This window comes from Microtetraspora fusca, assembly GCF_001570365.1.
Taxonomy (GTDB): Bacteria; Actinomycetota; Actinomycetes; order Streptosporangiales; family Streptosporangiaceae; genus Microtetraspora; species Microtetraspora fusca.
On sequence record NZ_BBYK01000068.1, the window covers coordinates 1 to 57,671 of the forward strand.

Here is a 57,671-nt window from a genome sequence, read left to right on the forward strand (position 1 = left end):
TGCGACCCCAGAGGAATCGCAGCCGCCCCGTCTCCGGGGCAACCCCTCCAAATTACTGCCCACTCGCATTTCTGTCGAATTGCGCCCGAGCAACCGGAATCACCGGAAATTTGGAGGCGATACAGGAACCGTAGCACTCATTTCCGCTGAGGAAGTGAGACGCGCCGGTGAGCCCTGCGAGAAGGAACCTTACCACCCCGCGGGGCCGACCGTGCACGCTTGAGGCAACCTGAGCATCATTCCCACGCTCTGGTCGCCCTAAACCTGCGTCAGCCGGCCCCTGTGCGGTATCTAGGCGGGAAGTGCGGCGAGCTGGGCCTCGAGGCGCGCGATGTCCTCCTGGGCCTGGGCGGCACGGCTACGCACCTTCGCCACCACGTCGTCCGGCGCCTTGGCCATGAACTGCTCGTTGCCCAGCTTCCCAAGCGCCTGGGCCTGCTCCTTGCGCGCGGCGGCGAGGTCCTTCTCCAGGCGCTTGCGCTCCGCGGCGACATCGATGGCCCCGGCGGTGTCGATCTCCACATCCACACCCGCCACTGCGATGCGGGCGGTGGCCGTGAAGGTCTCCCCCGGCGCGTTCAGCCGGAGCAGCGCCCGGACGGCCTCCTCGTGGGGGGCGAGAGCCGTACCGGCGAGGGACAGCCGCGCGGCCACCCGCTGGCCGGGCTTGAGTCCCTGGTCCGAACGGAACCTGCGCACCTCGGTCACGAGATCCTGGAGCGCCGCGATCTCCTCCTCGGCTCCCGGATCGGCCAGCTTCGCCACAGGGACCGGCCAGTCGGCCACGACCAGCGAGTCTCCGCCGGTCAGCGCCTGCCAGAGTTCCTCGGTCACGAACGGCACCAGCGGGTGCAGCAACCGCAGCAGGGCGTCGAAGACGTGGCCGAGAACGCGCTTGGTGTTCTCCGCGACCTGCCCGCCCTGGGAGATCTGGACCTTGGCCAGCTCGACGTACCAGTCGCACACCTCGTCCCAGGCGAAGTGGTAGAGGGCGTCGGAGGCCTTGGCGAACTCGAAGTCCTCATAGGCCGCGTCCACGGACGCGATCACGCTCTGCAGCCTCGACAGCACCCAGCGGTCGGCGGCGGTGAGTTCGGACGGCAGGCCGTCCGACACCGCACCGTTCATGAGCGCGAACCTGGTCGCGTTCCAGATCTTGTTGCAGAAGTTGCGCGAACCCGCCGCCCAGTCCTCGCTGATGGCCACGTCGGATCCCGGGTTGGCCCCGCGCAGGAGGGTGAACCTGGTGGCGTCGGCGCCGTAGCGGGCGATCCAGTCCAGCGGATCGACCACGTTCCCGAACGACTTGGACATCTTCTTGCCGAACTGGTCGCGGACCATGCCGTGCAGGGCGACCGTGCGGAACGGCGGCTGCCCGTCCATGGCATACAGGCCGAACATCATCATCCTGGCGACCCAGAAGAAGAGGATGTCGTATCCGGTGACCAGCACGGACGTCGGATAGAACCGCTTGAGCTCAGGAGTGATCTCCGGCCAGCCCAGCGTGGAGAACGGCCAGAGCCCCGAGGAGAACCAGGTGTCGAGGACGTCCGGGTCCTGGACGTAGCCGGCCGGCGGCTCCTCGTCCGGTCCGACGCACACGACCTCGCCCTCCGGGCCGTACCAGACGGGGATCCGGTGCCCCCACCAGAGCTGGCGCGAGATGCACCAGTCGTGCATGTCGTCGACCCAGTCGAAGTAGCGCTTGGCCAGCTCCGGCGGGTGGATGCGGGTCCGCCCGTCGCGGACCGCATCACCCGCGGCCTTGGCCAGCGGCGACACGTTGACGAACCACTGCAGCGACAGGCGCGGCTCCACGACGGTCTTGCAGCGGGAGCAGTGGCCGACCGAGTGCAGGTACGGCCGCTTCTCGGCGACGATCCTGCCCTGCTGGCGCAGAGCGGCGACGACCGCGGGCCGGGCCTCGAACCGGTCCAGTCCCTGGAAGGGGCCGTGGGCGGTGATCACACCGCGCTCGTCCATCACGGCGATCGACGGCAGCGAGTGCCGGCGGCCGATCTCGAAGTCGTTGGGGTCGTGAGCGGGGGTCACCTTCACCGCGCCCGTTCCGAAGAACGGATCCACGTGCTCGTCCGCGACGATCGGGATGCGGCGGCCGGTGAGCGGGAGCTCCACGAGCTGGCCGACGAGGTGCGCGTAGCGCTCGTCGGACGGGTTGACCGCGACCGCGGTGTCGCCGAGCATCGTCTCGGCCCGCGTGGTCGCGACGACGATCTCCGTCTCGTCCGACCCGTACCGGATGGAGACGAGCTCTCCCTCGTCCTCGCTGTGCTCCACCTCGATGTCGGAGAGCGCGGTGAGGCAGCGGGGGCACCAGTTGATGATGCGCTCGGCGCGGTAGATGAGCCCGTCATCGAAGAGCTTCTTGAAGATGGTCTGGACGGCCCGGGAGAGGCCCTCGTCCATCGTGAAGCGCTCGCGCGACCAGTCCACACCGTCGCCGAGCTTCCGCATCTGGCCGAGGATGCGCCCGCCGGACTCCTCCTTCCACTGCCACACCCGCTCGACGAACGCCTCGCGTCCCAGGTCGTGGCGGGACAGGCCCTCCTTGGCGATCTCGCGCTCGACGACGTTCTGGGTCGCGATGCCGGCGTGGTCCATGCCGGGGAGCCACAGCGTCTCCATGCCGCGCATCCGGGCCCGGCGGGTCAGCGCGTCCTGGATCGAATGGTCGAGGGCGTGTCCCACGTGCAGCGAACCGGTCACGTTCGGCGGGGGGAGCACGATGCTGTACGGCTCACGCCCGCTGCCCGGGTCCGCGGTGAAGAAGCCTTCCGATACCCAGCGCTCGTAGCTACGGGTCTCCACATCGGCGGGTGCGTACTGAGTTGGCAGTTCAGGCGTTGTCACGGTGCCGATTCTATGGCCGTCCGCGTCCGCTCCCACGCCACCATCTGCGGTCGAGGGCCCGCGCGGCGATTTCCGCGCGGGTCAGGCCGACTTCTCCCTGGGCGTGCGCTGCTGCTTCGCCTGGAGCTGGTCCCGCGGCACGAGCGTCGGGTTGACGTGCTCCAGGACCGCCTCACGGGTGATGACGACGCGGGCGACGTCCTCGCGGGAGGGCACCTCGTACATCACCGAGAGGAGAACCTCCTCCAGGATGGCCCGCAGGCCCCGGGCGCCGGTGCCGCGCAGGATCGCCTGGTCCGCGATCGCCTCGAGCGCGTCGTCGCTGAACTCCAGCTCGACGTTGTCCAGCTCGAAAAGGCGGCGGTACTGCTTGACGAGCGCGTTCTTCGGCTCGGTGAGGATCTGGATCAGCGCGTCCCGATCGAGGTTGTGCACCGAGGTGATCGCGGGGAGCCGACCGACGAACTCGGGGATCATGCCGAACTTGAGCAGGTCCTCCGGCATGACGTCGGAGAAGATGTCCGAGGAGTCCACCTCCTCCTTGGACCGGATGATGGCGTTGAAGCCGATCCCCTTCTTGCCGACCCGGGACTCGATGATCTTCTCGAGCCCAGCGAAGGCGCCACCGCAGATGAACAGCACGTTCGTGGTGTCGATCTGGATGAACTCCTGGTGCGGATGCTTGCGGCCGCCCTGCGGGGGCACGCTCGCGGTGGTGCCCTCAAGGATCTTCAGCAGGGCCTGCTGAACGCCCTCGCCGGATACGTCCCGCGTGATCGACGGGTTCTCGCTCTTGCGCGCGATCTTGTCGACCTCGTCGATGTAGATGATGCCGGTCTCGGCCTTCTTCACGTCGTAGTCGGCCGCCTGGATCAGCTTGAGCAGGATGTTCTCGACATCCTCACCGACGTAACCGGCCTCGGTCAGCGCGGTGGCGTCGGCGATCGCGAACGGCACGTTCAGCATCTTGGCGAGCGTCTGCGCGAGCAGCGTCTTGCCGGATCCGGTGGGCCCGAGGAGCAGGATGTTGGACTTGGCCAGCTCCAGGCCGTCGTCCCGGGCGCGCTCACCGGACTGGACGCGCTTGTAGTGGTTGTAGACCGCTACCGAGAGCGCCTTCTTCGCCTTGTCCTGGCCGATGACGTAGGCCTCGAGGAACTCGTAGATCTCGCGCGGCTTGGGGAGGTTGTCCCACTTCAGCTCGGAGGACTCGGAGAGCTCCTCTTCGATGATCTCGTTGCAGAGATCGATGCACTCATCGCAGATGTAGACGCCGGGGCCGGCGATGAGCTTCTTGACCTGCTTCTGGCTCTTGCCGCAGAACGAACACTTCAGCAGGTCTCCCCCGTCGCCGATGCGTGCCACCCCAGATACTCCTTTGCGTGGGACCGCCCTGCTGACGCGGTCACTTCCGTCCGCCGCCCGCTCTGAGTCGGTGCGAAAACGTCATCCCGCTCAGGTATCGACGTTACCGTCTTCCAGACCCTGAGTGAGCCCCCTGGCGGTGAGTCGCACCGGAACGTGCCCAAATGGGCACCGTTCCGGTGCCTTCGACTTCCTCAGGAAGCGATCGCCGCGGCGCGCTTCTTCCGCGTCGGGATGATGTCGTCCACCAGCCCGTACGCCTTTGCCTCCTCGGCACTCAGGATCTTGTCGCGCTCGATGTCCCTGCGGACCTCGTCCGGCGCCTTGCCCGAGTGCCGGGCCAGAATGTCCTCGAGCAGCTCCCGCATGCGCAGGATCTCCCGAGCCTGGATCTCGATGTCACTGCCCTGGCCGCCGCCCTCGGTGGAGGGCTGGTGGATCAGGACACGGGCGTTCGGCAGGGCGAACCGCTTGCCGGGCGTGCCGCCCGCCAGCAGCACCGCCGCAGCGGACGCCGCCTGCCCGAGGCAGACCGTCTGGATCTCCGGGCGGACGAACTGCATCGTGTCGTAGATCGCCGTCATGGCGGTGAACGAGCCGCCCGGCGAGTTGATGTAGATGCTGATGTCCCTGTCCGGGTCGAGCGACTCCAGGGTGAGCAGCTGCGCCATGACGTCGTTCGCCGAGGCGTCGTCGATCTGCACGCCGAGGAAGATGATGCGGTCCTCGAACAGCTTGTTGTACGGGTTCATCTCCTTCACGCCGTACGTCGTGCGTTCGACGAACGAAGGGATGATGTAACGGCCGTTGATATCTCCCGGCCGGATCAGCTCATTCACTTCGAAAGCTCCGCTCATGAGACGGCGCCCTCGGAGGGCACCTGCCGTGCGCTGCGCACGACGTGGTCGATGAAGCCGTAGTCCTTGGCCTCCTCGGCCGTGAACCAGCGGTCACGGTCGGAGTCGCGCTCGATCTGCTCCAGCTGCTGACCGGTGTGGAAGGCGATCCGCTCAGCCAGGGTCTTCTTCACGTAGAGCATCTGCTCTGCCTGGATCGCGATGTCCGCCGCGGTGCCGCCGATGCCGCCCGACGGCTGGTGCATCATGATGCGGGCGTGAGGAAGCGCGTACCGCTTGCCCTGCGCCCCCGCGCAGAGGAGGAACTGGCCCATGGAAGCGGCCAGACCCATCGCGACGGTGCACACGTTGTTCGGCACGTACTCCATCATGTCGTAAATCGCCATGCCGGCCGTCACCGAGCCACCGGGCGAGTTGATGTACAGCCAGATGTCCCGGTCCGGGTCGTCCGCGGCAAGCAGGAGCAGCTCGGCGCAGAGCCGGTTGGCGACCTCGTCGTTGACCTGGGTGCCGAGCACCACAATGCGCTCGCGGAGCAGCCGCTGGTAGAGCTGGTCCTCCAGACGGTACGCGCCGTTCTCACGGCCACGTGCGTCCGGGCCGAGGGTGGTGGGCTGGAAGAAGGTCGGCGGGCTGGTCACAGCGTCACCTTCCGATGCGTCGAAATCGATTGGCTTTGCTTGTGACCTTAACGCGCGGCGCGGACAGCTCATGCCCCGTCAGCTTGCTGTTCGCTGACGGCGCATGGGCCCGCGCCCCCACCCCCGGCACACGGGAACACGCGACCCCCGCCGCGCCGAAGCGCGACGGGGGCCAGGTGAAAGCTGTGGCGAACGCCTACTCGGCGGACTCCTGCGAGCCGGACTCCTGAGCGCCGGCCTCCTCGGCGCCCTCGGCCTCCTGCTCGGGGTTGAGCTCGGCGTAGATGGCCTTGAGGTCCACCTCGTTGCCGGCCTCGTCGGTCACCTTGGCGGCGTCTCCGACGACCGTCTTGGCCTTCTCCCGCACGATCTCCATCATGGCCAGCGTGAGCTGGTCGTTGTCGGCGAGGTGCTGGGCCAGGGTGTTCGGGGCGACACCGAGCTGCATGGCGCGGCGCACCACGAAGTTGGTGAGCTCCTGCTCGCTGACGCCGATCTCCTCGGCCTTGACGATCTTGTCGAGGACGAAGCCGGACTTCAGCGCCTTGGCGGCGTTGGCCTCGAACTCGGCGAAGCGCTCGTCCTCGGTCGTCTGGTAGAGGCGGAAGAACGCCTCGCGGCTCAGACCGCTCTCGGCGATCTGGTGCTCGAGGTTGTGCTTCCTCGCGTCGATCTCGGCGTTGAGCGCGCTCTCCGGCAGCGGGATGTCGATCTTCTCAAGAAGGGCGTCGAGGGCCTTCTCGCGGCTCTGCATGACCTGCTCGACGAGCTTGTTGCGGCGGGCCTGCTCGCGGATGCTGTCCTTCAGCTCGTCGAGCGTGTCGAACTCGCTGGCGAGCTGCGCGAACTCGTCGTCCAGCTCGGGCAGGACCTTCTCCTTGACCGACTTCACGTTGATGATCACGTCGGCCTCCTCGCCGGCGTTCTCACCGCCGACCAGGGTGGTGCGGAAGGTCTTCTCCTCGCCCGCGGACAGCCCCTCGAGGGCGTCGTCGAGGCCCTGGAGCACCGAGCCGGCGCCGACCTCGTAGGAGACGTCGGAGGCCTGCTGCTCTTCGAGGTTCTTGCCGTCGATCTCGGCGCGCAGGTCCATGACGACGTAGTCGCCACCGGCGGCCGGACGCTCCACGCCGGTCAGCGTGGCGAACCGCTGGCGGAGGGCGTCGAGCTGGGTCTGGATGTCCTCGTCGGACACCTCGGCGACGTCGACGACGACCTCGGCGCCCTGGTAGTCCGGGACCTCGAAGGACGGACGGACGTCCACCTCGGCGGTGAACTCGACCTGCGAGCCGTCCTCGATCTTGGTGACCTCGATCTCGGGCTGGCTGACCGGGAACACGTCGGTCTCGTCCACGGCCTGGCCGTACAGCTTGGGCAGGGCGTCGTTCAGGGTCTCCTCGAGAACCACCGCGCGGCCGAAGCGCTGCTCGATGATCCGGGCGGGTACCTTGCCAGGGCGGAAGCCGGGGACACGCACCTGCTGGGCGACCTTCTTGTAGGCGGCTTCCAGGCTCGGCTCGAGCTCCTCGAACGGCACCTCGACGGTGAGCTTCACCCGGGTCGGGCTGAGCTCCTCGACAGCGGTCTTCACGGGGTGGTCTCCTTGATCAAGCTTTTGGTGATCGCGGGCGCGCCTAGCACGGTTACCGCGGCACGTTACGGGCGCCGCGCCCACGTGAGCGGCACGAAGCACCGCCGCCTTGGCACGACCCTCTGGGCAGCCTCCACTGTGGCGGGTGTCCAGCGCCAAGGTGCAGTCTAGAGCAGAGACACGCCTAGGAGCGACTGCTCAGAGATCGAGCATGATCTGTCGCAACATCCCCGCGGTCTCGTCCGGGGTCGTGCTGACCGCGCAGAGCCGCTCCATGACCTCGCCGTACCGGTCCACCTCGTCCCGTTTGTCCAGGTAGAGCGCGCTGGCGAGCTGCTCGACGTAGACGATGTCGGGAAGGTCGGCGTCCTGAAACCGCAGGATGCTGAACGCGCCGCCCTCTGCGGCGTGTCCGCCGAAGCTGAACGGCATGATCTGGATCGTGATGTTGGGCTGGTTCATCAGGTCGATCAGGTGCTGGAGCTGGCCCCTCATGACCTCGACGCCGCCGATGGGGCGGCGCAGGGCCGCCTCGTCGATGACCGCCCAGAACATCGGCCCGCCCTCGCCGTCCAGCACGCGCTGGCGTCCCAGCCGCAGATCCACCCGTCGGGCGATCTCCTCGGGCCCGGCCCCGACGGCGCCGGCGGTGATCACGGCCCGGGCGTACTCCTTGGTCTGCAGCAGACCGGGCACGAACTGGACCTCGTAGGTGCGGATGCGGGCGGCCGCCTCCTCCAGCCCGACGTACGCCTGGAACCAGGTGGGCAGCACGTCGTTGAACCGGTGCCACCAGCCGGGCTCGTTGGCGCGCTCCACCAGGTCCATCACCACGGCGCGGGCCTGGGCCTCCTCGACGCCGTAAAAGGTGAGCAGGTCGGCGACGTCACGCTCCTTGAACCCGACGCGGCCGAGCTCCATGCGACTGATCTTGGACTCGGAGCCCCGGATGACCTCGCCGGCCTCGTCGCGCGTGATGCCCTTGGTCTCGCGGAGCTTGCGCAACTGGGAGCCGAGAAGGATGCGAAGCGCCGTAGGCCCGGAGCCCGGCTGGGTCTGTGTCACGGCGCCTCCCTCTCAGTCGATGCGTGACATGCGCCGAGGGAAAGATCTGAGCCACACCTCAGCCCACACAGTGTCACCACTTCCCGTCTCGATGACAAGGGCTGACCCGATCGTGTCGCCGGAAAACGTCGTGTGCCGCTGCACAAGGCAACTGCACGTGCATTTGGGTCTTGCAGGGGCCGGTCGGCTGTCCCATCATGGCGTAGTGCATATTGGGCTAATGGTGCACTGACGTCAAAAGCGGCTAGCGGGAGGTAAAGGGCAGGATGTTGGAGAAGCCCATGCCCTCCGCCCAGCTATCCCGCCGGAGCGTGCGCGAGATGTTGCGCTCCGCCGAGGCAGCGGACCGGGCGATCTGTCCGCTCGGGCCGCAGGCCGATTCCGTGAAGACCGCCAGGGACGTCACCCGCTCCACTCTGGACGAGTGGGGCCTGTCCGAACTCGGCGACGACGCCGCCCTGGTCGTCTCCGAACTCGTGACCAACGCCGTGCGCTACGCGCTCTATCCCGGCAGGACGCGGGACGAGAGCCCCATCACGTTGGCTCTGATCCGCCTCTCGCCGGACATCCTCCTGGTCGTGGCCGACCCGAGCGACGAGGTCCCCACGCCCAAGAAGCCCGACTTCATCTCCGAGCACGGCCGCGGGCTCTACATCGTCGAGACGTACAGCCAGGAATGGGGCTGGGACGCGCTCGACGACGGCGGCAAGGCCGTGTGGGCGCGCTTCCGCACGTCCGACTGATCAGCAAAACGTGCGCTGATCGGAAAAATCCAGGCGGGCCGCCGCACGACGAAGCGATCCCGCCACATGACGAAGGCCAGGTCATCCGATGCCGGTTGACCTGGCCTTTGCCGCAATCAGAGCGGACGACGGGAATCGAACCCGCGTAGCCAGTTTGGAAGACTGGGGCTCTACCATTGAGCTACGTCCGCGCGCGCCGGTCTTCATCTGGTCTAGACTTCATCCGGTCGTCAGGGCGTAAGCGTACCGGAGTTCCGGAGCGCTCGCGCAATCGACGCAGCGGGGCGTGGCGCAGCTTGGTAGCGCGCTTGCTTTGGGAGCAAGAAGTCGCAGGTTCAAATCCTGTCGCCCCGACGGGTTCTCGCAGCGTGACGGGCCGCCTCCGACATCGGAGGCGGCCTCGTTCGTGTCCGGACGCTCGCGCGCGGCCCCGGGCCGCCGCCCGTATGTGAGCCAGATCGCATCCCGTGACGATCCGGCTTCGTCATCTGGCAAACGCCTGAAATGCGGCGGATCTTCTCTTTACGATTCGGGGACATCTTCTGCCTCTCCGGAGAGAAACGGATTTGAACCGCAACTGCCTGATCAAGGACCCCATTGAGGGGGACCAGTCCGAGTGGCGCCGGAGCAGTGCAGTCTCGGCGAACGAGCGGCTGACCTTCCTGAACGAGGCGAGCCGCCGCATCGGCAGCACGCTGGATCTCGTGGAGACGAGCCGCGAGCTCATGGACGTCGCCGTTCCGCGCTTCGCCGACACCGCGGAGGTCCTGATCCACGACCGGCTGGTCGTGGACGGCGAGTTCCCGTCCCGCGCGCTGGACGGCACGGCGCTGGTCCGGCGGATGGCCCTCGGCGTCGCCGCCGACGATCCGCACGCGTGGGTGCGGGCCGTCCCGCTCGACGAGGTGACGGCCTATCCCCCGGAGCTTCCCCACGCCCAGTGCATGGCCACGGGCACGCCGCTCATGTATCCCCACCTGGACGCCGAGACGGCGCGGCTGATCGGCGGCCGCCTGGACCGGGAGGGCGCCATCGCGGCGCTGCTCACCGGCACCTCATTCCTCGCCGTCCCGCTCAGCGCGCGCGGACGGGTGCTGGGGTGCGCGGTGTTCACCCGGCGGCCGGGCGGCCCGTCGTTCGATGAACAGGACGTCGCGGTGGCCGAGGAGCTGGCCGCGCGGACCGCCGTCTGCGTCGACAACGCCCTGCTGTACACGCGCGAGCGCCGGACCGCCCTGACGCTGCAGAGCAGCCTGCTGCCCGCCGAACTGCCCCACCCGCTCGGCATGGAGATCGCCTCCAGGTACCTCCCGGCGAGCGACCTCATGGGCGTGGGCGGCGACTGGTACGACGTGATCCCCCTGCCCGGGTGCCGCTCCGCACTGGTCGTCGGCGACGTCATGGGGCACGGCACCAGGGCGGCCGCGACCATGGGCCAGCTCCGCACCGCCGCGCGCACCCTCGCCAGCCTGGACCTGCCTCCCGACGAGGTGCTCTTCCGGCTCAACCTGATGAGCCAGGACCTCGATCCGACGCAGATCGCCACCTGCGTGTACGCCGTGTACGACCCGATCACGCGCAACTGCTCGATCGCGCGGGCCGGCCACGTGCCGCCGATCCTTCTCCATCCGGACCGGTCGACCGAGATCGTCGAGATGTCGCCGGGACTGCCGCTCGGCATCGGCAGCGAGCCGCTGGAGACGCGGGAGCTGACACTTCCCGCGGGCAGCGTCCTCGCCCTCTACACGGACGGGCTGGTGGAGAGCAGACGGCGGGACATCGACGCGGGGATCATGGCGCTGCGCCACCTGCTCGCGGGACCGCTCCAAGACCTCGAGGACATGTGCGACCTGACCATCAACAGCCAGCGGCCCGGGCACGAGCGTGACGACATCGCCCTGCTGCTGGCCCGGGTCCGCGATCTCGACCCGGACGAGATGGCCTCCTTCCCTCTGTCGGACGATCCCCGATTCGTCCGCACGGCCCGCAGGTTCGTACGGAACACGCTGTCCGCGTGGGGTCTCACGAGCCTGGCCGACACCACCGAGCTGATCGTCAGCGAGATGGTCACCAACGCGCTCAAGCACGGGTGGCCGCCGATCGAGCTGCGCCTGCTGCGCGGCCGGACGCTGGTGTGCGAGGTCGCCGACGGTTCCTCGACTGCCCCGGCGCCGCGCTCGCCCACGCTGGACGACGACACCGGGCGCGGGCTGATGTTGATCAAGCGGTTCGCCTACCGCTGGGGAACGCGCCCCACTTCCCAGGGAAAGATCGTCTGGGTGGAGCAGCGCCTCCCCTGAACGGGTTCTTGACCCGCTGTTTCCCCGTGCCGTCCGGCGTCGCGGGTATCTTCCCCGGAAACGCCTGCCGTACGGGGGGAGCGGTGGTGTGACCGACACGGACGTGCACGCCGAACTGCTCCGCCTGCGCCGGCAGCTGGCGGCGTCGGGCCGTCCCCGCCGTCACCTCGCGTCGGCGTTCGCGGCCCTCCTGATCGCCTTCGGGTGCGTGCTCGCGCCGCTCTCCATGGTCGCCGTGTGGACGGCGGGCGAGGTGTGGAGCGTGGACGAGGCGGCCGCCGCGCTCGAACAGCGCGGGCTTCCGCTGGATCTCGACGTGAAGCTGGACCACGTCAGGAGCCTGGTGGACGAGAAGCTGCCGCGCCTGTCGCACAGCGCCGTCTACCAGGGCCTGTGGATCGACGCCGCCAGGGTGGCGCGCAAGGGGCTGCGCCTGATCACGACCGGCCGGCTCGCCTACACCTCGCTCGGCTGGATCCTTCCCGCGGCCTCGGCGATCCTGCTCGCCGCCGGCTTCCTGCTGGCGCCGAACCGCCGCAGGGCCGCGCTCGCGGCGGGACTGGGCATCGCCGCCTGCACCCTCGCGCACGCGGCCGTGCTCTCGATCGCGCACGGGGTCTACATGAACACCGTGGCGTCGTACAAGCTCGATCTCGTGGCCGCCGAGCGGTACTTCGACACCATGACGCGGCTTCCCGACATCGGGCTGCGGGTCCTCATGGTCGCCGGCCTGCTCGTCGCGGCCGCCGCGAACTTCCCGCGAAGCGGCCGCCGCCGTACGCGCTGAGCCCCGGTGGACGGTGGGGGTGCCGGAGCCGCCACCCACCGCCCCCCGAGGCCCGGCGGCTAGCGGCCGGTGGGCCGCTTGCCGTGGTTCGACTGCTTCTTCTTCCGTGCCTTCGACTTGCGCGCTCGCTTACCCATGCGGGAACCGCCTTCCGTCGTACGGCCAGTGCCCTCACTCTTCATGAGGCGGCCTGCCTCGTACAGCGTCGCCGCTCATATCCCCAGGACCAAACAGGATTCCCCGAAGGACTGTGGCATAATTTGTTGGAATCTGTTGATTGGAGCGATGATGCTGGCCCAGCTACGGCAGCAGGCGATCCTGGAGCGGATCCGCAGGACCGGCGGGGCGCGCGTCGCGGAGCTGGTCCAGGATCTCGGCGTCTCCGACATGACGATTCGGCGCGACCTGGAGGCGCTCGCCGATCGAGGGCTGGTCGAGAAGGTCCACGGAGGCGCCACGATCGCCGGCGCCGGATCGACGGAGGAACCGGGGTTCTCCGCCAAGTCGGCGCGACAGGAGGCCGAGAAGGAGGCCATCGCGCGCCGCGCCGCGCGCCTCGTGCGTCCGGGCAGCTCGGTCGCACTGTCAGCCGGTACGACGACGTGGACGGCGGCGCGGCACCTCGCCGACGTGCCCGAGCTGACCGTCATCACGAACTCGCTGAAGGTCGCGGACGTGTTTTACCGATCCGGGCGGGCGGACCAGACCGTGGTGCTGGTCGGCGGCGTACGCACCCCCTCGGACGCGCTGGTCGGCCCGGTCGCCGTGGCGGCGATTCGCTCGATGAACGTCGACGTGCTGCTCCTCGGCGTCCACGGGATGAGCGTCCGCGCCGGGTTCACCACGCCCAACCTGCTGGAGGCCGAGACCGACCGCGAGCTCGTCGGGTCGGCGCAGCGGCTGGTGGTCCTGGCCGACCACACCAAGTGGGGCACGATCGGCATCAGCACGATCGCCCACCTCGACCGGGCCGACGTCGTCGTGAGCGACACCGGCCTGCCCGCCGAGGCCGGCGCGGAACTGTCCGAGCGCGTGGGCGAGCTGCTGCTGGCCGATCCGTCCGAGCCCGATGACCGTGGGGAGCCCACCGCGTGAAGCGCACGATCACGCACCTGGCCGACGGGCGGGAGCTGTTCTATTACGACCGGCGCGACGACGCCGACCGCGCCGCCCTGGACCCGCGCGACCTGCCGTCGCGCCCGCTCGCCTCGCAGATGCGCTACGACCCGCTCATGGACGAGTGGATCGCGATCGCCGGGCACCGCCAGACCAGGACCCACCTGCCGGCCGCCGACGAGTGTCCGCTCTGTGCGGCGCACACCGCCTCGGAGATCCCCTCGGACTACGACGTCGCGGTCTTCGAGAACCGCTTCCCCTCGTTCAGCTTCGCGGAGGGCGACTTTCCCGATCCCGGCGGGCTGAGCGCGGCGCGGCCCGGCGTCGGGCGGTGCGAGGTGGTCTGCTTCACCTCCGACCACGACGCGTCCTTCTCCTCGCTCGCTCCGGACCAGGTGGAGCTCGTCCTCGCCGCGTGGGCCGACCGCACCGCCGAGCTGTCCGCCCTGCCGGGGGTGGAGCAAGTCTTCTGCTTCGAGAACAGGGGCGCGGAGATCGGCATCACCCTCCCCCACCCGCACGGCCAGATCTACGCCTATCCGTACGTGACGCCGCGTACCCGGCACATGCTCGACGTCGCGGCGCGGCACCGGGGCGGCAACCTCTTCGCGGACGTGCTGGCCGCCGAGCGGAAGGGGCCCCGGGTGGTGGCGGCCAACGAGCACTGGACCGCGTTCGTCCCGGCCGCCGCCCGTTATCCGTTCGAGGTCCACGTCTATCCGCATCGGCGGGTGCCGGACCTGCCCTCCCTGAACGCTAACGAGCGCGCCGCCTTCGGGCCGCTCTACACGGGGGTGCTGCGGCGGCTCGACGGGCTGTTCGGGGTGGCCATGCCGTACGTGGCGGCCTGGCACCAGGCGCCCGTGAGGTACCGGCGGGATCTGGCCTACCTCCACCTCCAGCTCTTCAGCGTCCGGAGGGCGCCGGACAAGCTGAAGTATCTGGCCGGGTCGGAGTCGGCGATGGGAGCGTTCGTCAACGACGTGGCACCCGAGGAGGCCGCCCGGATGCTCCGCGAATCCGCGGTAACGACTTGATCTCTAATCTATTGCAACTTTAATTAGCGCAAATCCATCCTTTACCACTACTATCCATCGCACCGGTGGTCACCGCCGGTGCGCCTAATCCCGGGCGCCTCGCCCGGGAGCCGGGGACCCACGACCTTGTGGCGATCCGTCCTCGTACGGGATGGACGCCGAGCACCTGGGGTGAAGGCACGCATGTGCCCGGACTTCTCCAGTCCGAACCCGTCAGCTAACCCGGCCGGCAGATGGAGAGGAGTGGGCTCTGCCCCGCGCGTTTCCGGCGGCCGCGGCCGCGCTGACCGCCGCCGCACTCGTCTTCGGTACGGCGTCGGCCGTCGATGCCGCTCCCAAGCCGAGCGAGACCCAGCTCAAGAAACAGCTCGCCGACCTGCGCAAGAAGGTCGACAAACTGATCGCCGATTACAACGCCAAGCGGGTCGAGCTCGCCAAGGCCCAGGAGTCGCAGAAGGCGGCCAAGGATCGGCTGGCCAGGGCCGAGAGCGACTTCGAGGCCGCGCGGCGGGAGATGGTCAGCCTCGCGGGCCTCCGCTACCAGACGAACGACCTCGGCCTGTTCGGCACCCCCGACCTGCAGGGGGCGGCCGTGCTGGCCCAGCTCCAGGACGAGCAGGCCGTCGTGGTCTCGCGGTTCGCCACGCTCAAGACGGAGCGCAAGGCCGCGGCGGACGCGGCCGCCACCCTGATCGCGGAGATCAAGACGCGGTCGGAGGAGGTCGCCCGGCAGCGCAAGGACGCCGAGAAGCTGATCGACGACATCAAGGCCAAGCTCGACCAGCTCGTGCCGGTCGCGCCGGGCAGACTCTCCGGCGGCGGCTGGGCTCCGGAGCTGCCCTCGGGCAGCGACAACATCACGCCGCGGACCCGGCTGATGAAGGACCAGATCAGCAAGAACTTCGACCTGAAGTTCGCGGTCGGCTGCTACCGGGCCGAGAACGACGGCGGCGAGCATCCTCTCGGCCGCGCCTGCGACTTCATGATGAGTTCCGGCGGCACCATGCCGATCTCGAGCATGAAGGCCCTGGGCGACAGCATCGCCGCCTGGGCCATCAAGAACGGCCCCAAGCTGGGTGTCAAGTACGTGATCTGGCAGCAGCGGATCTACAACCTCGGCAGCCCCGGCTGGCGGGCGATGTCAAACCGCGGCGGCATCACCGCCAACCACTACGACCACGTGCACATCTCGATGTACTGAAGCCATCCGCCCCACCCCCCGCGATCGCGCGGGCGGGCGCGCCCCCGCCCCCGGGGCGCGCCCGCCCGCGTGATCAACACCGGGACGCGGCGGTCAGCCGGACAGGCGGATCGGGTTCACCAGGTCGGCGTAGACCAGCAGGCCGCCCATGACCAGCAGCAGGGCCGCCATGGCGTACGTGAGCGGCAGCGCCTTGGCGACGTCCACGTACCCGGGCATGGGGCGCCGGCTGATCCGCGCAATGCCGCGCTTGAGCCCCTCCCAGAGACCGCCCGCGATGTGTCCGCCGTCGAGCGGGAGCAGCGGGATGAGGTTGAACATGCCGACCGCGAGGTTCAGGCTCGCGAGCAGGTTGATGAAGAAGATGATCTTGTTTTCCAGCGGGGCCGACGACGCGGCGATCTCGCCGCCGATCCGGCCCGCGCCGACGATGCCGACCGGCCCGTTCGGGTCGCGCTTCTCACCCGAGAAGGCCGCGTGCCAGACGCCCACCATCTTCTTGGGGATGTTGACCATGGCGCTGGCGGTGCGCTGGGTGAAGTCCCACATCTGCCCGACGACGTAGCCCGGGCCCTGCTTCTCGATCACGACCGTCGGTGCGACGCCGAGGAAACCGACGTTCTTCTCGATCTTGTCCGGGTCGTCGACGGACGGGCGGTCCTGCGCGATCAGGTCCACCGCGACAGTGATCTCCTTGCCGCCCCGGACCACGCCCAGGTCTGTACGGCCGGCCCCGTGCGCGCGGATCCGCGCCGTGGCCGCCTCCCACGAGTCGACCCGCGTGCCGCCGACGGCGACGATGCGGTCGCCCGGAAGCAGCCCGGCCTTGGCCGCCGGAGTGGGCGGGTCCCCGGCGCGGCACTCGCGCTGCTCGACCTGGGTGGCCGGCACCACGCACTGGGACACCGTGGAGACGACCGGCTTGGACACGGCAACGCCGAAGGCCATGAAAACGACCGAGAACAGCGCGAAGGCCAGGACGAAGTTCATCGCCGGCCCGCCGAACATGATGATGACCTTCTGCCACCACGGTTTGCGGTAGAAGACGCGGTCCTCGTCGCCGGGGCGGATCTCCTCGGAGGCGACGGCCCTGGCGTTCTCGATGAGGCCCTGCCACGGACCGGTCGAGACGCTGCGCAGCTTGGTCGGATCGTCACTCGGCCGCGGGGGCAGCATGCCGATCATGCGGATGTAGCCGCCGAAGGGCAGCCACTTCACGCCGTACTCGGTCTCGCCGCGCTTTCGCGACCACAGCGTGGGGCCGAAGCCCACCATGTACTGCGTCACGCGTACGCCGAAGAGCTTGGCGGGGACGAGGTGCCCGATCTCGTGCAACGCGATGGAGAGGAGAAGGCCCGCGAAAAGGACCAGGAATCCGGCTAAGAACAGCCAGTTCATCAGCGCGTACCCCCGTGGAGGAGAAGTGTCTTTCCGTGCGTTGCCCGTGTCGAGCGTAACCCACCGTTCAGTGGCTCATGGGCGCCAGATCAGAACGAGGGCGCAGTCGTCGTTGTGCCCCGCGGACATGGAGTTGACGATCTGCCGGGCGCCCTCCCGGTATCCGGTGGGCAGCAGCCGCCGCTCGGCCTCGCCCAGCAGACGGTCGAGCCCTGCGTCGATGTCACGTCCCGGCTGCTCGATAAGGCCGTCGGTGTAGAGCATCAGGGCGTCGCCCTTGCGCAGCACGCCGGTGTCGGGCTCGCAGTGCAGGTCGGGCACGACGCCGAGCACCACGCCCTTCGCCGTGGCGACGTGCCAGGTGCCCGTGCCGGCGTCGAACTTGACGACGGGCGGGTGTCCCGCCGAGGTGATGACGTACTCACCCGTGGACAGGTCGAGACTCAGGTGGGCGGCCGTGACGAATCCCTCGTCGCCGCGCTGCCGGTGCAGGTAGGAGTTGCACGCGTGCAGGAAGTCGTCCACCGAGCCGAGCAGCCCGCCGAAGGTCCCGGAGAGCATCAGCGCTCGAGTGCCGGCGTCCACGCCCTTGCCCGAGACGTCGACGACCGCGATCTCCACACGGTCGCCCTGCCGTACGGACACCACGAAGTCGCCCCCGAAGGAGGAGCCTCCGGCCTGCTTGAGCACCACCTTGCCGCCCCAGTGCTTGGGGAGGTGCGGCAACTCGCTCTGGCGTTTGAGCCGGTCGCGCAGCTCCAGCAGCATCGCGTCGCCGCGCAGGCCCTGCACGCCGAGCTTGGCGCGCGTACGGGCCATGATCCAGGCGAGCGCGGCGGTGAAGGCGACGGTGATGATCAACCCCGGCCCGAGCCGCATGACGCCTCCGGCCACGGCCATGTAGAGGAGAGACGCGACGACCGCGCAGAGCAGGATGGCCAGGCTGCGCAGCCGGAGCTGGAGGCCGCCGATGAGCATCAGGGGCACCAGCAGGGCGGGTGAGAACCAGTGATCGGACACCTGGATGTCGAGCACGCCGACGAGCAGCGTGGCGACGACCAGGATGATCAGGCGATGGCGATCCTTCGACGAACTCTTCCTTACCAATCGGACAAGCGGCACCAGAAGCGGCACACGCACCAGCAGAGCACGGAGCCGTGGAGGGATGAGCGGCGTCCGACGGGAACTCATGATGACCTCGACTGTATCCGCCCGCCGCCGGTGAGGGCAGCCACTTGACCAAGGCCTAGATCACCGAGGACCGAGGGTTATTCGCTGGCCTCCGACCTTTACACGCTTCTACTGTGAGCGGATGAGTGTCCTGGTTCGTCCCATCACAGAGTCCGGTTGGCCGGAGTTCGTCCGGGTCCAGCGCGAGGCGTTCAACTCCCCCGACACCGAGGAACGTGACCACTGGCGGAAGCTGTTCGAGGTGGACCGCTCGCTGGGGGCATTCGACGGGGACCTCCTCGTCGGCGGCACCGTCGTGGCGAGCCTCACGATGACCGTGCCGGGCGGTCCCCTGCCGGTCGCCGGGGTCACCGCCGTGGGCGTGCTCCCCTCGCACCGCCGCAAGGGCGTCCTGACCGCGCTGATGACCCGCCAGCTCGGCGACCTGCACGAGAAGGGCGAGTCCGTCGCCGCGCTCTACGCCTCAGAGGCGGCGATCTACGGCCGGTTCGGGTACGGCAGAGCCGCCGACAGCGTCTTCTTCCGCATCCCGACCGCGCGCTCGGCGTTCCGGCGCGACGCCCCCTCGGACCCGTCCCTGCGCGTGCGTCTCGCCGATCCGGCGGCGGCCCGGGCCGACGTGGAGAAGGTCTTCGAGTCCGTACGGACCACCCGGCCGGGCCTGTACACCCGATCCGACGCGCGCTGGCGCCTCAGCGTCCTCGGGGACGAGGAGCCCCAGCGCAGGGGGAACGGTCCGCTGCGCTGCGTGATCGTCGAGGACGACCACGGGCCGCGGGGCTACGCCCTGTTCCGGGTCAAGGACGGGTGGACCGAGCACAGCGTGCCCGACGGGGAGATCCTGCTGCGGGAGCTGTTCGCCACCGATCCCGCGGCGTACGCGCTGACCTGGCGGACCGTGCTGGACCGGGACCTGTGCGCGCGGCTGCGCGTCTGGGGGCGCCCGGTGGACGACCCGATCGTGCATCTGCTGGCCGAGCCCCGGCAGCTCAACGCGGGCTGGCTGGACGACCTGTGGATCCGCCTGGTGGACGTGGACCGCGCGCTGGCCTCCCGCGCCTACGCCTCCCCTGTGGACCTCGTGATCGAGGTGGAGGACCGCGTGTGCCCGTGGAACGCGGGCCGCTTCCGGCTGGTCGCGAGCGCGGGACCCGGCACGGCGAAGGCGTCCTGCGAGCGGACCGGCGACCCCGCCGACGTGACGTTGCCCGTGGACGCGCTCGGCGCCGCGTACCTGGGCGGGCGTCCCCTGACCGCGCTGGGCGCGGCGGGCCTGGTCACCGAGCACAGCGAGGGCGCGCTGCGCGCGCTGTCCACCGCGATGTCGTGGGAGCCGCGCCCGTGGGGCGGCCTGATCTTCTAGGCTCGCCTCATGGCGCTGCAGAACTTGCAGATTACGACGGTCGTCGCGATGCGGGCCCGGGACGTGTCCCGGCCCACCCCGGAGCAGCAGGAGGTCGCCGACCGGCGGCTGCTGCGCGACGAGATGCCGCGGCGTGAGACACGTCGCGGGAAGGAACGGCCGGCGGAGTGACAGAACGCCGATAGGCGGGCACACATGGCGCCCGCCTACCGGCGCGACGACTACGGCAGCGGCGGCAGTTCGCCGGTCGCCTCGTAGTCGGAGAGCTGGCCGATCCTGCGGGCGTGCCGCTCGGCCCCGGAGAACGGCGTGGAGAGGAAGATCTCCACGAAGCGCACCACGTCCTCGACGGGGTGCATCCGGCCGCCCAGGCTGATCACGTTGGCGTCGTTGTGCTCGCGGGCGAGCCGCGCGGTGTCGTCGTTCCACGCGAGCGCGGCCCGGATGCCGCGCACCTTGTTGGCCGCGATCTGCTCACCGTTGCCGGAGCCGCCGAGCACCACGCCGAGGCTGCCGGGGTCGCCCGCCACTCCCTGGGCGGCGCGCAGCACGAACGCCGGATAGTCGTCCTCGGCGTCGTAGACGAACGGACCGCAGTCGATCACCTCGTGGTTCTGCTCCTTCAGCCAGGAGACGAGGTGGTTCTTGAGCTCGTAGCCGGCATGGTCGGCACCGATGTAGACACGCACGGCCCAAGTCTCGCAGGTGCTCACCGGAGACATGACTTCAGGGGCTCCACTAAAGTAACAAGCCACCGCCCCCGTGACTCCTTACCGGGCAGCAGCGGAGGCCGACAGACCAGGAGAGACATGCGCGAGATCCGCTACGTGGGCGACCCCGTCCTGCGCACCCCCGCCGAGCCGGTCACCGACTTCGACCGGGAACTGCGCCGGCTCATCGACGAGATGTTCTCGATCATGTACATGGCCGACGGCGTGGGACTGGCCGGCCCGCAGATCGGCGTGGGACGGCGGCTCTTCGTCTACGACATCAGCAACCGCAAGGGCCACGTGGTGAACCCCGAGCTCACGATCGACGACCCCGAGGAGGTCGTCGAGGAGGAGGGCTGCCTGTCCGTGCCCGGCAAGGAGACCGGCAAGCCGCTGTACGCCCCGACCGCGCGGGCCGCGGGCGTCACGCTCCGCGGGTTCGACCGGCTCGGCCGGCCCGTGACGGTCAAGGCGCGCGGCATGCTGGCCCGCTGCTTCCAGCACGAGTTCGACCACCTCAACGGCACCCTGTACGTGGACAGGCTGCCCAAGGACGACCGCAGGAAGATCCTCCTGCAGACCCCCTAGAGCAGGATCGCCTTCGTCTCCAGGTATTCCTCCAGGCCGGCCTCGCCCAGCTCGCGGCCGATGCCCGACTGCTTGTAGCCGCCGAACGGCGCGAGCGGGTTGAACCGGCCGCCGTTGACGGCCACCTGGCCGGTGCGGAGCCGGCGGGCCACGGCGAGCGCCCGCTCCTCGGTGCCCGCCCACACCGCCCCGGAGAGGCCGTACGGCGTGCCGTCGGCGATCTGGACGGCCTCGTCCTCCGAGCCGAAGGGCACGATCGCCAGGACCGGCCCGAAGATCTCCTCCTGCTCGATCGTCATCCCGGGCGCGACGCCCGCGAAGATCGTGGGCTCGACGTAGTAGCCGCGTTCGAGGGGGGCGTCGGTGCCGCCGAGGACAAGGCGCGCCCCCTCCTCCTGGCCCCGGTTGATGTAGCGGATCACGCGGTCGCGCTGCGCGGCGGAGACCAGCGGCCCGAGGCGGGTGTCCTCGGCGAATGGGTCGCCCACCGTGTACTTGCGCCCCGCCTCGACGGCGAGCCGCACCGCCTCGTCGTACTGGTCCCAGTGGACGAGCATGCGGGTCCACGCTGAACAGGTCTGGCCCGAGTTGAGGAAGGCGTTGGCGACGCCGACCTTGACGGCGGCCGCCAGGTCGGCGTCGGGGAGGATGAGGTTCGCGGACTTGCCGCCGAGTTCGAGCGCCACCCGCTTGACGGTCTCCGCGGCCAGCGCGGCGACCCGCCGCCCCGCGCGGGTTGAGCCGGTGAAGGAGACCATGTCGACGTCCGGGTGGGTGACCAGCGCCTCGCCGACGACCGAACCGCGCCCGCTCACCATGTTGAAGACGCCCGGGGGCAGGCCCACCTCGTGGAAGATGTCCGCCAGCGCGTACGCGGCGAGCGGCGCCACCTCGCTCGGCTTCAGGACGACGGTGCATCCGGCCGCGAGCGCCGGCGCGACCTTGCAGATCACCTGGTGCAGCGGGTAGTTCCAGGGCGTGATCGCGCCGACGACGCCGACGGGCTCCCTGACGACGAGCGAGTTGCCGACCCGGCCCCGGTCGAAGTCGTACTCCTCCGCGAGCCGCGCGTAGCTCTCGAGCACGCCCGCGGGCATCAGCGTCTGCACCTGCAGGGCGACCGGGTAAGGAGCGCCCATGTCGGTCGCGATCGTCCGCGCGATCTCCTCCGCCCGCTCCCGCAGCAGCCCGGCCGCCGCGGCGAGCAGCTTGCCGCGCTCAGTCGGCGCCGTACGCGACCACGAGGGGAAGGCGGCGCGGGCGGCGGCGACCGCCGGCTCGACGTCGGCGGGCGAGCCGGCGGGGACGCGATCGATGATCTCCTCGGTGGCGGGGTTGACCACATCGACCCCCTCACCCGAGGTGGACGAGAGCCAGGCTCCGTTCACGTACAGCTGACGCATGAACCTCATCCTTGTGTGCGACTCCGGATGGTGAGGGTGCGCCCCCCGGCGCGGCGTCCAGGCTAGCGCGATAGACAAACAGAGCCTGACAAGCAGCTCAGAGTCCGCATTAGCCGGAAATGCGAGGTCAGTCGAAGATCGCGTCGCGGGTGCGGGACCGCTTGAGCTCGAAGAAGCCGTCCGTGCCCGCCACGAGCAGGACGCCGTCCCAGAGCCGGCCCGCGTCCTCGCCGCGCGGGATGGGCGAGACGACCGGGCCGAAGAACGCCACGCCGTCCACGGCGATGATCGGGGTGCCGACCTCCTCGCCGACCAGCTCGATGCCCTTGTCGTGTGAGGCGCGGATCGCGTCGTCGAACTCCTCCGACTCCATCGCGGCGACGAGCTCGGGGGCGAGCCCGGCGGCCGTGAGCGCCTCCGCGATCGTCTCCGTCCACGACTGCGGCTGCTTGCGCCGGCCCCCGTTGTGGAATCGCGTGCCGAGCTCCGTGTAGAGGGTACCGAGGACCTCCTCGCCGTACTTGTCGGCGGCCGCGGCCAGCACGCGCACCGGCTCGATCGCCCGGCTGAGCTTCTCGCGGTACTCCTCCGGGATGTCCTTGCCCTCGTTGAGCACGGCGAGGCTCATGATGTGCCAGCGCGTACGCACCGGGCGCTCGCGCTCGACCTCGACCATCCAGCGGGAGGTGATCCACGCCCACGGGCAGAAGGGATCAAACCAGAAGTCAACGGTCTTGGTCTCGGACATATGAAGAGGCCTCTCGATGGGCAATGTGGTTGCATCGGTGCGTAACCGATGGCCGGATCTCGCTATTCCACCGGCCGATTTCAAGGCGATTTCCATCGTCACGGCATGGCAGGATCGGTTCATCCCCTCCGCGAAGGGGCGGTGGGGCATGCGATGAGGAGCGGATGTGGCAGGGAATCTGACCCGTGACGAGGCCCGGGAGCGCGCCCGGCTGCTGACCGTCCAGTCCTACGCGGTCGAACTCGACCTGACGGAGGGCGAGGAGCGGTTCGAGAGCATCACCACGGTCCACTTCACCTCCAGCCAACCGGGAGCGGACACGTTCATCGACCTGCACGGCGCGCACGTCAGGTCCGCCAAGCTGAACGGCGTGGCGCTCGACGTGAGCACCTACGACGCGGAGAAGGGCCGTCTCCCGCTGCCCGGCCTGGCCGAGCAGAACGTGCTGCGCGTCGACGCCGACGCGTCCTACATGCGCACCGGCGAAGGCCTGCACCGCTTCGTCGACCCGGTCGACCAGCGCGTCTACCTGCACAGCCAGTTCGAGACGGCCGACGCGCACCGCATGTACGCCTGCTTCGACCAGCCCGACCTGAAGGCCACCTTCGAGCTCACCGTGCTCGCGCCCGGTGACTGGGAGGTCGTCTCCAACGCCGCCCCCGACTCGATCGAGGAGCTGGAGGCGCACGAGGGCCGGCACGGCACGCTGCAGGCGGCCAGGCGCTGGCACTTCCCGGCCACGCCGGTCATGTCCACGTACATCACCGCGCTGATCGCCGGGCCGTACGCCGTGGTCAGGGACGAGCACGACGGCATCCCGCTCGGCATCTACGTGCGCCAGTCGCTGGCCGAGTTCCTCGACGCGGACAACATCTTCGAGGTCACCAAGCAGGGCTTCGACTTCTTCCACCGCGTCTTCGACCTGCGCTACCCCTTCGGCAAGTACGACCAGCTCTTCGTGCCGGAGTTCAACGCGGGCGCGATGGAGAACGCGGGCGCGGTCACCTTCCTAGAGGACTACGTCTTCCGGTCGCGGGTCACCGACGCCATGGTGGAGCGCCGCGCGGAGACGATCCTGCACGAGATGGCGCACATGTGGTTCGGCGACCTCGTCACCATGCGCTGGTGGGACGACCTGTGGCTGAACGAGTCGTTCGCCACCTACATGTCGGTGCTGTGCCAGGCCGAGGCCACCCGCTGGGGCCAGGGCGCGTGGACGACCTTCGCCAACGTCGAGAAGGCCTGGGCGTACCGGCAGGACCAGCTCCCCTCGACCCACCCGATCGCCGCCGACATCCCGGACATGCAGGCCGTCGAGGTCAACTTCGACGGCATCACGTACGCCAAGGGCGCCTCGGTGCTCAAGCAGCTCGTGGCCTACGTCGGTCTGGACAACTTCCTGGCCGGCGTCCGCGACTACTTCAACGAGCACGCCTGGGGCAACACCACCCTGCAGGACCTGCTGACGGCGCTGGAGCGCACCTCCGGCCGCGACCTGTCGTCCTGGTCCAAGGAGTGGCTGGAAACCTCCTGGGTCAACACGCTCCGCCCGTCCTTCACCACCGACGACGAGGGCCGCTTCCTCACCTTCGACGTGCTGCAGGAGGCCCCGCAGGAGCACCCGACGCTCCGCTCGCACCGCGTGGCGATCGGCCTCTACTCCATGATCGACGGCGTGCTCACCCGCACCAAGCGGGTCGAGCTCGACGTCGTGGGCGCCCGCACCGCGGTCCCCGCGCTGGTCGGCGAGGTCCAGCCCGACGTCGTCCTGGTCAACGACGACGACCTCACCTATGCCAAGATCCGGCTCGACGAGCGGTCCCTGCGGACGCTGGTCGACGGCGGCATCACCGCGTTCACCGACTCGCTGCCCCGCGCCCTCTGCTGGTCGGCCGCCTGGGACATGACCCGGGACGCCGAGATGGCCACCCGCGACTACGTCAAGCTGGTCGTCTCCGGCATCGACTCGGTCAAGGACATCACGGTCGTGCAGACCGTCCTGCGCCAGGCCCGGCTGTCCGTGCAGCAGTACGCCGACCCCGCCTGGGTGAACGAGGGCATGTCCGAGCTGGCCCGGGCGCTGCGCGGCCTGGTCGCGTCGGCCGCGCCGGGCTCCGACCACCAGCTCGCCTACGTCAACGCCTTCACCTCGGTGGCGGTCTCGGCCGAGGACCTGGCGTTCGTCGAAAGCATCCTCGACGGCACCGCCGCCCCCGAGGGGCTCGCGGTCGACGCCGACCTGCGCTGGACGCTCACCCAGGCGCTGGTCTCCGGAGGCGTCCTGGGGGCAGCGGACATCGACGCCGAACTCCAGCGGGACGCCACCGCCAAGGGCGAGCGCTCCGCCGCGATGTGCCGGGCGTCGATTCCCACCCCCGAGGCCAAGGCGGAGACCTGGTCGGCCATCACCGGCGGCACGCTGAGCGGCGCGGTGCTGCGCTCCACGATCGGCGGGTTCATGGACCCGAACCACGTCGAACTGCTCGAGCCGTACAGCGAGAAGTACTTCGAGGAGGTCGGCCGCATCTGGAAGGAGTGGACCTCCGACAGCGCGCAGAACTTCGTGATCGGCTGCTACCCGGCCCTGCTGATCAGGCCGGAGACCGTCGCGCGGACGCAGGACCACATCTCCGCGACCCAGCCGCCGCACGCGCTGCGCCGTCTGGTTCTCGAAGGCGCGGACGGCATCAGCCGGGCGCTGCGCGCCCGCGAGAAGGACGCCTCGGCCGTCTGACGCGGCAACGTCCGATCGACGGAAAGGCCCCGGCCCACACCGGCCGGGGCCTTTCCCGTTCTCGATGTCCTGCCCCGAGCGACTCGGATGTCCCTTCTGGAGGGAGAGAGGGTGCGCGCCCGGGGCCGGCAGGAATCTCGGCTGGATCGGATCAAGCGGTCCCTCCTCCAGGGAACGGCCGGGTACGACGGCACCGCGTCATCGCCCCGGAGATCCCCCGAGAGGTCCGGATCTTCGACCACCGACAGGAATGACGGTTGGCCATGAGATGGTGATTCGATGAAGTCGGCCAGGAACCTGTTGACCGCGCTCGCACAGCGCTATTCGTTCGGTGACGTCGAAGCCCTCGCTCCCGAGGTCCTGGGGCTCGGAGAGCGCACCGACGAGGTGACCTCGGTGTGCGAGTTCGGCCAGCGGCTGCTCACCCTGGACGCCGAGGACTTCGCCGACGAGAACGACGCGCGCAGCGTCCCTGCCGACCTTCGGCGCCGCGCCCGCGCCTGCCACATGCCGCAGACGTCCCGCGAGCAGCCGCGCGGCGCCCTGGAGTCGCTGCGGCCCTCGTACGCGCTGCTCCTGGAGGTGATCGACATCCGCTGGAGGCGGCGCGACCTCAGCGCTATGATCTCGGCGGTCCACATCGCCAGCGAGTACCTCCCATTGCTCGCGTTCGAGCCCGCCCTCGGCCACGCGGGCGACCCGGTGCGCTGGCCCGAGGGGTTGCGCGCCCCGGGCAGCAGGTTCGGCTCGATCGGCGACCGGGAGTGCGACCACACGCGGGCGGAGAAGTCGGCCGCCGAGCGGACGCTGCGTGTGGCGGTCGAGCCCGGCCAGGGCTGGCGCGCCTACTTCGACCGGCAGCACAGCCAGGTCGCCGGCGCCCTGGCCACCTGCGTGGCCCGCTGCCGCACCCCTTGCACCGCCATGGACTGGGTGCCGGAGAAGGACGATCTCGCCCTCCGTGCCCGCGTCGCACTGGCCTTCGCCGAGACCCCGCTCGTACGGCTCCGCCACGCCGCGCCGGTCGGCCACGGCTTCGGTGTGCCGTCGCCGGAGGAGGTCCGGGACGCGTGGCAGCGCAGCCGCTCCCTGCTGGACAAGAACGAGGTCGGCCACCGGGCGACCGAGGACGACGGCTTCGCCCTGCCCGGGTTGCCCGGCCTGTTCTCCGCCGTCGCGGCCGCGCCCGTACAGCCGGCCTCCCTGCTGGCCGACGTGTCGGTCCACCTGGTGAAGCTCCTGGAGGAGCGCTAGACGCGGGCGGCGCAGTCGGCCAGGGCGGCGAGGCCGGTGACCAGGCCGCCGGCGAGGTCGCCCGCGGCGAAGGCGGCGGCCATGGAGACCGCCACGAGCCGGCACTCCCCGTCGGTGAGCAGCTTCCTGGCCCGCTCACCCGTCACGATCTCCAGGGCCCGGCCCTCCAGGTCGACCATGATGAGGACCGCCCGGTCGGCGACGTCGCCGAGCGCGCCGTGCAGCCGTTCGGCGAACTCCCGCCTCGGCCCCTCGGCCCGCCCGAGATAGACCGCGAAGCGCAGCCCGGTGCGGGCCTCGGCCGCCTTGCGCGCGGAGCGGATGTCGTCGATCTGCAGAGGAGTCAGCGCGCGCACGGCCCTCACCATCCCGCGGAGGCGCCGCCGGTGTGGGCCTGCGGCTCCACATCCCTGGCCATCGCCTTCCAGTCGACGTCGATCGCCGGCAGCCAGTGCGCCGGGCGGCCGGTGAGCACGAGGACGGACGTGTCCGCCCCGTGCTCCGTCTTCCCGGGCCCGCCGAACCAGACCTCCTCGCCCGGCACGGCCTCGGTCCTGGCCGGGCGCCCGAGTGCGAGGACCGCCAGGGAGATCAGCAGGAAGAGCCCCGCAGCCACCCCGATGAGGAATCCGGCGATCTGCAGCTCACTGTGCACCTCATCACGGTAACTCCGCAGGTGAGAACGGGTCGAGCCCGCCTGCACGGGGCCGGCGGGCCGCCCGGGCTCACCACACGGACGGCCGGCGTTCGCCCCAGAAGCCGCCCACGGACGCCTCGATCTGAGCCGAGAGCGAGATCAGCGTCCCCTCGTCGCCGAACCGCCCGGCGAGCATGACGCCGACCGGCAGCCCTTCGGCCGACCAGTGCAGCGGCAGGTTGACCGCCGGCTGCCCGCTGATGTTGTACGTGGCGGCGAACGGCGCGAAGCGCTTCATCCGCTCGAAGGTCTCCTCGGGCGATTCCACGTCCTCGAACCAGCCCACCGGGACGGGCGGCCTAGTCACGGTGGGCGTCAGCACGGCGTCGTACTCGTCGGTGACGAGCAGCGCGAAGCGGGTGGCGAGCTGGAGCGCCGACTGCGCCTTGAGGAAGTCGGGGGCCGGGGTGGCGAAACCGCGTTCCCGCAGCCAGGCGGTGAGCGGGCGCAGCCGGGACTCCATCCCCTCGGCCACCGGGTGCATGCAGGCGAACGTGAACCACAGCTTCACGAACTCGGGCACCACGTCGGCGCCGAAGGGCGGATCGATGTCCACCACCTCGTGCCCCAGCGACTCCAGCAGCGCGGACGCGCTCTCGTACGCGGCCAGCACCTCCGGGTGCACGTCCGCGTCCGGGACGGCCGGCGTGGCGTACCGCGCGATCCGCAGCCGGCCGGGCTCCACGCCGACGTAGGCGGAGAAGGAGCCGCGCTCCGGCGGCGGGGCCCAGTACAGGTCGCCGGGGTTGTTGTGGGCCATCACGTCGAGCAGCGCCGCCGCGTCGGCGACGTCGCGCGTGATCGGGCCGTTGGTGGACAGGCCGGCGAGGTCGGGGACGATCGGCGCGAACGAGATACGGCCGCGGGTCGGCTTGATGCCGTACAGGCCGCAGACCGAGGCGGGGATCCGGATGGAGCCCGCCCCGTCGCTGCCGTGCGCCGCCGGAGCCAGACCGGCCGCGACCGCGGCGGCCGCTCCCCCGCTCGACCCTCCGGCCGAGCGCGCCAGGTCCCACGGCGTACGCGCGGGCGGGCCGACGGCGGTCTCTGTGTAGCACGGCAGCCCGAACTCGGGCGTGCTCGTCTTGCCGAGCATGATCGTGCCGGCGTCGCGCAGCCGCTCGACGACGCTGTCGTCAACGGGCGCGACGAAACCCTCGTAGACGGCGGAGCCGAAGAAGATCGGCACGTCCTTCACCAGGTTGAGGTCCTTGACGGGGATCGGTACGCCGAGGAACGGAGGCGGGTCGTCGGACGCGAGGGCCTGGGCCTCCAGTTTGCGTGCCTCTTCCAGAGCCCGGTCGGCGGTGAGGGTGACGAACGCGCCGACCTCTCCGTTCAGCCGCTCGGCTCGTTCCAGGTAGTGCTCGGTGATCTCGACAGGTGACAGTTCCCTGTTCCGTACGGCTGCCGCCTGCTCCAGCGCAGTAAGATCGTGAATGTGGGCCACTACCGCACGGTAGGCCCGCGGCGCGAAGATATCTAGAGACGATACCCACTGGCGGGCCGATCAATCCGGTGAAGCCAGCCACAAAAGTATGAACCACCCAACACTAGGCAACCCGCCGAAGGCTCAACTACGGTGAGTGATGTGGATACCGGTCTAGCGCCAGAAGACGGTCACGATACGTCACCGATCTGGGTGAGTGACGAGTCGTCGGATCGACCCGCGACGCCGCCGGAAGAGGCCGCGTCCACCACCTACGCCCCGGTGGAGCGGGCCTCCCTGCAGGCTCTCGCCAGTCGGTTCGACTACCGCCACCTGCTGCGACGGGCGTTGGTCGCCCTCGCCGCCGGCCTGGTGGTCGGGTTCCTGCTCGGCGGCTGGCGCATCGGTCTGACCGCCGCGATCGTCGCGGCCATCGCCGACACGATGTACCGGGCACGCAGCGTGTCCTCGGTCCCGGCGTGGCGGCGGCCCTCCGCGGCGGAGCGGCGCACCGAGTACCAGCTCAAGCGGCTTGAGCGCAGCGGCTACCGCACGCTCCACGCCCGCGCCGTCCCGGGCAGCGACGCGCAGATCGACCATCTCGTGATCGGCCCGACCGGTGTCTACGCCGTCGACTCCGAGAAGTGGGACAAACGGCTGCCGGTGCGGGTGCAGTCCCACCGCAAGCTGTTCCACGGGCCGTTCAACCAGAAGCCGCGACTCGACGAGGCGCGCTGGGAGGCGTCCCAGGCGAGCGAGCTGATCGGCAAGGCCCTGGGGCGCGAGATCCAGGTGGTCCCCTCGCTGGCGATCTACGGGCCGTCCATCCCCTGGCGCATCCTCAATGTGCGCGAGGTGGACGTCTTCTCCGGCAGCATGGTCCGCAAGTGGATCACCAAGCGGGAGCGGTCGCTCACGTCGGCGGAAATCGACTCCATCTACCGCGCCGCCGAGCGCGTTCTGCCGCCGCGTTATCCCGAGAGCTGAGCACGCGAACCGGTTCCCCCGGCGACGGCCGTACCATTTGAGGACTCACTGTCTTCGATGGGAGCGTCGTCATGCCAGCCCTCAGGTCTCGTACGGTCACACACGGCAGAAACATGGTCGGTGCCCGGGCCCTGCTCCGGGCGACCGGTGTAGCCGGGAGTGACTTCGGGAAGCCCATCGTGGCGGTGGCCAACAGCTTCACCCAGTTCGTCCCTGGTCACGTCCACCTTCGCGAGGTCGGCGACGTCGTCGCCGCCGCGGTGCGCGAGGCCGGGGCGATCCCCCGCGAGTTCAACACGATCGCGGTCGACGACGGCATCGCGATGGGCCACGGCGGCATGCTGTACTCGCTGCCCTCGCGCGAGCTCATCGCGGACGCGGTCGAGTACATGGTCAACGCCCACTGCGCGGACGCGCTGATCTGCGTCTCCAACTGCGACAAGATCACCCCCGGCATGCTGCTGGCCGCCTTCCGGCTGAACATCCCGACGGTGTTCGTCTCCGGCGGCCCCATGGAGGCGGGCAAGACCCCCGGCCGCAAGCTCGACCTGATCGACCCGATGATCGCGTCGGCGGACGACAGCGTGAGCGACGAGGCCCTCCTCGAAATGGAGGAGAACGCCTGCCCGACGTGCGGTTCCTGCAGCGGCATGTTCACCGCCAACTCGATGAACTGCCTCACCGAGGCGATCGGCCTGGCGCTGCCCGGCAACGGCACGACCCTGGCCACGCACAAGGCGCGCAAGGCCCTGTTCGAGGAGGCCGGCCGCACGGTCGTCGAGATCGCCCGGCGCTACTACGAGCAGGACGACGAGTCGGTGCTGCCGAGGAGCATCGCCACCCGTGACGCGTTCGAGAACGCCATGGCGCTCGACGTCGCCATGGGCGGCTCGACGAACACGATCCTTCACCTGCTCGCGGCGGCCCGCGAGGCCGGCGTCGACTTCGGGCTCAAGGAGATCAACGAGCTGTCGCTGCGGGTGCCCTGCCTGTGCAAGGTCGCTCCCGCGACGGCCAAGTACCACGTCGAGGACGTGCACCGCGCCGGCGGCATCCCCGGCATCCTCGGCGAGCTGGACCGGGCCGGGCTGCTGCACCGCGACGCGCACAGCGTCCACGCCTCCTCGCTCGGCGAGTACCTCTCCGCCTGGGACCCCAAGTCGCCGGAGGTCCGCGACGAGGCGATCGAGCTCTGGCACGCCGCGCCGGGCAACACCCGCACGGTCAAGGCGTACTCGCAGGACGCCCGCTGGGACTCGCTCGACCTCGACCGGGCCGAGGGCTGCATCCGCAACGCCGAGCACGCCTACACCAAGGACGGCGGCCTCGCCGTGCTGTACGGCAACATCGCCCCCGACGGCTGCATCGTCAAGACGGCAGGTGTGGACGAGTCGATCTGGAAGTTCTCCGGCCCGGCGGTGGTGTTCGAGTCGCAGGAGGAGGCTGTCGACGGCATCCTCTCGGGCAAGGTCTCCGCGGGCGACGTGGTCGTGATCCGCTACGAGGGCCCCAAGGGCGGCCCCGGCATGCAGGAGATGCTCTACCCGACGAGCTTCCTCAAGGGCAAGGGTCTGGGCAAGGCGTGCGCGCTGGTCACTGACGGACGCTTCTCCGGCGGCACGTCCGGTCTGTCCATCGGCCACGCCTCTCCCGAGGCGGCCGAGGGCGGGCTCATCGCCCTGGTCGAGAACGGCGACCTCATCGAGATCGACATCCCGGCCCGCTCGATCGAGGTGAAGGTGGCCGAGAGTGAGCTGGCCGCCCGTCGGGAGCGGCTGCTCGACGAGCTCGGCGGCTACCGTCCGCGCGAGCGCAACCGGCCGGTGTCGGCGGCGCTCCAGGCGTACGCGGCCCTGACGACCTCCGCCTCGACCGGGGCCTCCAGGGACGTCTCGCAGCTCTCGCGCTAGTCGGTCATCCGTCATACGGAGGGGATCGGGGGCGGTGGGCCCCGGTCCCCTCCGGCCGTTTCAGGGTGCTTCGGGAACGGGCTCTCCGAGAGGGAACAATCACCTCTCCGCCGACAACGCGTTCGAAAAAATGTCGGTCGTGAGATCTAAAATTATGGTATGGCCAACGTCATTAGGAACACCCTGACGACCGCTGAGCTCGCCGCACTGGCCCTGTCCCTGGCCCACCTCGGGGCCGGCCCGCAGTCCGTCACCGCCCGCCGCGGGCTGCGCCACGCCTTCCAGCACCTCGACCTGAATGACGACGTCATCGCCACCACTCTGACCACGCTGACCACGCCGCTCCCCGCCGACGTCGCCCGGCGCGCCAGGGTGATCGCCAACGCGATCACCGCCCGGCTGGTGCTCCGGATCCAGTACCACGACGCCGCGGGCCGGACGACCACCCGGAACGTCGAACCGGTCACCTTCATGGCCCACCGCGACCACTGGTACCTCGTGGGCTGGTGCCGGATGCGGGGCGGGATCCGGGCGTTCCGGCTCGACCGCGTCGCCGCGGTCGAGCCCACCGACCTGCCGGCCCGCCCCCACCTTCCCGAGCGTTACCTGCCGTTCCAGCGCCGCGCCGCGGCCTGAGTCCGGTCAGCCACAGCAGCCGCCACCGCAACAACCGCCGCCGCCACCGCTGGAACGCGGGGCGGCGGCGCCGCCCGTGACGGCCACGGCCGAGAGCAGCTTCACCGTGTCGTCGTGTCCCGAGGGGCAGGTGGCGGGCGCGTTGGCCTCAGCCATGGACCTGTTCAGTTCGAAGGTCGATCCGCAGGAGCGGCAACGGTAGTCATAACGAGGCATGTCCGTAGCGTACGGCCTTGTTCCGGCGGTGGGGTCGAGCCGGGGCAGCACCTGGACCAAGGGCCGCGACCCGGGCAGCTCGCCCGCCTCGCACAGGCCGCGAGTCCCTCAGTGGAAGCGGATGGAGGCGTAGTCGGTCACGGGTTCGTACCCCAGTGCCCGATAGATGGAGTTCGAACGCGAGTTGGCCAGGTCGGCGAAGAGCAGTACCTCGGCGGCCCCCTCGTCCAGCGCCTTCCTGGTCACGGCGTACGTGACGGCCGAGCCGTACCCCCTGCCGCGGAACTCCGGCGGAGTGTAGACCGGCCCCACCCGGGACATGCCGGCGATGGGCGCCGAGACGCCGGCCAGCGCGACGGGACGGCCGCCGTCCTCCCACCACACGAACTCGTTCCTGTTGATCCGGGCCGCGACAACGGGGGTGGGGTCGGCGCCCACCTTCACACCCGCCTCCACCTCGAACTCCCGGATCCACCGGACGGCCCGCGGCACGTCGGCGGCGACGGCCGTACGGGCCGCGCCCGGAACGGTGGGCGGGGCCGGGGTCCCGAGCCGGTAGAGGCGCTCGGAGCGGCGGCCCCGATCGGGCTCCCACCAGGCGCGGGCGAACGCCTCCGCCTGCTCAAGGGGGCCGCTGACGCCGGGCAGCGACCTGCCGAGGGCGATCAGCTCGCTCACCAGGGACGGGATGGCGTCCAAGGGGATGGCGGCGAGCAGCAGCGGGTAGGGGGCGGTGTGGATCACCGCCCCCTCCACCGAACCGCCCTCGGTGAACCACCCCATGAGCGGGTCCTCCGAGAACTGGCCGCTCCGCAGGCTCCGGAGCACGGTCAGCGCGGCCGTGTTGCGCACCGGGTCGCGCAGCAGCCAGCCCTCGGCCGCCGCGGCGAAAGTCGCCACGTCGGCGGTGAAGGTCCACGTCGGTTGGTCGGTCATCCGGGTCCTGGTCAGGCGGCGGACTCGGCGAGGTAGGGCGCCCACTGCGGGTCGCCGTCGAGCTGCGCACCGATGAGCCGCCAGTGCGCGCCGTGTGGCACCGCCGGGGTGACGCGCAGCGTCCACCCCAGGTCCTCGAGCAGCCGGTCCGCCTTGCGGTGGTTGCACGGCATGCAGGAGGCGACGCAGTTCTCCCAGGTGTGGGGACCCCCCTTGGAACGCGGGATGACATGGTCGATGGTCTCGGCCCGCTGCCCGCAGTACGCGCAGCGGAAGTCGTCCCGCCGCATGAGCGCGGCCCGCGTGAGCGGGATGCGGGACCGATAGGGGATGCGGACATAACGCCTCAGCCGGATCACCGACGGCACGTCGAGGGTGCGGCTCGCCGAGCGCAGCACGGCCCCCCGTCCGTCCTGATGAACGACCTCCGCCTTGTCGCGCAGCACCAGGATGACCGCCCGGTGCAGGGACAACGTGGTCAACGGCTCGTAGGTGGCGTTGAGAAGGAGTACTTGGCGCATCAGCCGACCTCCTCGGCCATCTCGTGAGCCGGGCTGAGATGGCGCGGGAGCACGGCTGTGCGCCCTGGTTGTGGTCCCGTCGGTTGGGACCCGGGTGCTTCCGTCACAGGGACCTCCGCCGGACGGTCCAGCGGATGGTCACCACGGCACCGCCCTCCACCAAAGTGTGGCCTTTGCCGCGCCCCATCCGCCACCCCATAAAGCGCGAGTGAGGTTCACGATTGGGACGCCTGTTGACGTTTATCCCCTTTCGAGGCTCTTTTTACTCCTGACGAGCGGCGCGCTCCTGTCGGTGACCTGCTTTAAAGTGCGAGGCATGACCGGACTGTCGTATCCACCCGCCCGCCGCGACGACATCGTCGACGACCTGCACGGAACCCCCGTCCCCGACCCCTACCGATGGCTGGAGGACGCGGACGACCCGGCCACCAAGGAGTGGCTGGACGCGCAGGACGTCCTCTTCAAGAGCACGGAGCTGCCCGGCCGTGAGCGCTTCCGTGAGCGCATCGCCGCGCTGCTGCGCTCCGGCTCGGTCGGTCCGCCCGCATGGCGCGGCGAGCGGCGGTTCTTCATGCGCCGCACGCCCGACCAGGAGCACGCGGTCCTGTACGTGGCGGACGGGCAGGGCGAGCGGGCGCTGATCGACCCGATGGCGCTCGACCCCTCGGGGCTGACCACCCTGGACACGTACCAGCCGGACAAGGAGGGCGCCCGCCTCGCGTACCAGATCTCGGTCGGCGGCGACGAGGAGTCCCGGCTCCACGTGCTCGACGTCGAGACGGGGGAGGCCGTCGAGGGGCCGATCGACCGGTGCCGCTACTCCCCCGTCGCCTGGTTGCCCGGCGGCGAGGCGTTCTACTACGTGCGCAAGCTGGCGCCGTCGGAGGTCCCCGAGGGCGAGGAGCAGTTCCACCGGCGGGTCTACCTGCACCGGGTCGGCACGTCTCCGGACGACGACGTGCTGATCTTCGGCGAAGGGCTGGAGAAGACGAACTACTACGGCGTCTCGGTCTCCCGCGACGGCCGCTGGCTGACCGTCTCCGCCTCGCAGGGCACCGCCCCGCGCAACGACCTGTGGGTGGCGGACCTGACCGCCTCGCCGGTCGAGGCGCCCGCGCTGGTCACCGTCCAGGAGGGCGTCGACGCGCAGACGGGCCTGCACTTCGGCCGCGACGGCCGGCTGTACGTGTTCACCGACCGGGACGCGTCCCGGGCCCGGATCTGCGTGACCTCGCCCGAGACGCCGACGTACGAGCACTGGCGCGACCTGATCCCCGAGGACTCCGAGGCGGTGCTCTCCGACTTCGCGATCCTCGACGACCTGGACGAGCCTGTCATGCTCGTCGGCTGGACCCGGCACGCCATCTCCGAGATCTCGATCCACACGCTGGAGACGGGCGTCCGGATCGGCGAGGTGCCGACGCCCGGCCTCGGCTCCATCGGCGGCATGACCGAGCGCCCCGAGGGCGGCCACGAGGCGTGGTTCTCGTACACGGACAACACCACGCCGCCGAGCGTCTACCGCTTCGACGCGCGCACCGGCGAGACGTCGCTCTGGGCCGCCTCACCCGGCGCGGTCGAGGTGCCCTCGGTGAACACCGAGCAGGTGGTCTACCTCTCCAAGGACGGCACCGAGGTCCACATGCTGGTGATCTCCCGTGAGGGCTCCGGCCCCCGGCCCACCATCCTGTACGGCTACGGCGGCTTCGGCATCCCCATGACCCCGGGCTACTCCGGCTCGATCCTGGCCTGGGTCGAGGCGGGCGGCGTCTACGCCATCGCCCAGCTCCGGGGCGGCGGCGAGCAGGGCGAGCAGTGGCACCGCGCCGGCATGCTCGGCAACAAGCAGAACGTGTACGACGACCTGCACGCGGCGGCCGAGCACCTGATCGCGACCGGCGTGACGACGCCCGAGCAACTCGGCATCTCCGGCGGCTCCAACGGCGGCCTGCTGGTCGGCGCGGCGCTCACCCAGCGGCCCGAGCTGTACGCCGCCGTGGTCTGCTCCGCGCCGCTGCTCGACATGATCCGCTACGAGAAGTTCGGTCTCGGCGCAACCTGGAACGTCGAGTACGGCTCCGCCTCCGTGGCGGAGGAGTTCGGCTGGCTGTGGGGCTACTCGCCGTACCATCACGTCCGCGACGGCGTCTCCTATCCGGCGACGCTGTTCACGGTCTTCGCCTCCGACACCCGGGTCCATCCGCTGCACGCCTGGAAGATGGCCGCCGCCCTGCAGCACGCCCAGGCCGCCGACCGCCCGATCCTGCTGCGCAACGAGGCCGAGGTCGGGCACGGCGCGCGTGCGGTGAGCCGGAGCGTCGATCTCGCGGCCGACCAGCTCGCCTTCCTCGCCCGGCACACCGGGCTCGCCTGACCGGCCGGTACGGCCGGGCCCGCTCAGGCCCGGCCGTACCCGCGCGGATGGTGGCGGTGGTCCCTATCGGGGGAAGATGACCGTCTTGTGGCCGTCGAGCAGCACCCGGTGCTCGACGTGCCACCGGACCGCGCGGGCCAGTGCCTGCCGTTCGACGTCACGGCCGATCGCGGCGAGGTCCTCGGGCGAGTGGGTGTGGTTGACCCGCGCGACCTCCTGCTCGATGATCGGCCCTTCGTCCAGGTCGTGCGTCACGTAGTGGGCGGTCGCGCCGATCAGTTTGACCCCCCGCGCGTACGCCTGGTGGTACGGCTTGGCCCCCTTGAACGACGGCAGGAACGAGTGGTGGATGTTGATCACCCGTCCCGCCAGCTTGGCGCACAGCTCCTCCGAGAGCACCTGCATGTACCGGGCGAGCACCACCAGATCGGCCTGGTAGTGCTCGACCAGCGCGAGGATCTCGGCCTCCTGCCGCGGCTTGGTCTCCGGCGTGACCGGCAGGTGGTGGTAGTCGATGCCGTACGACTGGGTGAGCGGCCGCAGGTCGGGGTGGTTGGAGGCGACTGCGACGATCTCGATGTCCAGCAGTCCGGAGCGCGCCCGGTAGAGCAGGTCGTTGAGGCAGTGGTCGAACTTACTGACCAGCACCAGCACCCGCGGCTTGACCGCCTGGTCGAAGAGCTGGAGGTCCATGCCGTACTCGGGCGCCAGCGCGGCGAAGGCCGTACGCAGCTCGTCGAGCTGCAGATCGCCGGTGAACTGGACGCGCATGAAGAAGCGCTTGGCGACGGGGTCCCCGAACTGCTGGCTCTCGGTGATGTTGCAGCCGTGCCCGGCCAGCAGCCCCGAGACGGCGGCGACCACACCAGGACGATCCGGACAGGAGATGGTCAGCACATAGTCAGCAGTCATGGCTTGATCCTTGGGTTTCTTGGCGCTCTCGCCTCAAACTGAGGATGATACCGCCCCCGCGACGCCGGCTCAGTTCTCCACGTCGACGCCGGGATCGAGCTCCCGCGCCCGCTTCAGATCGGCGGCGGCCTCGTCCGGCCGACCGAGGTCGCGCAGGGCGACGGCGCGGTTGGCGTACAGGGCGGCGTCCTCGCCGAACTCGATGGCCCGGGTCAGATCCGCCACGGCGCCGTCGAGGTCACCCGTCTGGTAGCGCAGGATCGCCCGGTTCGCCCATGCTCCGGCGAGCCCCGGATCCCGCGCCAGCGCCGTGTCGAACGCCGCGCGCGCCTCGCCGTACCGGCCGGCCGCGGTTTCGAGCTGGCCGAGCACGCCGTGCAGGTGCGCGTTGCCCGGGTCGATCTCCAGCCCCGCCTCGACGTCGCGCCGGGCCGCCTCGTGCTCGTCGAGCATCGCCAGGACGCCCGCGCGGTTCACGTAGGCGTCCAGGAAGGCCGGGTCCAGCTCGAGAACGTGGTCCAGGTCGGCCAGGGCCGCGTCCAGGTCACCGGCGGACAGGAGCAGCTCGGCGCGGTTGTAGTACGCCTCAGGCAAGGGCGGGCCGAGCCTGATCGCGGTCTCATAGTCGGCGAGCGCGTCCTGCGGCCGGCCCATCGCGAGCAGCAGGTTGCCGCGATCCAGATAGTGGTCGGGGAACGCGGGATCGATCGCGACGGCCCGGTCGAAGTCCTTCAGCGCATCCTCGCGCCGGCCGGCCCGGGCCAGAAGCTGCGCCCGATTGGCGAACAGCACCATCCGGTGCTGGGGATGGGCGTCCGGGGCAAGGTCCCGCTCGGCCAGCTCGATCGCCGACTCGACCAGGCGCAGCGCCTCGTCGATCCGGCCCTGCCGCAGCTCGATCAGCGCCCGCCCGTTGCGGTCGAAGCCGAGCTTGAAGGCGCGCTCCCGGCGGTCGGGCAGCAGCGTCGAGACGGCGATCGCCTCGTTGATCCACCCCATGGCCCGGCCGAGGTCGCGCCGCGCCGGGTCGGGGTCACGCGCGTCCAGCATGGCCGTGCCGTACGCGGCCGCGGCGTGGACGGCGGGGTCCACGCTGGCGCGGCGAGCACTCTCGTAGATCTCGAACGCCTCCGCCCGGCGGCCGATCCCGGCCATCGCGGTCGCGGTGCGGTGCGCGAAGCGCCACCATAGATCGGATCCGGGAGCGGCCAGACGCAGCCCGCGCGGGCCGAGCTCGGCCACCGCGTGCAGGAAGCCCTCGCCGACGCAGTGGTCCACGGCCGTCCACAGCGCGGCCAGCGCGGCCTCCCGGTCGCCGCCCAGCTCTCGGTGGTACGGCACCGCCCCCAGCAGGTGCTCGTCGGACAGCTCGGCCGCCCTCCGGTCGTGCGCCCGGGCCCGCTCCGCCGGCGGCAGCGCCAGATAGGCCGCGTACGCCCGAGGGTCGTCGGTGGTGCCGTCCGAGGCGATGAAGTCCTCGGCGTAGTTCTCGACGCGGTTCTCGGTGTCGTCCTCCACAGGCGGCGCCGTGACCAGGACGACGTCCGCCTCGCTCCATCCGCCGGGTGACGTGGGAGCGCCGACGGCCACGGTCAGGCCGGGAACCCGGCGCATGAGCACGGCCAGCAGCTCAAGATCGGTGGCGTCGGCCTCATGGACGTTGTCGACGAGCAGCGCGCGCGGCCCGTCCAGACGGTCCCGGACGAACTCGGCGATGCCGTTGGCGAGGCGCAGCGTCCGCCGGGGGGCCGGCACCAGGATCCGCTCGTCCTCGTGGAGGCCGTCGCCGAGCGGCTCCGCCTGGAACGGCACGAGCGGCCGGAGGTCGGGGGCGGCGGCCCGGATCGCGACGGCGTGCGCGACGACCAGGTCGGGGGCGCGCTCCAGCGCCGCCGGGACGAGCGCACGCAGCAGCGCGCCCCCGACGGTGTAGGGACCGCGCAGCCGTCGATGCCCGTTGATCAGAGGCGCCACGGGTGGAGGAAGCTCCAGAGCGTGGAGGGCGGCCTGGCGATCACGGGAGAGCCTCCCCCGAACCCAGATGGGGCGGCCGTTCTGCCGAGGGCTCCAGGTCACCCTTTGTGAATCACGCTCGACGTTCCGGTGAGCCGCACCGTGCCGGGCTTGCGGATAATGATCTTTTTCATCGTGCCTCTTTTCCCTGACACGGTCGCGCTCGGGTCCGCGTTCGCTTCGCGGGAGGCGTGTTCCGCCTTCGACTCCGCTCACCGCGGCCCTCGCCGTTCATGACAAGGCATAAGTATTGGCACGAATCAGTAATCCGCAAGCCCCGGCAGGGTGGTTTATCTGATTAATTGCGGCGTAACAACGGGAGTAAGGTATTTCTCCCCATAAAGCACTATGGCTGCGCCGCACGTCTCGCGCCGGATCTCGCGCCAGCCGTACTTCCGGTAGAGCTCGAGGGCGGCCCCCTGCTGCAGGGTGGTGTCCCCGCGCAGCACGTGGTAACCGAGCTCGCGGGCGCGTTCCTCCAGCCGTTCGAGGATCGTCGCGCCGTAACCGCGACGCTGGAACTCCGGATGGACCCGGAGCCGGCACATCTCCGCGGTCTCGTCGTCGATGCGGCGCAGGCCGCCCATCGCGACGATCCGGCCGCCGCCCGGCTCCTCGCCGACCAGGAACTCACCTCGATCGGCGAGGTACACCGCCTGAATGCGTGGGAAGTCGTCGTCGTAGTAGACGCCGTCACCCGGCATAAGGCCGACCTGGGCGAGGCCGATCTGGTGCAGCGCCAGCACCTCGTCGAGATCCGACCAGCGGTAGCGGCGAACCCGGAGCGCTCCCGTCACGTCTGCTGCCTGTTCTGCTCGAGGGTCGCGGTGGCCGCCGCGGCCGCAGCGGAGGCGTCCTCCGAGGCGGACACCAGGCACTCCCGGTAGGCCGTAAGCGCGGGGACATCGCCGTACTTGGACTGGACCGCCTTGAGCAGGTCGTACGCGGGGCGCATGACCAGTTCGGTGCGGTATTCGCGCTCGATCATCTCGATGGCCTTGCGGCCCATCTCCAGCGCCTCCTCGACCTCGCCCTCGATCAGGCGGCACTGGGCGCGGTCGAAGCGGATCAGGGTCTGGTCGAGCAGGTCCTCGCCGGAGTACTTGCCGAGCGCCTGCTCCAGGATGAGGTCCGCCTCCAGCGTCTGCCCCAGCTTGACCAGGACGTCGCCCTGGTAGAAGTAGAGCTGCCGCTCGGTGTACCCGAAGGCCGGGTCCTCCTGGTCGTTGGAGCTCATCTGCGCGAAGGCCGCCCTGGCCCGGGACAGCGCCCGCTTGGCCTGGTCGACGACCTCCTTCTTGGGACCGGTGCCGCCGGCCAGCATGGCGAGCGCTCTGGCCTCGACCACCGGTGCCATGGTCTTGGCCGCGCAGGGCGTCTGCCCGGCCATGTCCCGGCTCTTCTTCGCCAGCGCGAGCGCCTCGCGCGGGTCCCCGTAGTAGAGCGGGACCAGCGCCTCACGGGCGCTCACCCAGGCACGCAGCGCGCGGTCGCCCGTCTCGTCGGCGGCGGTGCGCCCCGTACGGAAGAACGACCGGGCCATGCGATGGTCGCCGAGGTCGATCATGATCATCCCGCAGAGCCCCGAGAGCTGGGCCGTCATGCGGCAGAGCCGTTCCTGGATGTCGACCGGTTGCCGCCGCTCCAGTGCCTTGCGCACTGTGGAGAACTCCAACAGCACGTCGCAGAGAAGGCGTAGCGGCGGGGTGTTCATGTACTGCCTGCCGAAACCGGTGGTCGTCTCCTCCCACTGGTCCAGCATCGCGGGCGAGACGGTCGCCGAGGCCATCGTCTCGTCCATATGCCGTCGTATGTTCTCCACCGCACCCAGCACCTGCCCGTCGAGAGCCAGCGGGGTACCGGCGAGGATCTTCAGCAGCGTCCTCCGTAGCACGTTCTCGTCCTCCTCGCCCCCGTCCGCGGAACGGCTGCCGCCATCCGGCTGTATCCACAGCTCGCGCACATTGGGGGAAGTGTCAGGTATTCCCTCTTCGAAATCGCAGCCGCGGACATTGCCGGGCGTTCCGTGGCCGTGGCCACAGATGCACGGCCCTTCGTAGCCGAGAGCGGCCGGTTCCACCCGGTAGACGGAACACAGGTAGTGGAGGTACTCGGGTCCGGGCTTCTTCAGCCCCGACTCGTAGGCGGACAGAAGCGTCTCGCCGATCCCCGGGACGGCCTTGCCGTCCCGCTCGAATAGTGCCCGTACCTGTTCGATCACATCCGCGAGTGCGATGCCGTTCGACAGGCGGTGCGCCTTGATCTTCGTGGTGCCGAACTTCGGCCCACACGCAAGATGGATCTCGTCGGCGATCACGGCAACGGCCCGCCCGGTGGCCAGACCTCGTGCCCGGATCTGCCGCGCGATCTCCGTTTCCCTGTGTTGCCTGCCGGACATCCCGGCCCCTCTCTCGCGGACGGGTGATGGCGCCGACCGCGTGTCCCGAAGGGTCCTCATCTGCTGACGCAGCGTAACGTCTCTGTCGCGCTGCGGCTACACAAGAATGATGGACCAGTTTTTGCCCGGCATGGACGAGTGCTTGAAGGTGCTGACTAAGGATCGTTCCTCAGCAGGGGGTTTTCTTCAACCTACTTGGGGGTTTGCCTAACCGCGGAGCCGACGGGCGGCGTTGACCCGTTCATGCTTGGTGAGTCATCTTGAGCCGGCCAGGACCGAATGCCCGGGGCAAAGGCGCCCAGCGCGTCGGCTCGCTCCAAACCAAGGAGGACACCGAAATGGAGGAGGACGATTTCCAGCGTCTGGAACTCCTGGTATCCGAACTCGACTCCCGCGGCCTTCTCGCCCGGGTCGTACGCACCCAGTCAGGCCGCCCCTTCGTACGGGTGATCAACCCGAAGGCCACGAGTCTCGCGGAGAACGTCGTGTGCAGGGCAGCGGACTACTGGTGGTCCTGGGGAGAGCCGATGCACCGGGCGGACGACCCGGCCGGTGCGGCGCGCAAGGTCGCCCGAGTGCTCGCCGCGGTGAATGAATAGCTCGCCACGGCACATGGGGCCGGCGGAGCGCACGGTGCGGAGCGCCCCGCGACGGCCGCGCTCGACGCGGCGGTCCGGGACGCTGTGCGCCCCCGGCCCCCTACACCTCGTGCCCGGCGGAGGTATCCGCCGGGCACGGCATGCCGCCGTCCGGTCCGGTCGTACCGGCCGGAACGGACGGTGATCGAGGAGGATCCCTCCGGAGAACGGCACGGCGCGCGCTCCGGGTGCGCACGCCGTGCTCTGCCGCTCGTCGCGGCGAAACCCCCGCCCGCCGTACCGACGCCGAGCAGGGGAATCCGCCTTCCCCGGCGATGTGACGACGGCCGGTTCAGTCGGCAAAATGAGTTAGGTTTACCTGCTTGTTGCTGACCGAACCGATCCGGGGGGATCCACCTCGTGTTGCCGTACGCGCCGACTCCGACACCATCTCCTGGAGGGGACATCTCTGACACGGTGGGAGAGGCGGTCACCGCGGTGACTGAGACGTGCAAGAGCGGCAAGGGCCTGACGTGCTCGATCCTCAACGCGTCCTTCCCCGACGGCGTGTACCCCTGGGTCCCGCTCGTGGCCGGGATCGTCGACGCCCTGCTCACTCTGTGCATGATCCTCGCCATCGCCCTTGTGGTGCGGAGCGTCGCGCACCGGCTCATCACCCGGGTGACGCTGCGGGCCAGCGAGGGCGTCCTGCCGGAGCGGTTCAAGACCATGTCGTCCGGGTCGAGCGAGGCGAGCACCGCGATCCTCACCGAGCGGCGCAGGCAGCGGGCCGAGACGATGGGCTCGGTGCTGCGAAGCCTGGCCTCGGTCGTGATTCTGGGCACTGCCGCCCTGATGATCCTGTCCAATCTGGGCATCGAGCTGGCCCCGCTGCTCACCAGCGTCGGCATCATCGGCGTCGCGGTCGGCTTCGGCGCACAGGAGCTGGTCAAGGACTTCATCGCCGGCATGTTCATGCTGCTGGAGGACCAGTACGGCGTGGGCGACGTCATCGACACCGGTGTCGCGGTCGGCACGGTCGAGGCCGTCACCCTGCGGATCACCCGGATCCGCGACGCCGACGGCAAGGTCTGGTACGTCCGCAACGGCACCATCAGCCGGGTCGGCAACGAGTCCCAGGGCTGGTCGCGCGCGGTCGTCGACGTGACCGTGCCGTACGAGGCGGACACCACGACGGTGCGCGAGCTGCTCAAGAACGTCTCGACGGCGATGTGGGAGGAGCCGGAGTACCGCGACGTCCTCCTGGTCGAGGAGCCGCAGGTGTTCGGCCTGGAGCAGCTCTCCGGCACGTCGATCATCTTCCGGGTCAGCGTGAAGACCGCCCCGGCGCAGCAGGCCGAGGTGGCCCGTGAGCTGCGGGTTCGGATCAAGAGGGCGTTCGACGAGAAGAACCTGGCCTTCGCGGGCTGAACTTACCGATCGGTAACTAGCTTAGGCTGAAGCGGTGACAACCTTCTACGAAGCCGTCGGAGGCGAGGAGACGTTCCGGCGGCTCGTGCACCGCTTCTACGAAGGCGTCGCCGCGGACCCGCTGCTGCGCCCGATGTACCCGGAAGAGGACCTCGTGGGGGCCGAGGACCGGCTGCGCATGTTCCTCATCCAGTACTGGGGCGGCCCCAACACCTACAGCCAGGAGCGCGGCCACCCCCGGCTGCGCATGCGGCACGTGCCGTTCACGATCGGTGAGGCGGAGCGGGACGCCTGGCTCAAGCACATGGGCGACGCCGTACGCTCGCTGGAGCTCGCCCCCGAGCACGAGGAGCAACTCCTGCGCTACCTCGTCTACGCGGCCCAGAGCATGCTGAACGCATAACGCCCTCTGCCACGGGGCAGCCATGGGGCATGCGTGAAACCCCCTGGTGGCATGACGCCGTCGTCTACGAGATCTACGTCCGCAGCTTCGCCGACTCCACCGGTGACGGGGTCGGCGACCTCGCCGGCGTGCGGAGCCGGCTGCCCTACCTGGCGGATCTTGGCGTCGACGCGATCTGGCTGACCCCGTTCTACCGCTCCCCCATGGCGGACGGCGGCTACGACGTCGCGGACTACCGCGACGTCGATCCACTCTTCGGCACGCTGGACGACTTCGACGACCTGGTCGCGGACGCGCACGACCAGGGGCTGCGGCTGATGGTGGACATCGTCCCCAACCACAGCTCCGCCGCCCACCCGTGGTTCCAGAAGGCCCTGAACGCGCCTGAGGGCTCGCCTGAGCGCGACCGGTACATCTTCCGGCCCTCCCCGCCCGGACGGCCGGACGCGGAGCCGAACAACTGGCTCTCGGTCTTCGGCGGTCCCGCGTGGACCCGGCTCCCGGACGACCAGTGGTACCTCCACCTCTTCGCGCCCCAGCAGCCCGATTTCAACTGGAACAACGCAGAAGTGCGGGAGGACTTCCTCACCACACTGCGGTTCTGGCTGGATCGGGGCGTGGACGGCTTCCGCATCGACGTCGCCATGGGCCTGCACAAGGCGGAGGGGCTGCCCGACACCACCATCGGCTTCGGTGCCCGGTCGCCCGTCTGGAGCCGCCCCGAGGTCCACCAGGTCTATCGCGAGTGGCGCGCCGTACTCGATTCCTATCCCGGTGACCGCGCCGCGGTGGGCGAGGTCTGGACGGATTCGGCCGAGGACCTCGCCCTTTACGTACGCCCCGACGAGCTGCACCAGAGCTTCAACTTCGCCTGGCTGGAGGCGCCCTGGTCGGCCGCCGCGTTCCGCGAGGTCATCGAGACCACCCTGGCGGCGATGCGGGCGCCCACGTGGGTGCTGTCCAATCACGACGTCGTACGGCACGCCACCCGTTACGGCGAAGGCGCGGCGGACCCGGGAGCCGGGCTCGCCAGGGCGCACGCCGCCCTGCTGACGATGCTCGCCCTCCCCGGGTCGGCATATCTCTACCAGGGGGAGGAATTAGGGCTAACCGAGGTAAAGAACCTTCCACCGGAAGTACGTCAGGACCCCGTCTATTTCCGGACAAGAGGGGCGATGCCCGGACGGGACGGCTGCCGGGTCCCGCTTCCCTGGACGGGGACGGCCCCGCCGTTCGGCTTCGGACCGGGCGGGTCGTGGCTGCCGCAACCATCCGAGTGGGCGGAGCTGACCGTGGAGCGGCAGACGGCGGACCCCGGCTCCACCTTGTCGTTCTATCGCCGGGCGCTGGCCGCGCGCCGATCCCTGCGGGGCACGCTACCGGACGCGATCACCTGGCTGGACTCCCCCGCCGACACCCTGCTCTTCTCCCGCGAGCCGCTGGTCTGCGCCGTCAACTGCGGCACCGACCCGGTACGGCTGCCGCCCCACGACCGGGTCCTGATCTCCAGCGCTCCCCTGGACAGCGGCGTGCTGCCGCCGGACGCGGGAGCGTGGCTGCTGCGCGACTGACCTCTCACTCCTCGACGAAGAAGCGCTTGAGGTAGGCGAGCTCGTCCTCAGTGAGCCGGCGCGGGCGTGCGCCCTCGACGTCGTAGGCGACCATAACGGAACGCGCCTTGACGAAGACCTGCTCGTCGTCCTTGATCTCGTACGCGAGGGTGAACCGGACCGGCTTGATCTCGGTCACCCAGGTCTCGACGCGTACCGGATCGGGGCGGAACGTCAGCGGGCGACGGTAGTCGATCTCGTGCCGGGCGACCACCAGACCCCGGTGCGGAGGGTCGCCCGCGCGGAGCCGATCGACGACGAGCATGTCGAGCCGCGCGTCCTCCAGGAAGTCGAAGAACCGCACGTTGTTGACATGGCCGAGGCTGTCGATGTCCCCGAAGCGGACCTGCCGGTGGAAGACGTGCCGCTGGTCGGCGGGGGCGGCGGCACTCGTGACAGTACGGCCGACAGCACGGCCGGCGCCGTCGGAGAGAGGTTGTCCGGACACACCGGAAACCGTATTCCACCCGCGGTTTCCGCACACGGGCGGGGTCGCGACGAGCGCCGGCCGAGGCCGGGACCGGTCCCCTGACCCGGCGACGTGCGCCGGGAGGGGGCGGCTAGTCCCGGGTCAGCTTGCGGTAGGTGACGCGGTGCGGGCGAGCCGCGTCTGCGCCGAGCCGGTCGATCTTGTTCTTCTCGTAGTCGGCGAAGTTGCCCTCGAACCAGAACCAGTTCGAGCCGCCCTCCCACGCCAGGATGTGCGTGGCGATGCGGTCGAGGAACCACCGGTCGTGCGAGGTGATCACCGCGCAGCCCGGGAAGTCGAGCAGCGCGTTCTCCAGGCTGGACAGGGTCTCGGTGTCGAGGTCGTTGGTGGGCTCGTCGAGCAGCAGCACGTTGCCGCCCTGCTTGAGGGTCAGGGCGAGGTTAAGCCGGTTGCGCTCGCCGCCGGACAGGATGCCCGAGGGCTTCTGCTGGTCCGGCCCCTTGAAGCCGAACGCCGCGACGTACGCCCGGGACGGCATCTCGACGTTGCCGACCTTGATGTGGTCGAGACCGTCGGAGACGACCTCCCAGACGTTCTTCTTCGGGTCGATGCCCGCACGGCTCTGGTCGGCGTAGGAGATCTTGACGGTCTCGCCGACGGTGATGGCGCCCCCGTCCGGCGTTTCACCGCCGGTGATCATGCGGAACAGCGTGGTCTTGCCGACGCCGTTCGGGCCGATGACGCCGACGATGCCGTTGCGGGGCAGGTCGAAGGAGAGGTTGTCGAGGAGGATGCGGTCGTCGAAGCCCTTGGAGAGCTTCTCCGCCCGGATCACCGTCGTGCCGAGGCGCGGGCCCGGCGGGATCTGGATCTCCTCGAAGTCGAGCTTGCGGTACTTGTCCGCCTCGGCGGCCATCTCCTCGTAGCGCTGGAGACGGGCACGGCTCTTCGTCTGGCGCGCTTTGGCGTTGGAGCGGACCCACTGGAGCTCCTCCTCCAGGCGCTTCTTGCGCTTGACGTCCTTCTGGCCCTCGACCTTCAGACGCGCGGCCTTGGCCTCGAGGTAGGTGGAGTAGTTGCCCTCGTAGGCGTAGCACCGGCCGCGGTCGAGCTCCAGGATCCAGCCGGCCACGTTGTCGAGGAAGTAACGGTCGTGGGTGACGGCCAGTACGGTGCCGGGGTACTTCTCCAGGTGCTGCTCCAGCCACTGGACGCTCTCGGCGTCGAGGTGGTTCGTCGGCTCGTCGAGCAGCAGCAGGTCGGGCTGCTCCAGCAGGAGCTTGCACAGCGCGACGCGGCGGCGCTCACCACCGGAGAGCTGGGAGACGTCCGCGTCGCCGGGCGGGCAGCGGAGCGCGTCCATGGCCTGCTCGAGCTGGCTCTCCAGGTCCCAGGCGTTGCGGTGGTCCAGCGCGTCCTGCAGCTTGCCCATCTCCTCCAGCAGTTCGTCGCTGTAGTCGGTGGCCATCTGCTCGGCGATCGCGTTGAACCGGTCGAGCATCGCCTTGGTCTCGGCGACGCCCTCCTCGACGTTGCCCAGAACGGTCTTGGTCTCGTTGAGCGGGGGTTCCTGCTGCAGCATGCCGACGGTGAAGCCAGGCATCAGCCGCGCGTCTCCGTTGGACGGCTGCTCGAGCCCCGCCATCATCCTGAGCAGCGTCGACTTGCCCGTGCCGTTCGGGCCCAGGACGCCGATCTTGGCTCCGGGCAGGAAGGACAGCGTGACATCGTCGAGGACCACCTTGTCACCGTGCGCCTTGCGCACGCGCTGCATCGTGTAGATGTACTCCGGCATGACTCCAAGGGTAGTGGCACCCACGGCAGCTTCATCCGGTCATCTCGTCACCTGTGCGCGGTGGAGGAGCCGTGGGACGCGCGGGGAGGCAGATGCGGTCGCGACCGAGCTCCTTGGCCCGGTAGAGGGCGAGATCCGCGGCGGCGAGCAACTCGATGAGATCGTTGCCGTGCATGTTCATGATGGCCACCCCGGCCGAGATCGTCACGGTGACCATGGCGTGGTCGGCCGGAACCGCCATGCGGCCCACCCTGGAGCGCAGCCGCTCGGCCACCCGCCTGGCCTCGGTGACGTCGGCCCGCGGCAGCAGGATCACGAACTCCTCGCCGCCGAACCTGCCGACCACGTCGTAGTCGCGCAACTGGCTGCGCAGCGTGCCGGCGACCCCGATCAGCACCTGGTCGCCGATGAGGTGGCCGTAGGTGTCGTTGACCCGCTTGAAGTGGTCGATGTCGACGATGAGCAGTGCGAGTGTGTCGCCGGTGCGCCTCGCGCGGACGATCTCGGTGTCCGCCTCGCGCTGCCAGGCGGCGGCGTTGAGCAGCCCGGTCTTCGGGTCGGTGCGCGCGGCGGCCTGCAACTGGGCGTGGAGCAGGCTGCGCTGCAGCAGCACCACCGGCGGCAGGGCGAGCAGTAGCAGCCCCAGGTTGAGTCCGCACGCGATGGCGACCGTCACGCCGAGGCAGAGTTCGACGGCGTCGAGCAGCGCGCTCTCGCGGTTCCACAGGAACTCCCGCCACCGGGTGTCGGGATCGGCGGCGCGCACGGCGATGGCGATGAGCGCGGTGTTGACGGCGGTGAACATGACGGCGCAGGCCACCGCCGCGAGGATCGGCAGCGCGCGGCCGCTGGACAGCTCGCTCGGCGCCGGGATCCACGCGTGGAACGCCATGGAGGCGGCGCACGCGGCCACCCCGATCGCCGCCGCGCTGAAGACCCTCCGATAGACGACCGTGGCGCGGACGCGCACCTGCAGCAGGATCTGCAGCGGAATGGGGGCGAGCAGGGCGTACATCGGCGGGAGCAACAGCACGACGGGCAGCCACCAGGCCGACAGCAGGTCGCGGGACACCCCGGCGGGCATGCCGAGCCGTCGGGTGGCCTCGATGCAGACGGCGCCGCACACCGTCAGGGCGGCGAACGCCGCGAGGTGCGAGATGTGGAAGGGCGTCGTGATCAGCAGGTACGCGATCGCGGCCAGGTCCAGCGCGACGATGCCGAAGAAGTAGACCACGAGAGGACGGCGCTGGGCCAGCAGGGGCCACCGACCGCGCCGCGAGGGCGATTCGTCCCGCGGTGTGGCCGAGGTCTGGCTGGGTGCCGTCATCCAGTCTCCCCACGCGTCCGTGCGCTGCCTCCAGCGTCTCACGATGTGTAACACAATAATTGCGGAGTGTGCGTCGCGCGACGGGAACCGCTACCTTTGGCAGTCTGGCCGCCGGATGTCCGGACGGCAGACGAGGTAACCGCTCCTTCACGAAGGGGGCTGTGTGGGAAAGGAGCAGCCGTGGTGCGGGGTGTGACCTGGACCTAGAAAGGGTGCTCACGCAGCGACGCGGAAGTCGCCATCGGCCGATACCCGGACGTTCCACCGTGGGGCACCGGCCGCGCACGGCCGATGCCCTTGCCGCCGCACGCTGACTCCTCACCCGCAGCCGTCCGGCACTCCGGGCGCCACCTCCACCACTCACCGCACATCGCCTCCGGCGCCCGCGACACCCACTTCCGGCTTCCAGCCACCGGTCATGCCGCGAGCGCGTCCGGCACCGTCTCGACCGGCCACGGCACATCGTCCGTTTCCTGACCCTCGGTGCTGCTGGAGGACGGGCGCTCGTCCGCGCCTTCCGCGGCCTCGCCCGGAGACGTGCCGTCGTCGTCGGAAGACAAGGACGCCTCCGCCGGGTGAGTAGCCCGCCTCTCCGACGGCTGGGCGTCCCCTCCCTCGACCGGGCGAACCGCCTGCCCCTCCCGGCTGTCCCGTTGCTCCGCCGGGCGCGTGTCCCGCTCGTCCGTGTGGGGCACCGGCCTCAGCTCCCACTCGCGGGTGTCGTCCTCCATGCCCTGTCGTTCCTGGCCGCCGGCCGTGTCCGCGAAGGACCGGACCGGCTTCTCGAAGCTCGCGATGCCCCACTTGAGGTCGTGGCCGACCGAGCTGGCCTCGACCTCGGCCAGGAATCTCTGCTCGCCCTGCCGGTCCTGGAACTGCCGAATCCGGAGCCTGCCGTACACGACCAGCGGGTGGCCTTTGCGGACCGACTGGGCGACGTTGTCGGCGAGCCCCCGGTAGCAGCGGACCGTGTAGTACGTCGTGTCCTGGGTGGTCCACGTCTGGGACCGCCGGTCGAGCACCCTGCGGTTGACCGCGAGCCGCAGGCTCGTCGCGCGCGAGCCGTCGGGGAACTGGTACTGCCGGGGGTCGGCGGTGACATTGCCGCTCAACGTGACGTAGACGTCGCTCATGGAGTCCTCCCCAGGTCCGGACCCTCGCCGGACACCGGGGACGACTCTGCCCGTTTCCCCGCCGGCAGCTCTCCGCCGAATCCGGTTCTGTGGACAACTCAGCGCCTGGGGACGGCTACTTCCCGGACGCGGCGGCCACGGCTGCGAAGTACTCGTTGTAGCGCAGCAGCTCGCCCTCGATCGGCGCGACCACCATCTCCTCCGCCACCGCCGCCACCCGGCGACGCATGTCCCTCTCCAGGCGCTCGCGTTCCCTGGCGGCGGCGAGGACGACGAAGTTCCTGCTCGCCATGCCGGACAGGAGGCCCACACCCAGAACGCCGATGATCTGCAACCCGAGCCACGGCAGCAGGCCGACGTCGCCGAGGATCTCCACCGGCGCCGCGCCCAGCTTCAGCACGCCGTACGCGAGGATCGAGCCGGCCCAGGCGACCCCCGCCACGAACAGCACGACGAGGAGGTACTGCCAGATCTTGAGCAGCCACCACCAGCCGGGGACCCGATCCAGCGGCGGGGCGACCTGGGACAGCTCGTCGGAAAGCGTCGCGGGCAGCTCGACGGACTTCGACCGAGCCGCGTCGCGCACGCCCGCCTGCCAGACCTCCGGCATCTCCTGCGTGACGCCGTCGGCCAGTGCCTGCACGGCGTTGTCCACCTCCGCCGGCTGGGCGCTGACGGCGCTGCCCACGAGTGTGCGGATCTCGTCCTTCACATCGCCGAGCCGCAGGCTGCTCAGCGGGTCGGGCCGCAGCCGGGCCGCCCACCGCGCGTACGGCCAGCCGACCCAGTCCACGGAACGTACGCCGTACACGTTCTCCATGGCCTCGCCGACCGCGGAGACGCCGACGGCGTCGCACAGGGCGTCGGTCAGCCCCTCGCGGCGCGCGCCGTCCACGGCGGACTCGACGCTCGGGATGTCGGCGACGTCCTTGGCGAGGGGGCTCATCAGCCGGTCGAGGTCCGCCTCCAGCCTCTGGAACGCGGCACGGCGCCGGACCACCGACTCCGCGAGCACCGCCTTGAGGTCGTCGACGCCTTCGCCGGTGACCGCGGAGGTCACGACCACCTGCGGGCTGTCCACGCCCTCCCTGGAGAGCAGCACTCTCAGGTCGGCCACGCAGATCTCGCGGTCCTCCGGGGACAGCCGGTCGGCGTGGTTGAGCACGAAGACCGTCACGGCGTCGTGCCCCGCCAGCTCGGTAACGTAGCGCCGGTGTACGGAGGCGTCCGCGTACTTCTGCGGGTCGAGCACCCACACCACGAGGTCGGAGACCTTGATCAGCCGGTCGGCCTCGGTGTCGGTGAGCGCCCGGATCGAGTCGTGGTCGGGCAGGTCGAGCAGGATGAGCCCGTGGAGCTGGCTCTCGCCCTTGTCCAGCGCGCTGGCCCGGGCGAAGCGGTGCCGCCACTGGATCTGCAGCCAGTCGAGGAGCGGCCCGGCGCCGTCCAGACCCCAGACGCACGCGTGGGTGCGGGCGGTGGTCGGCCTGCGCACTCCGGTGGGCGAGAGTTCGAGGCCGGAGACGGCGTTGAACAGGGACGACTTGCCGCTTCCCGTGCCTCCGGCCAGCGCGACCACCGTGTGGTCCGGGGACAGCCTGAGCCGGTCCCCGGCGCGTACGAGCAACTGGGCGGCCTCGGTGAGCGTCGCCTGGTCGGCCCGGTCCGCGCCCAGCTCGACGAGCCGCGCGAGGGCGGCGAACCTGGCCCCGAGGCCGTACTGGACGTCGGTGGTGCTGGCAGTCATCGTGCGACCTCGAGGTTGTACGTCGCCTGGTACAGGCGGGTGGCTGCTGCCTCGTCCGGGATCCCGGCGCCGTCGAGCTCGTCCACGTAGCGCAGGGTCTCCTCGTCGAAGACCATGCCGATGCGGGCGCGCAGATCGCTCCGGGCCTTCGCGCTGATGTTCCGTAGCGACTCGGCGCCGAGGAGCGCGCGCAGCAGGCGCTGCGGCAGCGCGCCCGCTCCCCGGCCGGACGAGACGTCCGTGGCGCCGTAGCCGAGCAGGCTCACCGTGAAGATCAGGGCGAGCGACTCCACGTCGAAGGACACGAGCCGTGCCACCGAGCGCTTGGTCACGCCTTCGGTCCTGATCAACTCGGTGACGTGGTCCTGCCAGGCGCCGATGGCGCGCGAGGTGCGCTGCGTGGCCTCGTCGGACGAGCGGCCGAGACCGGGTGTGGCGGCGAGCCGGTCGCCCGCGCCCGCCCGCTGCCGCCAGCGCACGACGACCTCCTCCGCGGCCCGCTCGGCGGCGGAGTTGATCACGCTTTCCAGCGCGTTCCTGATCGCCGTCCTGAGCGCGCGGGCGCGTTGCGGCCCCCGCTGGCCCCCCTTGCCTCCCCGCCGGAGCTGGAGGGTGCGGATCAGGTCGCCGGAGCCGGCGAAGTCCTGCCAGCGGGCCAGCACCTCGCCGCGCAGCAGCGAGCCGTTCCTGGTGGCCTCGTCGATGTCGGCCAGCGCGCCCATGTACGCGGCGTCCACGTCGGAGCGCAGGTCCGCGCGCAGCGCCACCTGCGTCTCCAGATGCCTGGCCAGTGCGGGCACCCGGTTGCGGAAGCTGTCCAGGACGCCGTTCAGAGTCGTCCGTACGGCGGCGGCGCGCCGCTCGTCGTCCACGGAGAGGTGGGCCAGCCACATCCGCAGCTCGGAGACCTCCTTGTCGGGAAGACGCCCCTCGGTGACCGTCGTTTCCTTGATCACGAAACGCTCGGCGTCGGCCAGGCCGTACTCGTCGAGCATCCGGCCGAAGTGCTTCACGATGACGTCGCGGGATTTCTCCGGCACCCGGGACAGCACGATGACCAGCCGTGCGCCGCGTTCCTTGGCCAGCCGCAGCAGGTTCCACGAGGGCGCGTCGGCGTACCGGGAGGCGGTGGTCACGAACACCCACATATCGGCCGCGTCGAGCATCCGGTGGGCGATCTCGTGGTGCTCCTCCACGACCGAGTCGATGTCCGGGGTGTCGAGCAGCGCCACGCCCGGCGGGAGGCGCTCCGTGGTGGACAGCACGACGCTGTCCGTGCCCACGCCCTCGACGGGCCGCTCGAGCCGGGTCAGCCCGCCGAGCAGGTCCCCCTCGGCGAACCATTCGTGGTCGTCGGGGTGGCACACCAGCACCGGCGTCCCCGTCGTGGGGCGGCGCACGCCCGTCGTGCTCACCCGCTGCGCGGCGAGGGTGTTGACCAGGGTGGACTTGCCCGCCCCGGTCGAGCCCGCGACGACGATCAGCGCGGGTGCGGTGCTCATGTGCACGCGCGGGATGACGTAGTCCTCAAGCTGGGCCAGCACGGCGGCCTGCGCCTTGCGCGCCTCCTCCGCGCCCGGGATGTCCAGTCCGAAGTGCAGGTCCTCCACGGCCAGGCGGAGCTGATCCAGCGCGTCGGTCAGCGCGGCGGAGACCGGTTCCGGCAGCGGCACCTTCCGCACCCGGGCCGCGGGATCCTCTTCAGCCTCTTCAGCCTCTACCGCCGCTTGAGCCGTGTCGGCCTTTTCGACCTCGTCGGCCTCGTCGTCCGGGCCGCCGGTCGTGCCCGTCGCGTCCTCCGCGTTCGCGGCCTCGTCCGTCCTGACCTCGTCGTCATGAGGCATGCCCTCGGCGGCATGGGGCCCGGCCTCGGCCTCCTCGCTGTCCGCCGCGTCGCCGCTCTCGCGCGTGATGTCGTACGCGTCGCTGCTCTCGCCCGTGACGTCGTTCGCGTCGTTCGCGTCGCCGGTCTCGTTGTCCGCCCCGGCTTCACGCTTCTCCGCGTCGGTCTCGGCGGCGGACCACTGCGCGTCGTCGGCCGGCCCGATCGGACCAGCGTCGGCCCATCCCGCGGGCTCGTCGCCTCCGACCTCGTCGTCCCCGATCTCGTCCGAGCGCCACGCCTCGGCCTGTCCCGCGGCTTCGCCGCCCCCCGCCTCGTCCCCGGCCTCGTCGGATCGCCACGCCTCGGATGCGGAGACGCTTTCGCTCTCATCCACCTGTCCGTACGCGGCGAACTCGGCGTCGCCGGAATCGTCCGGCTGAGCCTCGGATGTCGAGCCGTCCTCGGTCTGTACTGCGCCGCCGGGCCACTCGATCGTCTCGGGCGCCTCGGATCGCCCGGCGTCCTCGGCTTCCACACCAGCCACCGTGCCCGGGGCGTCCTCGGCTTCCCCGCCGGCCACCGTGCCGGGGGCGTCCTCGATCTGCCCCGGATACTCGTCGCCCTGGGCTCCGTCGATGGCGGGAGCGCCCTCGAAAGTGCCCGCGATCTCACCGACGTGCCCGCCGTCGTCGGCCACGTCGTGGGCGTTCTCGCCGTCACCGACGTCGAGAACGTCCGGCACACCGGCGGCGTACGGCTCGGCAGGGCCGGTGAGCGCGGTGCCACCGGCGGCGGCCTCGCCGTCGGACGCGGTGGCGGGGCGGTCGGGGGCGATAGCGGAGCTGTCGGTAGTGCTGGGGGTGGTGGAGTGGTCGGTGGCGGTGGGGGTGCCAGAGTGGTCGGTGGCGGTCTCGTCCTCCGCCTCCTCGACCGGGGTCACGTCCCGCGACCACTCGTCGCCATCCTTCTCGCGGGCGGCGACCGCGCCGTCCGTCGTCTCGGCGTGTCGCCAAGGGGATGGCGCGCTGGCGGTGGGCGTCTCCGGACCGTTTTCCCGGCCGTCGGCCGGGTCGGAGCGATCTGCCCGGTCCGCCGTTTCGTCGTGAACAGGGGTCGTCCCGCGGTCACCTAACGTGGCGCTCGCACCGGACGTCCGGTCCTCGTCCGCCGTCGTGCCGGACGTGCCCGGCGTCGCATCGTGGTCGAGGTCGCCGGTCGTTGGGCGTCGCGTGGCCGTGCTGAAGGCGTCCCAGCCGGGGACCCCGTCCGAGACGGCGGCGAATCCGGCGCTGACCACGTCGGCCAGGTCGGGCCGCCGGGTCGTTTCCGGCGCTTCGGCCCCCTCGCGGGCGGCAGCGGCAGCGGATCGCGGCGCGAACGCGTCCCAGTCGCCCGTCCCCTCCGATCCCGTACGGGGGGCGGACGCCGGACGGCCGTCACGTGGAGGCGTCGCGGCATCGCGGGGGGCGCGGGCCGGGGCGTCCCAGACCGAGGTCCGCTCGGCGGCGCTGTCCTTCGCGGGTGTGTCCCATACAGACGTCGCCTCCGACGCGCTCTCCCCGGCGGCGTCACGGGTCGGCCGCTCCCAGAGGGACGTCTCCTCCGCCGGAGTGCGGCGGGCCGCGTCGTCACGAGCGGGCGGGTCCCATCCGGACATCTCCTCCGCCGGAGTGCGGCGGGCCGCGTCGTCACGAGCGGGCGGGTCCCATCCGGACGTCTCCCCCGCCGGTCCCGGCGTCACGTCGTGCTCGGGTGTGTCCCAGGCCGGGTCGCGACGTGCCGATCGACCGCGTACGAGCGGTTCGTCGCTGTCGGGCCGTGCCGCGCGGGGCGCCTCGCCCGTTCCCGGCGCGCCGGAGGCGCCGCTCAGCGGGGACGGGCGCCTCGGCTGCTGCGTGGCGAACGCGTCCCAGCCCGGCGTCGCCCACGCCGTACGGTCACCGATGCGCGGGCGGGCCGGGCGGTCGGGGGCGCCGGTCGTGTCGGGGGCGCCGGTCGTGTCGGACGCGCGCGCGTCCCGCGCGGTGAAGGCGTCCCAGCGGTCGTCTTCCGTGCCGGAGTCCGTCGCCCGGGAGGGACGCACCGTGAAGCCGTCCCAGCTGTCGCCCGTGTCCCAGTCGGAACGGTCGGGACGCTCGGGACCGCTCTGGGCCGGGTGGTCGCCGTCGGCCGGGTCGCCGTCGCGGATGGGACGGAAGGCGACCGTCTGCTCTCCCGGGGTCTCCGGGTGCTCACCGGTGTGATCGATGGCCTGCTCCTCGTTCTCCGCGTGGCCGGACCGGTCGACGGACCCGTCGTCGGGCGTCTTCCAGGCAGGCGACTTCACGGGATCCGCTCCACTCGCACCATTTCGATCTCCTGGCCGACTCTGACGACGTCGCCGACGATCACGATCGCCGGCGGCCGCACCCCGGTCGCGGTCACGCGCTCCGCCACCGTGGCGAGCGTGGCGGCGAGTGCTCGTTGGGTGGGAAGAGTACCGTCCTGCACCACCATCACGGGAGTTTCCGGCGAACGTCCGTACCGTACGAGCGCGTCGGCGATCTCCGCGATCCGTTCGACGCCCATCAGCAGGACGAGCGTTCCCTTCGACCGGGCGAGCCCCGGCCAGTCGACCGTCGACTTCGGGTCGTCCGGGGCCACGTGTACGGAGATCACGTGGAACTCCTGGCTGACCCCCCGGTGGGTGACGGGCACTCCGGCCGCGGCCGGCACGGCCACCGCGCTGGTGACGCCCGGCACGACCGTCACCGGGATGCCGGCGCGGGCGCAGGCGATCATCTCCTCGCCGCCGCGTCCGAAGACGAACGGGTCGCCGCCCTTGAGCCGGACGACGAACTTGCCCTGCCTGGCGTGCTCGACCAGCAGCTCGTTGATCCGCTCCTGCGCCAGGTAGCGGCCGTACGGGATCTTGGCGGCGTCGATGAGCTCGACGTCGGGCGGCAGCTCGTCGAGGAGGGCGCGCGGGGCGAGCCGGTCGGCAACGACGACGTCCGCCTGGGCGAGGAGCTGGCGTCCCCGGACGGTGATCAGCCCGGGGTCGCCCGGCCCGCCGCCGACGAGGGCGACGCCGACAGGCTTGCCACGGTGGCGGCGCGCGTCCACGGTGCCGTCGCGGAGCGCGTTGACGACCTCGTCGCGGATGCCCGCGGCCCGGCGCGGGTCGCCGCCCGCCGTGATGGCGACGCCGATCTCCCCGACCCGGCCGCTCGCGGGCGTCCAGGCGGCGGACGCCTCTTTGTCGTCGGCGCGTACGCACCAGATGCGCTTGGCCTCGGCCTCGGCGGCGATCGCCGCGTTCACCTCGCGCCGGCTGGTGCAGGCGTGTACGAGCCACGCGCCGTCGCAGTCCCCCACCTGGTACGGCCGGCGCTCCCACGTGACGCGGCCGTCGGCGATC

At 70.3% G+C, this 57,671-nt stretch carries 48 protein-coding genes, 2 tRNA genes and 1 riboswitch (1 of these 51 running past the window's edge); of the genes, 20 read left to right on the forward strand and 30 right to left on the reverse strand.

What is annotated here, in order from left to right:
* Window positions 1-291: 291 nt before the first annotated feature.
* From AWQ68_RS32210 to AWQ68_RS32235, 6 genes are all read right to left on the reverse strand, one after another.
* Window positions 292-2,880: a valine--tRNA ligase gene (locus AWQ68_RS32210; protein ID WP_084464646.1), complete on the reverse strand. Its 2,589-nt coding sequence runs from the start codon at window positions 2,878-2,880 to the stop codon at window positions 292-294.
* A 72-nt stretch (window positions 2,881-2,952) separates the two neighbouring features.
* Window positions 2,953-4,236 (reverse strand): ATP-dependent Clp protease ATP-binding subunit ClpX, encoded by a 1,284-nt coding sequence (gene clpX / locus AWQ68_RS32215; protein WP_066947839.1) that lies wholly within the window; start codon window positions 4,234-4,236, stop codon window positions 2,953-2,955.
* A 194-nt stretch (window positions 4,237-4,430) separates the two neighbouring features.
* Window positions 4,431-5,093, reverse strand: a complete 663-nt coding sequence (locus AWQ68_RS32220) for an ATP-dependent Clp protease proteolytic subunit (protein ID WP_066947843.1) — start codon at window positions 5,091-5,093, stop codon at window positions 4,431-4,433.
* Complete coding sequence (locus AWQ68_RS32225) at window positions 5,090-5,734, reverse strand: ClpP family protease (protein WP_066947846.1); 645 nt, start codon at window positions 5,732-5,734, stop codon at window positions 5,090-5,092. Before AWQ68_RS32225 ends, AWQ68_RS32220 begins: the two co-directional genes overlap by 4 nt.
* Window positions 5,735-5,930: 196 nt before the next feature.
* Window positions 5,931-7,325: a trigger factor gene (tig, locus tag AWQ68_RS32230; RefSeq protein WP_066947848.1), complete on the reverse strand. Its 1,395-nt coding sequence runs from the start codon at window positions 7,323-7,325 to the stop codon at window positions 5,931-5,933.
* A gap of 198 nt (window positions 7,326-7,523) precedes the next feature.
* The gene (locus AWQ68_RS32235) at window positions 7,524-8,390 is read right to left on the reverse strand and encodes a Sco1979 family transcriptional regulator (RefSeq protein WP_066947853.1); all 867 of its coding nucleotides are present in this window, start codon (window positions 8,388-8,390) and stop codon (window positions 7,524-7,526) included.
* A 266-nt stretch (window positions 8,391-8,656) separates the two neighbouring features.
* On the opposite strand from AWQ68_RS32235, the gene AWQ68_RS32240 reads away from it, so the two are divergent.
* Entirely contained in the window at window positions 8,657-9,133 is a 477-nt protein-coding gene (locus AWQ68_RS32240; protein ID WP_084464627.1) for an ATP-binding protein, read from the forward strand.
* A gap of 120 nt (window positions 9,134-9,253) precedes the next feature.
* On the opposite strand, the gene AWQ68_RS32245 is transcribed toward AWQ68_RS32240, so the two are convergent.
* Window positions 9,254-9,324 (reverse strand) — tRNA-Gly (locus AWQ68_RS32245).
* Window positions 9,325-9,413: 89 nt separating this feature from the next.
* Between AWQ68_RS32245 and AWQ68_RS32250 the strand changes: the two genes are divergently transcribed.
* The 3 genes from AWQ68_RS32250 to AWQ68_RS32260 all read left to right on the forward strand — a co-directional run bounded on the left by AWQ68_RS32250 (window position 9,414) and on the right by AWQ68_RS32260 (window position 12,220).
* Window positions 9,414-9,487: transfer RNA gene (locus tag AWQ68_RS32250), tRNA-Pro, on the forward strand.
* 212 nt (window positions 9,488-9,699) lie between these two features.
* The gene (locus AWQ68_RS32255; protein WP_245656316.1) at window positions 9,700-11,433 is read left to right on the forward strand and encodes an ATP-binding SpoIIE family protein phosphatase; all 1,734 of its coding nucleotides are present in this window, start codon (window positions 9,700-9,702) and stop codon (window positions 11,431-11,433) included.
* A gap of 88 nt (window positions 11,434-11,521) precedes the next feature.
* Window positions 11,522-12,220 (forward strand): hypothetical protein, encoded by a 699-nt coding sequence (locus tag AWQ68_RS32260; protein WP_066947855.1) that lies wholly within the window; start codon window positions 11,522-11,524, stop codon window positions 12,218-12,220.
* A 59-nt stretch (window positions 12,221-12,279) separates the two neighbouring features.
* Here AWQ68_RS32260 and AWQ68_RS46275 read toward each other — a convergent pair whose 3' ends face one another.
* Window positions 12,280-12,402 (reverse strand): 50S ribosomal protein bL37, encoded by a 123-nt coding sequence (locus AWQ68_RS46275; RefSeq protein ID WP_373281566.1) that lies wholly within the window; start codon window positions 12,400-12,402, stop codon window positions 12,280-12,282.
* A gap of 106 nt (window positions 12,403-12,508) precedes the next feature.
* On the opposite strand from AWQ68_RS46275, the gene AWQ68_RS32265 reads away from it, so the two are divergent.
* From AWQ68_RS32265 to AWQ68_RS32275, 3 genes are all read left to right on the forward strand, one after another.
* Complete coding sequence (locus AWQ68_RS32265) at window positions 12,509-13,315, forward strand: DeoR/GlpR family DNA-binding transcription regulator (RefSeq protein ID WP_066948041.1); 807 nt, start codon at window positions 12,509-12,511, stop codon at window positions 13,313-13,315.
* Window positions 13,312-14,373 (forward strand): galactose-1-phosphate uridylyltransferase, encoded by a 1,062-nt coding sequence (galT, locus tag AWQ68_RS32270; RefSeq protein WP_066947858.1) that lies wholly within the window; start codon window positions 13,312-13,314, stop codon window positions 14,371-14,373. Before AWQ68_RS32265 ends, galT begins: the two co-directional genes overlap by 4 nt.
* Before the next feature lie 71 nt (window positions 14,374-14,444).
* Window positions 14,445-14,619, forward strand: a riboswitch (cyclic di-AMP (ydaO/yuaA leader).
* Window positions 14,620-14,887: 268 nt separating this feature from the next.
* Window positions 14,888-15,574 carry a VldE C-terminal domain-containing protein gene (locus tag AWQ68_RS32275; protein WP_245656318.1) on the forward strand — a complete coding sequence of 229 codons (687 nt, stop codon included), beginning with the start codon at window positions 14,888-14,890 and terminating at the stop codon, window positions 15,572-15,574.
* Between the two features lie 93 nt (window positions 15,575-15,667).
* Here the strand turns inward: AWQ68_RS32275 and AWQ68_RS32280 are convergent, their stop codons facing one another.
* Together AWQ68_RS32280 and AWQ68_RS32285 are read right to left on the reverse strand one after the other, a co-directional pair.
* Window positions 15,668-16,972, reverse strand: a complete 1,305-nt coding sequence (locus AWQ68_RS32280; RefSeq protein ID WP_066947863.1) for a M50 family metallopeptidase — start codon at window positions 16,970-16,972, stop codon at window positions 15,668-15,670.
* Between the two features lie 75 nt (window positions 16,973-17,047).
* Window positions 17,048-18,163, reverse strand: coding sequence for a PP2C family protein-serine/threonine phosphatase (locus tag AWQ68_RS32285; protein ID WP_066947864.1), 1,116 nt, complete (start codon window positions 18,161-18,163; stop codon window positions 17,048-17,050).
* Between the two features lie 121 nt (window positions 18,164-18,284).
* On the opposite strand from AWQ68_RS32285, the gene AWQ68_RS32290 reads away from it, so the two are divergent.
* A complete protein-coding gene (locus tag AWQ68_RS32290) occupies window positions 18,285-19,526 on the forward strand; it encodes a GNAT family N-acetyltransferase (protein WP_066947867.1) in 1,242 nt (413 codons plus the stop codon).
* Window positions 19,527-19,535: 9 nt separating this feature from the next.
* Window positions 19,536-19,697, forward strand: a complete 162-nt coding sequence (locus AWQ68_RS42975; RefSeq protein ID WP_157546019.1) for a hypothetical protein — start codon at window positions 19,536-19,538, stop codon at window positions 19,695-19,697.
* A gap of 50 nt (window positions 19,698-19,747) precedes the next feature.
* On the opposite strand, the gene AWQ68_RS32295 is transcribed toward AWQ68_RS42975, so the two are convergent.
* Complete coding sequence (locus AWQ68_RS32295) at window positions 19,748-20,215, reverse strand: ribose-5-phosphate isomerase (RefSeq protein WP_066948044.1); 468 nt, start codon at window positions 20,213-20,215, stop codon at window positions 19,748-19,750.
* Window positions 20,216-20,335: 120 nt separating this feature from the next.
* Between AWQ68_RS32295 and def the strand changes: the two genes are divergently transcribed.
* Window positions 20,336-20,824 (forward strand): peptide deformylase, encoded by a 489-nt coding sequence (def, locus tag AWQ68_RS32300; protein ID WP_066947869.1) that lies wholly within the window; start codon window positions 20,336-20,338, stop codon window positions 20,822-20,824.
* Here def and AWQ68_RS32305 read toward each other — a convergent pair.
* Complete coding sequence (locus AWQ68_RS32305; RefSeq protein WP_174554171.1) at window positions 20,821-22,227, reverse strand: aldehyde dehydrogenase family protein; 1,407 nt, start codon at window positions 22,225-22,227, stop codon at window positions 20,821-20,823. The genes def and AWQ68_RS32305 overlap by 4 nt on opposite strands.
* A gap of 127 nt (window positions 22,228-22,354) precedes the next feature.
* Window positions 22,355-22,975, reverse strand: a complete 621-nt coding sequence (locus AWQ68_RS32310) for a mycothiol-dependent nitroreductase Rv2466c family protein (protein WP_066947873.1) — start codon at window positions 22,973-22,975, stop codon at window positions 22,355-22,357.
* A 166-nt stretch (window positions 22,976-23,141) separates the two neighbouring features.
* Between AWQ68_RS32310 and pepN the strand changes: the two genes are divergently transcribed.
* Window positions 23,142-25,709 carry an aminopeptidase N gene (gene pepN / locus AWQ68_RS32315; RefSeq protein ID WP_066947876.1) on the forward strand — a complete coding sequence of 856 codons (2,568 nt, stop codon included), beginning with the start codon at window positions 23,142-23,144 and terminating at the stop codon, window positions 25,707-25,709.
* 279 nt (window positions 25,710-25,988) lie between these two features.
* Window positions 25,989-26,963 carry a hypothetical protein gene (locus AWQ68_RS32320; protein WP_066947879.1) on the forward strand — a complete coding sequence of 325 codons (975 nt, stop codon included), beginning with the start codon at window positions 25,989-25,991 and terminating at the stop codon, window positions 26,961-26,963.
* On the opposite strand, the gene AWQ68_RS32325 is transcribed toward AWQ68_RS32320, so the two are convergent.
* The 3 genes from AWQ68_RS32325 to AWQ68_RS32335 all read right to left on the reverse strand — a co-directional run bounded on the left by AWQ68_RS32325 (window position 26,960) and on the right by AWQ68_RS32335 (window position 29,110).
* Window positions 26,960-27,319, reverse strand: coding sequence for a TPM domain-containing protein (locus AWQ68_RS32325; RefSeq protein ID WP_169809027.1), 360 nt, complete (start codon window positions 27,317-27,319; stop codon window positions 26,960-26,962). The genes AWQ68_RS32320 and AWQ68_RS32325 overlap by 4 nt on opposite strands.
* A 5-nt stretch (window positions 27,320-27,324) precedes the next feature.
* Window positions 27,325-27,618, reverse strand: a complete 294-nt coding sequence (locus AWQ68_RS32330) for a hypothetical protein (RefSeq protein WP_066947882.1) — start codon at window positions 27,616-27,618, stop codon at window positions 27,325-27,327.
* Window positions 27,619-27,688: 70 nt separating this feature from the next.
* Window positions 27,689-29,110 carry an amidase gene (locus AWQ68_RS32335; RefSeq protein WP_066947885.1) on the reverse strand — a complete coding sequence of 474 codons (1,422 nt, stop codon included), beginning with the start codon at window positions 29,108-29,110 and terminating at the stop codon, window positions 27,689-27,691.
* Window positions 29,111-29,302: 192 nt separating this feature from the next.
* Here AWQ68_RS32335 and AWQ68_RS32340 point away from each other — a divergent pair, with 192 nt between their 5' ends.
* The 3 genes from AWQ68_RS32340 (at window position 29,303) to AWQ68_RS32350 (ending at window position 32,622) form a co-directional block, all read left to right on the forward strand.
* The gene (locus AWQ68_RS32340) at window positions 29,303-30,076 is read left to right on the forward strand and encodes a nuclease-related domain-containing protein (protein WP_245656320.1); all 774 of its coding nucleotides are present in this window, start codon (window positions 29,303-29,305) and stop codon (window positions 30,074-30,076) included.
* A gap of 71 nt (window positions 30,077-30,147) precedes the next feature.
* On the forward strand, window positions 30,148-31,986 hold the full coding sequence (ilvD, locus tag AWQ68_RS32345) for a dihydroxy-acid dehydratase (protein ID WP_066947890.1): 1,839 nt from the start codon (window positions 30,148-30,150) through the stop codon (window positions 31,984-31,986).
* Between the two features lie 159 nt (window positions 31,987-32,145).
* Complete coding sequence (locus AWQ68_RS32350; RefSeq protein ID WP_066947893.1) at window positions 32,146-32,622, forward strand: helix-turn-helix transcriptional regulator; 477 nt, start codon at window positions 32,146-32,148, stop codon at window positions 32,620-32,622.
* 6 nt (window positions 32,623-32,628) lie between these two features.
* On the opposite strand, the gene AWQ68_RS41470 is transcribed toward AWQ68_RS32350, so the two are convergent.
* The 3 genes from AWQ68_RS41470 to AWQ68_RS32360 form a co-directional block, all read right to left on the reverse strand.
* Window positions 32,629-32,838, reverse strand: a complete 210-nt coding sequence (locus tag AWQ68_RS41470) for an FmdB family zinc ribbon protein (RefSeq protein ID WP_084464629.1) — start codon at window positions 32,836-32,838, stop codon at window positions 32,629-32,631.
* Window positions 32,839-32,946: 108 nt separating this feature from the next.
* Window positions 32,947-33,774: a GNAT family N-acetyltransferase gene (locus tag AWQ68_RS32355; protein ID WP_066947895.1), complete on the reverse strand. Its 828-nt coding sequence runs from the start codon at window positions 33,772-33,774 to the stop codon at window positions 32,947-32,949.
* 11 nt (window positions 33,775-33,785) lie between these two features.
* Entirely contained in the window at window positions 33,786-34,295 is a 510-nt protein-coding gene (locus AWQ68_RS32360; protein WP_066947898.1) for an HNH endonuclease, read from the reverse strand.
* A gap of 316 nt (window positions 34,296-34,611) precedes the next feature.
* On the opposite strand from AWQ68_RS32360, the gene AWQ68_RS32365 reads away from it, so the two are divergent.
* Window positions 34,612-36,669, forward strand: a complete 2,058-nt coding sequence (locus tag AWQ68_RS32365) for a prolyl oligopeptidase family serine peptidase (RefSeq protein ID WP_066947901.1) — start codon at window positions 34,612-34,614, stop codon at window positions 36,667-36,669.
* 63 nt (window positions 36,670-36,732) lie between these two features.
* Here the strand turns inward: AWQ68_RS32365 and purU are convergent, their stop codons facing one another.
* From purU to AWQ68_RS32385, 4 genes are all read right to left on the reverse strand, one after another.
* On the reverse strand, window positions 36,733-37,581 hold the full coding sequence (purU, locus tag AWQ68_RS32370; protein WP_066947904.1) for a formyltetrahydrofolate deformylase: 849 nt from the start codon (window positions 37,579-37,581) through the stop codon (window positions 36,733-36,735).
* 69 nt (window positions 37,582-37,650) lie between these two features.
* On the reverse strand, window positions 37,651-39,555 hold the full coding sequence (locus AWQ68_RS32375; RefSeq protein ID WP_245656323.1) for a tetratricopeptide repeat protein: 1,905 nt from the start codon (window positions 39,553-39,555) through the stop codon (window positions 37,651-37,653).
* A 329-nt stretch (window positions 39,556-39,884) separates the two neighbouring features.
* Complete coding sequence (locus AWQ68_RS32380) at window positions 39,885-40,391, reverse strand: GNAT family N-acetyltransferase (protein ID WP_066947907.1); 507 nt, start codon at window positions 40,389-40,391, stop codon at window positions 39,885-39,887.
* Window positions 40,388-41,992 (reverse strand): NsdA family TPR-like regulatory protein, encoded by a 1,605-nt coding sequence (locus AWQ68_RS32385; RefSeq protein ID WP_066947909.1) that lies wholly within the window; start codon window positions 41,990-41,992, stop codon window positions 40,388-40,390. The genes AWQ68_RS32380 and AWQ68_RS32385 overlap by 4 nt, the downstream gene beginning before the upstream one ends.
* 338 nt (window positions 41,993-42,330) lie before the next feature.
* Between AWQ68_RS32385 and AWQ68_RS32390 the strand changes: the two genes are divergently transcribed.
* The 4 genes from AWQ68_RS32390 (at window position 42,331) to AWQ68_RS32405 (ending at window position 45,975) form a co-directional block, all read left to right on the forward strand.
* Complete coding sequence (locus AWQ68_RS32390) at window positions 42,331-42,591, forward strand: hypothetical protein (RefSeq protein WP_066947912.1); 261 nt, start codon at window positions 42,331-42,333, stop codon at window positions 42,589-42,591.
* 477 nt (window positions 42,592-43,068) lie between these two features.
* Window positions 43,069-44,001 carry a mechanosensitive ion channel family protein gene (locus AWQ68_RS32395; RefSeq protein ID WP_245656324.1) on the forward strand — a complete coding sequence of 311 codons (933 nt, stop codon included), beginning with the start codon at window positions 43,069-43,071 and terminating at the stop codon, window positions 43,999-44,001.
* Window positions 44,002-44,035: 34 nt separating this feature from the next.
* Entirely contained in the window at window positions 44,036-44,404 is a 369-nt protein-coding gene (locus tag AWQ68_RS32400; RefSeq protein WP_066947915.1) for a globin, read from the forward strand.
* Between the two features lie 29 nt (window positions 44,405-44,433).
* Window positions 44,434-45,975 (forward strand): glycoside hydrolase family 13 protein, encoded by a 1,542-nt coding sequence (locus tag AWQ68_RS32405; RefSeq protein WP_066947918.1) that lies wholly within the window; start codon window positions 44,434-44,436, stop codon window positions 45,973-45,975.
* A 4-nt stretch (window positions 45,976-45,979) separates the two neighbouring features.
* Here the strand turns inward: AWQ68_RS32405 and AWQ68_RS32410 are convergent, their stop codons facing one another.
* The 7 genes from AWQ68_RS32410 to cobA all read right to left on the reverse strand — a co-directional run.
* On the reverse strand, window positions 45,980-46,462 hold the full coding sequence (locus tag AWQ68_RS32410) for an acyl-CoA thioesterase (protein WP_084464632.1): 483 nt from the start codon (window positions 46,460-46,462) through the stop codon (window positions 45,980-45,982).
* A gap of 112 nt (window positions 46,463-46,574) precedes the next feature.
* Window positions 46,575-48,239 carry an energy-dependent translational throttle protein EttA gene (gene ettA, locus AWQ68_RS32415; protein WP_066947921.1) on the reverse strand — a complete coding sequence of 555 codons (1,665 nt, stop codon included), beginning with the start codon at window positions 48,237-48,239 and terminating at the stop codon, window positions 46,575-46,577.
* Window positions 48,240-48,270: 31 nt separating this feature from the next.
* A complete protein-coding gene (locus tag AWQ68_RS32420) occupies window positions 48,271-49,566 on the reverse strand; it encodes a GGDEF domain-containing protein (RefSeq protein ID WP_066947924.1) in 1,296 nt (431 codons plus the stop codon).
* Window positions 49,567-49,982: 416 nt separating this feature from the next.
* Window positions 49,983-50,699: a single-stranded DNA-binding protein gene (locus AWQ68_RS32425; protein ID WP_066947926.1), complete on the reverse strand. Its 717-nt coding sequence runs from the start codon at window positions 50,697-50,699 to the stop codon at window positions 49,983-49,985.
* A gap of 115 nt (window positions 50,700-50,814) precedes the next feature.
* Window positions 50,815-52,446, reverse strand: coding sequence for a GTPase (locus AWQ68_RS32430; RefSeq protein ID WP_066947929.1), 1,632 nt, complete (start codon window positions 52,444-52,446; stop codon window positions 50,815-50,817).
* Window positions 52,443-56,597, reverse strand: a complete 4,155-nt coding sequence (locus AWQ68_RS45380) for a dynamin family protein (protein ID WP_245656326.1) — start codon at window positions 56,595-56,597, stop codon at window positions 52,443-52,445. Before AWQ68_RS45380 ends, AWQ68_RS32430 begins: the two co-directional genes overlap by 4 nt.
* On the reverse strand, window positions 56,594-57,671 hold the 3' portion of the coding sequence (gene cobA / locus AWQ68_RS32440; protein ID WP_066947931.1) for a uroporphyrinogen-III C-methyltransferase. The gene runs 155 nt beyond the window's last position; 1,078 of the gene's 1,233 nt are visible here — the last part of the coding sequence; its start codon lies off the right edge, out of view; the stop codon is at window positions 56,594-56,596. The genes AWQ68_RS45380 and cobA overlap by 4 nt, the downstream gene beginning before the upstream one ends.

Coding starts and splice junctions, on each gene's coding strand:
- AWQ68_RS32220 (WP_066947843.1), bottom strand. CDS start 5,093: ATGAGCGGAGCTTTCGAAGTGAATGAGCTGATCCGGCCGGGAGATATC.
- AWQ68_RS32240 (WP_084464627.1), top strand. CDS start 8,657: ATGTTGGAGAAGCCCATGCCCTCCGCCCAGCTATCCCGCCGGAGCGTG.
- AWQ68_RS46275 (WP_373281566.1), bottom strand. CDS start 12,402: ATGAAGAGTGAGGGCACTGGCCGTACGACGGAAGGCGGTTCCCGCATG.
- AWQ68_RS32265 (WP_066948041.1), top strand. CDS start 12,509: ATGCTGGCCCAGCTACGGCAGCAGGCGATCCTGGAGCGGATCCGCAGG.
- AWQ68_RS32275 (WP_245656318.1), top strand. CDS start 14,888: ATGGTCAGCCTCGCGGGCCTCCGCTACCAGACGAACGACCTCGGCCTG.
- AWQ68_RS32280 (WP_066947863.1), bottom strand. CDS start 16,972: ATGAACTGGCTGTTCTTAGCCGGATTCCTGGTCCTTTTCGCGGGCCTT.
- AWQ68_RS32285 (WP_066947864.1), bottom strand. CDS start 18,163: ATGAGTTCCCGTCGGACGCCGCTCATCCCTCCACGGCTCCGTGCTCTG.
- AWQ68_RS32290 (WP_066947867.1), top strand. CDS start 18,285: ATGAGTGTCCTGGTTCGTCCCATCACAGAGTCCGGTTGGCCGGAGTTC.
- AWQ68_RS42975 (WP_157546019.1), top strand. CDS start 19,536: ATGGCGCTGCAGAACTTGCAGATTACGACGGTCGTCGCGATGCGGGCC.
- def (WP_066947869.1), top strand. CDS start 20,336: ATGCGCGAGATCCGCTACGTGGGCGACCCCGTCCTGCGCACCCCCGCC.
- AWQ68_RS32305 (WP_174554171.1), bottom strand. CDS start 22,227: ATGCGTCAGCTGTACGTGAACGGAGCCTGGCTCTCGTCCACCTCGGGT.
- AWQ68_RS32310 (WP_066947873.1), bottom strand. CDS start 22,975: ATGTCCGAGACCAAGACCGTTGACTTCTGGTTTGATCCCTTCTGCCCG.
- AWQ68_RS32320 (WP_066947879.1), top strand. CDS start 25,989: ATGAAGTCGGCCAGGAACCTGTTGACCGCGCTCGCACAGCGCTATTCG.
- ilvD (WP_066947890.1), top strand. CDS start 30,148: ATGCCAGCCCTCAGGTCTCGTACGGTCACACACGGCAGAAACATGGTC.
- AWQ68_RS32350 (WP_066947893.1), top strand. CDS start 32,146: ATGGCCAACGTCATTAGGAACACCCTGACGACCGCTGAGCTCGCCGCA.
- AWQ68_RS41470 (WP_084464629.1), bottom strand. CDS start 32,838: ATGCCTCGTTATGACTACCGTTGCCGCTCCTGCGGATCGACCTTCGAA.
- AWQ68_RS32355 (WP_066947895.1), bottom strand. CDS start 33,774: ATGACCGACCAACCGACGTGGACCTTCACCGCCGACGTGGCGACTTTC.
- AWQ68_RS32360 (WP_066947898.1), bottom strand. CDS start 34,295: ATGCGCCAAGTACTCCTTCTCAACGCCACCTACGAGCCGTTGACCACG.
- AWQ68_RS32365 (WP_066947901.1), top strand. CDS start 34,612: ATGACCGGACTGTCGTATCCACCCGCCCGCCGCGACGACATCGTCGAC.
- purU (WP_066947904.1), bottom strand. CDS start 37,581: ATGACTGCTGACTATGTGCTGACCATCTCCTGTCCGGATCGTCCTGGT.
- AWQ68_RS32385 (WP_066947909.1), bottom strand. CDS start 41,992: ATGTCCGGCAGGCAACACAGGGAAACGGAGATCGCGCGGCAGATCCGG.
- AWQ68_RS32390 (WP_066947912.1), top strand. CDS start 42,331: ATGGAGGAGGACGATTTCCAGCGTCTGGAACTCCTGGTATCCGAACTC.
- AWQ68_RS32405 (WP_066947918.1), top strand. CDS start 44,434: ATGCGTGAAACCCCCTGGTGGCATGACGCCGTCGTCTACGAGATCTAC.
- ettA (WP_066947921.1), bottom strand. CDS start 48,239: ATGCCGGAGTACATCTACACGATGCAGCGCGTGCGCAAGGCGCACGGT.
- AWQ68_RS32420 (WP_066947924.1), bottom strand. CDS start 49,566: ATGACGGCACCCAGCCAGACCTCGGCCACACCGCGGGACGAATCGCCC.
- AWQ68_RS32425 (WP_066947926.1), bottom strand. CDS start 50,699: ATGAGCGACGTCTACGTCACGTTGAGCGGCAATGTCACCGCCGACCCC.
- AWQ68_RS32430 (WP_066947929.1), bottom strand. CDS start 52,446: ATGACTGCCAGCACCACCGACGTCCAGTACGGCCTCGGGGCCAGGTTC.